General features: G+C 40.0%; 53 protein-coding genes, 1 tRNA gene and 5 pseudogenes (1 of these 59 only partly in view). 46 read left to right on the top strand and 13 right to left on the bottom strand.

Annotated features, from left to right (window positions below; translation table 11 throughout):
- From yqeH to HSISS3_RS09075, 12 genes are all read left to right on the top strand, one after another.
- Window positions 1–517, top strand: partial view of a ribosome biogenesis GTPase YqeH gene (gene yqeH, locus HSISS3_RS09130; protein ID WP_021152478.1) — the end only. It extends 602 nt beyond the left edge of the window; the window shows 517 of its 1,119 coding nt (coding positions 603–1,119); its start codon lies beyond the left edge, outside the window; it ends in the stop codon at window positions 515–517.
- 421 nt (window positions 518–938) lie between these two features.
- Window positions 939–1,256: a ribosome assembly RNA-binding protein YhbY gene (gene yhbY / locus HSISS3_RS09125; protein ID WP_002884193.1), complete on the top strand. Its 318-nt coding sequence runs from the start codon at window positions 939–941 to the stop codon at window positions 1,254–1,256.
- 71 nt (window positions 1,257–1,327) lie between these two features.
- Window positions 1,328–1,960, top strand: a complete 633-nt coding sequence (locus tag HSISS3_RS09120) for a nicotinate-nucleotide adenylyltransferase (RefSeq protein ID WP_021152477.1) — start codon at window positions 1,328–1,330, stop codon at window positions 1,958–1,960.
- Window positions 1,957–2,550 carry a bis(5'-nucleosyl)-tetraphosphatase (symmetrical) YqeK gene (gene yqeK, locus HSISS3_RS09115; protein ID WP_021152476.1) on the top strand — a complete coding sequence of 198 codons (594 nt, stop codon included), beginning with the start codon at window positions 1,957–1,959 and terminating at the stop codon, window positions 2,548–2,550. The genes HSISS3_RS09120 and yqeK overlap by 4 nt, the downstream gene beginning before the upstream one ends.
- Window positions 2,551–2,553: 3 nt before the next feature.
- Window positions 2,554–3,054, top strand: coding sequence for a cysteine hydrolase family protein (locus HSISS3_RS09110; protein WP_021152475.1), 501 nt, complete (start codon window positions 2,554–2,556; stop codon window positions 3,052–3,054).
- Window positions 3,055–3,068: 14 nt separating this feature from the next.
- Window positions 3,069–3,419 carry a ribosome silencing factor gene (gene rsfS, locus HSISS3_RS09105; RefSeq protein ID WP_021152474.1) on the top strand — a complete coding sequence of 117 codons (351 nt, stop codon included), beginning with the start codon at window positions 3,069–3,071 and terminating at the stop codon, window positions 3,417–3,419.
- 464 nt (window positions 3,420–3,883) lie between these two features.
- Window positions 3,884–4,624: a class I SAM-dependent DNA methyltransferase gene (locus HSISS3_RS09100; RefSeq protein WP_021152473.1), complete on the top strand. Its 741-nt coding sequence runs from the start codon at window positions 3,884–3,886 to the stop codon at window positions 4,622–4,624.
- 6 nt (window positions 4,625–4,630) lie between these two features.
- The gene (locus HSISS3_RS09095) at window positions 4,631–5,722 is read left to right on the top strand and encodes a nucleotidyltransferase (RefSeq protein WP_021152472.1); all 1,092 of its coding nucleotides are present in this window, start codon (window positions 4,631–4,633) and stop codon (window positions 5,720–5,722) included.
- 702 nt (window positions 5,723–6,424) lie between these two features.
- On the top strand, window positions 6,425–8,530 hold the full coding sequence (locus HSISS3_RS09090) for an AAA family ATPase (RefSeq protein WP_021152471.1): 2,106 nt from the start codon (window positions 6,425–6,427) through the stop codon (window positions 8,528–8,530).
- A gap of 367 nt (window positions 8,531–8,897) precedes the next feature.
- The gene (locus HSISS3_RS09085) at window positions 8,898–9,395 is read left to right on the top strand and encodes a hypothetical protein (protein WP_042771988.1); all 498 of its coding nucleotides are present in this window, start codon (window positions 8,898–8,900) and stop codon (window positions 9,393–9,395) included.
- Between the two features lie 18 nt (window positions 9,396–9,413).
- Window positions 9,414–9,755, top strand: coding sequence for a hypothetical protein (locus tag HSISS3_RS09080; protein WP_021152469.1), 342 nt, complete (start codon window positions 9,414–9,416; stop codon window positions 9,753–9,755).
- A 37-nt stretch (window positions 9,756–9,792) separates the two neighbouring features.
- Complete coding sequence (locus tag HSISS3_RS09075; protein ID WP_021152468.1) at window positions 9,793–10,143, top strand: hypothetical protein; 351 nt, start codon at window positions 9,793–9,795, stop codon at window positions 10,141–10,143.
- An 18-nt stretch (window positions 10,144–10,161) separates the two neighbouring features.
- Here the strand turns inward: HSISS3_RS09075 and HSISS3_RS09070 are convergent, their stop codons facing one another.
- Both HSISS3_RS09070 and HSISS3_RS09065 read right to left on the bottom strand, forming a co-directional pair.
- A complete protein-coding gene (locus HSISS3_RS09070; RefSeq protein ID WP_021152467.1) occupies window positions 10,162–10,461 on the bottom strand; it encodes a hypothetical protein in 300 nt (99 codons plus the stop codon).
- Window positions 10,458–10,877, bottom strand: a complete 420-nt coding sequence (locus HSISS3_RS09065) for an HIT family protein (protein ID WP_021152466.1) — start codon at window positions 10,875–10,877, stop codon at window positions 10,458–10,460. The genes HSISS3_RS09070 and HSISS3_RS09065 overlap by 4 nt, the downstream gene beginning before the upstream one ends.
- A gap of 64 nt (window positions 10,878–10,941) precedes the next feature.
- Here HSISS3_RS09065 and HSISS3_RS09060 point away from each other — a divergent pair, with 64 nt between their 5' ends.
- The 5 genes from HSISS3_RS09060 (at window position 10,942) to HSISS3_RS09040 (ending at window position 14,355) form a co-directional block, all read left to right on the top strand.
- The gene (locus HSISS3_RS09060; protein WP_021152465.1) at window positions 10,942–11,673 is read left to right on the top strand and encodes an ABC transporter ATP-binding protein; all 732 of its coding nucleotides are present in this window, start codon (window positions 10,942–10,944) and stop codon (window positions 11,671–11,673) included.
- Window positions 11,670–12,707, top strand: a complete 1,038-nt coding sequence (locus HSISS3_RS09055) for an ABC transporter permease (protein ID WP_021152464.1) — start codon at window positions 11,670–11,672, stop codon at window positions 12,705–12,707. The genes HSISS3_RS09060 and HSISS3_RS09055 overlap by 4 nt, the downstream gene beginning before the upstream one ends.
- Window positions 12,708–12,764: 57 nt before the next feature.
- A complete protein-coding gene (locus HSISS3_RS09050) occupies window positions 12,765–13,556 on the top strand; it encodes a cell cycle regulator CcrZ (protein WP_002889525.1) in 792 nt (263 codons plus the stop codon).
- Window positions 13,557–13,565: 9 nt separating this feature from the next.
- Entirely contained in the window at window positions 13,566–14,207 is a 642-nt protein-coding gene (gene trmB / locus HSISS3_RS09045) for a tRNA (guanosine(46)-N7)-methyltransferase TrmB (RefSeq protein ID WP_021152463.1), read from the top strand.
- 61 nt (window positions 14,208–14,268) lie between these two features.
- Window positions 14,269–14,355: transfer RNA gene (locus tag HSISS3_RS09040), tRNA-Ser, on the top strand.
- Window positions 14,356–14,434: 79 nt separating this feature from the next.
- On the opposite strand, the gene HSISS3_RS09035 is transcribed toward HSISS3_RS09040, so the two are convergent.
- Complete coding sequence (locus HSISS3_RS09035; protein WP_021152462.1) at window positions 14,435–15,616, bottom strand: NAD(P)/FAD-dependent oxidoreductase; 1,182 nt, start codon at window positions 15,614–15,616, stop codon at window positions 14,435–14,437.
- Between the two features lie 126 nt (window positions 15,617–15,742).
- Here HSISS3_RS09035 and ilvD point away from each other — a divergent pair, with 126 nt between their 5' ends.
- Entirely contained in the window at window positions 15,743–17,446 is a 1,704-nt protein-coding gene (gene ilvD / locus HSISS3_RS09030) for a dihydroxy-acid dehydratase (protein WP_021152461.1), read from the top strand.
- 162 nt (window positions 17,447–17,608) lie between these two features.
- Here ilvD and HSISS3_RS09025 read toward each other — a convergent pair whose 3' ends face one another.
- A complete protein-coding gene (locus HSISS3_RS09025; protein ID WP_008535380.1) occupies window positions 17,609–17,968 on the bottom strand; it encodes a metal-sulfur cluster assembly factor in 360 nt (119 codons plus the stop codon).
- Window positions 17,969–18,488: 520 nt separating this feature from the next.
- On the opposite strand from HSISS3_RS09025, the gene HSISS3_RS09015 reads away from it, so the two are divergent.
- The 3 genes from HSISS3_RS09015 (at window position 18,489) to HSISS3_RS09005 (ending at window position 20,568) form a co-directional block, all read left to right on the top strand.
- On the top strand, window positions 18,489–19,025 hold the full coding sequence (locus HSISS3_RS09015) for a DUF536 domain-containing protein (protein WP_002889519.1): 537 nt from the start codon (window positions 18,489–18,491) through the stop codon (window positions 19,023–19,025).
- A 49-nt stretch (window positions 19,026–19,074) separates the two neighbouring features.
- Window positions 19,075–19,665 carry a 3'-5' exonuclease gene (locus tag HSISS3_RS09010; protein WP_021152460.1) on the top strand — a complete coding sequence of 197 codons (591 nt, stop codon included), beginning with the start codon at window positions 19,075–19,077 and terminating at the stop codon, window positions 19,663–19,665.
- 174 nt (window positions 19,666–19,839) lie between these two features.
- Window positions 19,840–20,568, top strand: a complete 729-nt coding sequence (locus HSISS3_RS09005; protein ID WP_021152459.1) for a MerR family transcriptional regulator — start codon at window positions 19,840–19,842, stop codon at window positions 20,566–20,568.
- Window positions 20,569–20,620: 52 nt separating this feature from the next.
- Here the strand turns inward: HSISS3_RS09005 and HSISS3_RS09000 are convergent, their stop codons facing one another.
- The gene (locus HSISS3_RS09000) at window positions 20,621–23,203 is read right to left on the bottom strand and encodes an FtsX-like permease family protein (protein ID WP_021152458.1); all 2,583 of its coding nucleotides are present in this window, start codon (window positions 23,201–23,203) and stop codon (window positions 20,621–20,623) included.
- 73 nt (window positions 23,204–23,276) lie between these two features.
- Window positions 23,277–23,978: an ABC transporter ATP-binding protein gene (locus HSISS3_RS08995; protein WP_021146343.1), complete on the bottom strand. Its 702-nt coding sequence runs from the start codon at window positions 23,976–23,978 to the stop codon at window positions 23,277–23,279.
- A 980-nt stretch (window positions 23,979–24,958) separates the two neighbouring features.
- On the opposite strand from HSISS3_RS08995, the gene HSISS3_RS08990 reads away from it, so the two are divergent.
- The gene (locus HSISS3_RS08990) at window positions 24,959–25,576 is read left to right on the top strand and encodes a hypothetical protein (RefSeq protein WP_042771985.1); all 618 of its coding nucleotides are present in this window, start codon (window positions 24,959–24,961) and stop codon (window positions 25,574–25,576) included.
- Between the two features lie 118 nt (window positions 25,577–25,694).
- Here the strand turns inward: HSISS3_RS08990 and HSISS3_RS08985 are convergent, their stop codons facing one another.
- A complete protein-coding gene (locus HSISS3_RS08985) occupies window positions 25,695–25,994 on the bottom strand; it encodes a YbaB/EbfC family nucleoid-associated protein (protein WP_002884818.1) in 300 nt (99 codons plus the stop codon).
- 341 nt (window positions 25,995–26,335) lie between these two features.
- Here HSISS3_RS08985 and HSISS3_RS12405 point away from each other — a divergent pair.
- From HSISS3_RS12405 to HSISS3_RS08960, 5 genes and pseudogenes are all read left to right on the top strand, one after another.
- A pseudogene (locus HSISS3_RS12405) lies at window positions 26,336–26,568 on the top strand (hypothetical protein); the annotation flags it as partial.
- A 5-nt stretch (window positions 26,569–26,573) separates the two neighbouring features.
- Window positions 26,574–27,418: pseudogene (locus HSISS3_RS08975) on the top strand (ImmA/IrrE family metallo-endopeptidase).
- Between the two features lie 9 nt (window positions 27,419–27,427).
- A complete protein-coding gene (locus tag HSISS3_RS08970; protein WP_021152455.1) occupies window positions 27,428–28,114 on the top strand; it encodes a helix-turn-helix domain-containing protein in 687 nt (228 codons plus the stop codon).
- 14 nt (window positions 28,115–28,128) lie between these two features.
- Window positions 28,129–28,584: a hypothetical protein gene (locus tag HSISS3_RS08965; protein WP_021152454.1), complete on the top strand. Its 456-nt coding sequence runs from the start codon at window positions 28,129–28,131 to the stop codon at window positions 28,582–28,584.
- Window positions 28,584–28,775, top strand: a pseudogene (locus HSISS3_RS08960) (DNA polymerase); the annotation flags it as partial. The gene HSISS3_RS08965 and the pseudogene HSISS3_RS08960, both read left to right, overlap by 1 nt.
- A gap of 92 nt (window positions 28,776–28,867) precedes the next feature.
- Here HSISS3_RS08960 and HSISS3_RS08955 read toward each other — a convergent pair.
- From HSISS3_RS08955 to HSISS3_RS08935, 6 genes and pseudogenes are all read right to left on the bottom strand, one after another.
- On the bottom strand, window positions 28,868–30,808 hold the full coding sequence (locus HSISS3_RS08955) for a hypothetical protein (protein ID WP_021152453.1): 1,941 nt from the start codon (window positions 30,806–30,808) through the stop codon (window positions 28,868–28,870).
- Window positions 30,805–33,030, bottom strand: a complete 2,226-nt coding sequence (locus HSISS3_RS08950; protein WP_021152452.1) for a glycosyltransferase family 2 protein — start codon at window positions 33,028–33,030, stop codon at window positions 30,805–30,807. Before HSISS3_RS08950 ends, HSISS3_RS08955 begins: the two co-directional genes overlap by 4 nt.
- On the bottom strand, window positions 33,020–34,084 hold the full coding sequence (locus HSISS3_RS08945) for a bifunctional glycosyltransferase family 2/GtrA family protein (protein ID WP_021152451.1): 1,065 nt from the start codon (window positions 34,082–34,084) through the stop codon (window positions 33,020–33,022). The genes HSISS3_RS08950 and HSISS3_RS08945 overlap by 11 nt, the downstream gene beginning before the upstream one ends.
- On the bottom strand, window positions 34,081–35,115 hold the full coding sequence (locus HSISS3_RS08940) for a sensor domain-containing diguanylate cyclase (protein ID WP_021152450.1): 1,035 nt from the start codon (window positions 35,113–35,115) through the stop codon (window positions 34,081–34,083). The genes HSISS3_RS08945 and HSISS3_RS08940 overlap by 4 nt, the downstream gene beginning before the upstream one ends.
- Window positions 35,116–35,130: 15 nt before the next feature.
- Window positions 35,131–35,292: a UDP-N-acetyl glucosamine 2-epimerase gene (locus tag HSISS3_RS12010; RefSeq protein WP_008535356.1), complete on the bottom strand. Its 162-nt coding sequence runs from the start codon at window positions 35,290–35,292 to the stop codon at window positions 35,131–35,133.
- An 825-nt stretch (window positions 35,293–36,117) separates the two neighbouring features.
- A pseudogene (locus HSISS3_RS08935) lies at window positions 36,118–36,514 on the bottom strand (transposase); the annotation flags it as partial.
- A gap of 627 nt (window positions 36,515–37,141) precedes the next feature.
- On the opposite strand from HSISS3_RS08935, the gene HSISS3_RS08930 reads away from it, so the two are divergent.
- The 19 genes and pseudogenes from HSISS3_RS08930 to HSISS3_RS08840 all read left to right on the top strand — a co-directional run.
- Window positions 37,142–37,636: a hypothetical protein gene (locus HSISS3_RS08930; RefSeq protein WP_042771981.1), complete on the top strand. Its 495-nt coding sequence runs from the start codon at window positions 37,142–37,144 to the stop codon at window positions 37,634–37,636.
- A gap of 144 nt (window positions 37,637–37,780) precedes the next feature.
- On the top strand, window positions 37,781–40,120 hold the full coding sequence (locus tag HSISS3_RS08925; protein WP_021152449.1) for an HAD-IC family P-type ATPase: 2,340 nt from the start codon (window positions 37,781–37,783) through the stop codon (window positions 40,118–40,120).
- A 537-nt stretch (window positions 40,121–40,657) separates the two neighbouring features.
- On the top strand, window positions 40,658–40,939 hold the full coding sequence (locus tag HSISS3_RS08920) for a chorismate mutase (protein WP_021146340.1): 282 nt from the start codon (window positions 40,658–40,660) through the stop codon (window positions 40,937–40,939).
- 87 nt (window positions 40,940–41,026) lie between these two features.
- On the top strand, window positions 41,027–42,382 hold the full coding sequence (trpE, locus tag HSISS3_RS08915) for an anthranilate synthase component I (RefSeq protein WP_021146339.1): 1,356 nt from the start codon (window positions 41,027–41,029) through the stop codon (window positions 42,380–42,382).
- Window positions 42,379–42,945: an aminodeoxychorismate/anthranilate synthase component II gene (locus tag HSISS3_RS08910; RefSeq protein ID WP_021152448.1), complete on the top strand. Its 567-nt coding sequence runs from the start codon at window positions 42,379–42,381 to the stop codon at window positions 42,943–42,945. Before trpE ends, HSISS3_RS08910 begins: the two co-directional genes overlap by 4 nt.
- A gap of 90 nt (window positions 42,946–43,035) precedes the next feature.
- Complete coding sequence (gene trpD / locus HSISS3_RS08905; protein WP_008535345.1) at window positions 43,036–44,040, top strand: anthranilate phosphoribosyltransferase; 1,005 nt, start codon at window positions 43,036–43,038, stop codon at window positions 44,038–44,040.
- Complete coding sequence (trpC, locus tag HSISS3_RS08900) at window positions 44,037–44,804, top strand: indole-3-glycerol phosphate synthase TrpC (RefSeq protein WP_021152447.1); 768 nt, start codon at window positions 44,037–44,039, stop codon at window positions 44,802–44,804. Before trpD ends, trpC begins: the two co-directional genes overlap by 4 nt.
- Window positions 44,791–45,372 (top strand): phosphoribosylanthranilate isomerase, encoded by a 582-nt coding sequence (locus HSISS3_RS08895; protein ID WP_021152446.1) that lies wholly within the window; start codon window positions 44,791–44,793, stop codon window positions 45,370–45,372. Before trpC ends, HSISS3_RS08895 begins: the two co-directional genes overlap by 14 nt.
- The gene (gene trpB, locus HSISS3_RS08890; protein ID WP_021152445.1) at window positions 45,369–46,577 is read left to right on the top strand and encodes a tryptophan synthase subunit beta; all 1,209 of its coding nucleotides are present in this window, start codon (window positions 45,369–45,371) and stop codon (window positions 46,575–46,577) included. The genes HSISS3_RS08895 and trpB overlap by 4 nt, the downstream gene beginning before the upstream one ends.
- 3 nt (window positions 46,578–46,580) lie before the next feature.
- Window positions 46,581–47,362, top strand: a pseudogene (gene trpA / locus HSISS3_RS08885) (tryptophan synthase subunit alpha).
- 141 nt (window positions 47,363–47,503) lie between these two features.
- The gene (locus HSISS3_RS08880) at window positions 47,504–47,935 is read left to right on the top strand and encodes a CopY/TcrY family copper transport repressor (protein WP_021152442.1); all 432 of its coding nucleotides are present in this window, start codon (window positions 47,504–47,506) and stop codon (window positions 47,933–47,935) included.
- 3 nt (window positions 47,936–47,938) lie between these two features.
- Window positions 47,939–50,167, top strand: a complete 2,229-nt coding sequence (locus HSISS3_RS08875; protein ID WP_021152441.1) for a heavy metal translocating P-type ATPase — start codon at window positions 47,939–47,941, stop codon at window positions 50,165–50,167.
- Between the two features lie 71 nt (window positions 50,168–50,238).
- Window positions 50,239–50,442, top strand: a complete 204-nt coding sequence (gene copZ / locus HSISS3_RS08870; protein WP_021152440.1) for a copper chaperone CopZ — start codon at window positions 50,239–50,241, stop codon at window positions 50,440–50,442.
- Between the two features lie 524 nt (window positions 50,443–50,966).
- Window positions 50,967–53,423 carry an LPXTG cell wall anchor domain-containing protein gene (locus HSISS3_RS08865; RefSeq protein ID WP_021152439.1) on the top strand — a complete coding sequence of 819 codons (2,457 nt, stop codon included), beginning with the start codon at window positions 50,967–50,969 and terminating at the stop codon, window positions 53,421–53,423.
- Window positions 53,424–53,616: 193 nt separating this feature from the next.
- Window positions 53,617–54,663, top strand: coding sequence for a D-alanine--D-alanine ligase (locus HSISS3_RS08860; protein WP_042771978.1), 1,047 nt, complete (start codon window positions 53,617–53,619; stop codon window positions 54,661–54,663).
- A gap of 427 nt (window positions 54,664–55,090) precedes the next feature.
- Window positions 55,091–55,771, top strand: coding sequence for an amino acid ABC transporter permease (locus HSISS3_RS08855; RefSeq protein ID WP_008535334.1), 681 nt, complete (start codon window positions 55,091–55,093; stop codon window positions 55,769–55,771).
- Window positions 55,731–56,408, top strand: a complete 678-nt coding sequence (locus HSISS3_RS08850) for an amino acid ABC transporter permease (RefSeq protein ID WP_008535333.1) — start codon at window positions 55,731–55,733, stop codon at window positions 56,406–56,408. The genes HSISS3_RS08855 and HSISS3_RS08850 overlap by 41 nt, the downstream gene beginning before the upstream one ends.
- Before the next feature lies 1 nt (window position 56,409).
- Entirely contained in the window at window positions 56,410–57,168 is a 759-nt protein-coding gene (locus tag HSISS3_RS08845; RefSeq protein ID WP_021146327.1) for an amino acid ABC transporter ATP-binding protein, read from the top strand.
- Window positions 57,169–57,210: 42 nt separating this feature from the next.
- A partial coding sequence (locus HSISS3_RS08840) for a transporter substrate-binding domain-containing protein (RefSeq protein WP_042772103.1) occupies window positions 57,211–57,671 on the top strand: 461 nt, incomplete at its 3' end.

The raw sequence follows: 57,671 nt of genomic DNA, 5'->3' as shown, positions 1-57,671 counted from the left end.
CACGACCCTTGATAAGATTGAGATTCCGCTGGATGATGGTACTTACATTTTCGATACTCCAGGAATTATTCATCGCCACCAAATGGCTCATTACTTGTCAGCTAAGGACCTCAAATACGTTAGTCCTAAGAAGGAAATTAAGCCAAAAACTTATCAGTTAAATGCAGACCAAACCCTATTCCTAGGTGGACTTGGACGATTTGACTTCATTGATGGTGATAAACAAGGTTTTACAGCTTTCTTTGACAATAATCTAAAGCTTCATCGTACCAAACTTGAAGGTGCAGATGCCTTTTATGACAAGCATGTTGGCAGTCTCCTCATGCCGCCTGGGCCAAAGGATCTTACCGATTTTCCAAAACTTGTCCGTCACGAGTTCACTGTCAAAGATAAGACGGACATTGTCTTCTCGGGACTAGGCTGGATTCGTGTTCAAGGAAAGGCCGACCAACCAACCATCGTTGCCGCTTGGGCACCAGAAGGCGTTGGCGTCGTCGTCCGAAAAGCGATTATTTAAACTTAATAAAGTAATTATAAGGAATAAGAAAGGAAAGGCTAGATAAAGAAGCAATCATTACGAGCTTTTAGGCCATGCTTTTTGTAGAAGTGAAAGCCTCATTCCTATAGTTGAAGAATGAGGCAAGAAAAAATTGAGACCTAGGGCTCGATTTGTAGTCATGGAACTTCGTAAGGAGGTCAATGACGTCCGTCACTATCTTAGAAAAGTATAAAAAGAGTCTTTTCAATGAACATGAAGTTTGCCTAGATTTACGTCATGAGCAAACGATGTGTTTTTCGCTGTGATAGTAATCTAAGTAACATTTTATGTTACTTGGATTCAGAATTTTTGAGACCTTAGGCTCAAAAATTAGCTATGAAACCGGTGGTTTGCTAGCGTCCGTATCACCCAAGTAAAACAACAAATAAAAGGAATAAACATGTCATTAACATCAAAACAACGTGCTTTCCTCAAATCGGAAGCACACACTCTCAAACCTATTGTACAAATCGGGAAAAACGGTCTTAACGACCATATCAAAACGAGTGTTCGCAACGCTCTCGATGCTCGTGAGTTGATTAAGGTAACCCTACTTCAAAATACCATGGAAGACATCCATGAAGTGGCTGAAATTTTGGAAGAAGAAATTGGCTGTGATACAGTCCTTAAGATTGGACGTATCTTGATTCTCTACAAAGAATCAGCTAAAAAAGAAAATCGTAAGTTATCACCAAAGGTTAAAGCCATCCAAAAATAGTTGATGACTTTTGAAACCTTAAAGGCAAAAGAAAAGTTATTTAGATGATGTTTGAGTAAGAGGAGGCGTACATGGCACTGGATCTCGTAACCCCATTTACAAAGGTTCAACTAGAAGAAGAAATCAAAGATACTGGTCGCAGGCAGGTTGGAATATTAGGTGGAAATTTCAATCCTGTTCATAATGCCCACCTAGTTGTTGCAGACCAGGTGCGTCAGCAGTTAGGCCTTGATGAAGTTCTTCTCATGCCTGAATTTGAGCCCCCTCATGTTGATAAAAAAGAGACTATTGATGAACAACATCGCCTAAATATGCTCATGTTGGCTATTAACGGTATCGAGGGTTTGGATATTGAAACCATCGAGTTGGAACGCAAGGGAATCAGTTATACTTATGACACCATGAAACTCTTGACAGAGGCCAATCCTGATACGGATTATTACTTCATTATCGGTGCTGATATGGTCGAATACCTGCCTAAATGGCATCGCATTGACGAACTTATTGAGATGGTGCAATTTGTGGGTGTTCAACGTCCTAAGTATAAGGCAGGAACGTCTTATCCAGTCATTTGGGTTGATGTTCCTTTGATGGATATCAGTTCAAGCGCTGTTCGTGATTATATCAAGAAAGATCGTACACCTAACTTTATGGTGCCTCAATCTGTACTCGCCTATATCAAGAAAGTAGGACTTTATAAATGACCTATGAAAAATACCTGGGCTATTCTCGTGAAGCACTTCTTGAAAAAGTGCAAGCCGTGATGAGTCCCAAACGCTTCAATCATGTTTTGGGTGTCGAGCGAGCTGCTATTCATCTTGCTGAAAAGAATGGCTACGATACTGAAAAAGCTGGTTTGGCTGGCCTTTTACACGACTATGCCAAAGAGCTTCCAGATCAAGAATTCTTGAATCTTATTGATAAGTACGAGCTTGACCCTGAATTGAAAAAATGGGGAAATAATGTCTGGCATGGCATGGTCGGAATTTACAAAATCCAAGAAGATTTGGGTTTGACTGATTCTGAGATTCTACGCAGTATTGAGATCCATACCGTCGGAAGCCATGAAATGTCAACCCTAGATAAGATTGTCTATGTGGCTGATTATATTGAGCATAACCGTAATTTCCCTTTGGTAGAGGAAGCTAGACAAGTAGCAGAGCAATCCTTGGACAAGGCAGTTGCTTTTGAAACCGTCCATACGGTCGAACACTTGGCTCACCAGGCCTTGCCGATTTTCCCACAAACCTTGGAAACCTATAACGCTTTTGTGCATTGCTTGAAAGAGGATTAGTAAGTGAAAACAGCTTTTATTATTATTGATGTACAAAATATCTTAGTAGAAACAGGTTTTGAAACACAAAAGCTGTTAGAGAAAATCTCTTATTTACAAGATCAGGCTAGAAAACAGCAGATTGAAATTATCTATATTCAGCATATTGAAACGGAAGAGGCTCTAACCCCGGAAGATTGGAAATTATCGCCACTATTAAAGAGACAGTCTGATGAAAAGGTTTTTCAGAAGCGATACAATAGCATGTTTAAAGAGACTGGATTAAAGGAATACTTGGATCAACAAGGAATTGAGAAACTAGTCTTATGCGGTATGCAGACGGAGTATTGTGTTGATACATCCGTTAAAGTTGCTTTCGAACATGGCTACAAGCTAGTCGTTCCCGAAGGTACTGTTACAACCTTTGATGGAGACGACATTCCAGCAGAAACGATTAATGAATTTTACGAGAACATTTGGGATGAACGTTTTGCAGATGTCTTAGATTACAAAACGATTTTTTAATGAAAGAGGATTAAATGAAAGAAGAATTACTTGAACTGGTTGTCAAAGCTGCTGATGAAAAGCGAGCTGAAGACATCGTTGCCCTTGATTTGTATGGTCTCACAAGCCTAACAGATTACTTTGTTATTTTGAGTGCCATGAACAGCCGTCAGTTGGAAGCTATTGCCGACAACATTCGTGAGAAAGTGAAAGCAGCTGGTGTGGACGCTAGCCACATGGAAGGAGACAACAAGGGTGGATGGATTCTTTTGGATCTTAACGACATCGTTGTTCACATCTTTACAGAAGACGAGCGTGCTCACTATAACCTTGAAAAACTCTGGCATGAAGCACCAATGGTGGATGTGTCAGCTTATTTGTCATAAAAATTGAACTCAGTTGGCGACAACTGGGTTTTGTTGGTTAAACTAAAGATTTAATAGGAAGGATGGAGCCTTGTGTTTGGTTGGTTTGTTAACTGAACACGAGCTAAAAGATAAGAGAAAAGATAAACTTCCTTTGTATCTGACGATACGACAGAATGTTTCCTATTTTCTCTGTGCTTTTGACGCTCTTTGTATCTTAGAAAGGATTCGAACCCGTCCTGTAATCGTCGGAAAATAGACAGCTTTGTCTTGGAGATTCCTCCAAGTCCAAGCTCCTAATTTTCATTCCGATTACGGACGGACTCATTATAGAATAGAAAGGATAGGGCCTCGTGTTTAGTTAATTTTTCAACTGAACACGAGCTAAAAGCTGTGAGAAAAAGATAAATTTTCTTTGTATCTGACGATACGGCAGAAATTTTCCTATTTTCTCTGTGCTTTTGACGCTCTTTGTATCTTGATTTATGGCTACTTATGAAACTTTTGCGGCGGTCTACGACGCTGTTATGGATGATAGTCTTTACGATTTGTGGACGGATTTCTCCCTCCGTCATTTGCCAAAGACTAAGGACAAAAAGAAATTGCTCGAATTGGCTTGTGGAACTGGGATTCAATCTGTACGTTTTTCTCAAGCTGGTTTTGATGTAACTGGACTTGATTTGAGTGCTGATATGTTGAAGATTGCGGAAAAGCGTGCGTCTTCCGCCAAGCAGAAAATCGACTTTATTGAAGGAAACATGTTGGATTTATCGCAAGCTGGCAAGTATGATTTTGTGACCTGTTATTCGGACTCAATCTGCTATATGCAGGATGAAGTAGAGGTTGGGGACGTCTTCAAGGAGGTTTATAATGCACTGAATGAAGATGGCGTCTTTATCTTTGATGTGCACTCAACCTATCAGACGGATGAAGTTTTCCCTGGCTATTCCTACCATGAAAATGCGGAAAATTTTGCTATGCTCTGGGATACTTATGAGGATGCGGCACCGCATTCAATTGTCCATGAATTAACTTTCTTTGTCCAAGAGGAAGATGGGAGCTTTAGCCGTCATGATGAGGTTCATGAGGAACGCACCTATGAGATCTTGACTTATGACATTCTGCTGGAGCAGGCTGGCTTCAAATCCTTCAAACTTTACGCCGATTTCGAGGACAAGGAACCGACTGAAACTAGTGCTCGTTGGTTCTTTGTGGCCCAAAAGTAAGAGTCTATGACAGTTACAGGTATTATTGCTGAGTTCAATCCTTTTCATAACGGCCACAAGTATCTCTTTGATCAGGCTGAAGGCGTGAAAATCGTTGCCATGTCTGGGAATTTTGTCCAGCGAGGCGAGCCAGCTATTGTGGATAAGTGGACTAGGGCTCAGATGGCTTTGGAAAATGGGGCAGATCTTGTGGTTGAGTTGCCCTTCTTGACGGCAGTTCAGTCTGCCGATTATTTTGCTGCTGGAGCCGTCGATATCTTGTCTCGACTGGAGATTGATAGTCTTACTTTTGGCACGGAAGAAGTCCTAGACTATCAGGCAATAGCAGATGTCTATGCTGAAAAGTCTGAGGAAATGGAAGCCTTTGTGGAAAATTTGCCGAGTGACCTATCTTATCCACAAAAGACACAAAAAATGTGGGAGAAATTTGCTGGTGTGGACTTTACTGGTAATACACCCAACCATATCCTAGGATTAGCCTATGCCAAAGCTTGTGCTGGTAAGGGTATTAAGCTGAATCCTATCCAGAGACAAGGAGCCGGCTATCATTCCTCAGATAAGAAAGTATCTTTTGCCTCAGCGACCAGTCTACGACTCCACAAGCAAGATAGTGATTTTGTGGATAAGTTCATGCCTAATAGCAAACTTTTTCAGACTTCTCCACAGGTTACTTGGGATAATTATTTCCAATTGTTGGTTTATCAGATTCTTACAAACCCTGATTTGACCAGTGTTTTCCAGGTGAATGAAGAGATTGCCAGTCGTTTAAAAGCTGCTATTCGTGAAGTTTCTTCTGTGGAGGAACTAGTGGATAAGGTAGCAACCAAACGCTATACAAAGGCTCGTGTACGTCGTATTTTGACCTATATCCTGGTCGGAGCTGTGGACAACCCTCTGCCTGAATCCATTCATGTGCTTGGATTTTCTCAAAAAGGGCAGTCTCATCTCAAATCTGTGAAAAAGTCTGTGGATGTAGTGGCTCGTATTGGAAGGGAGCCTTGGGATATGCTTACACAGCAAGCAGATCAGGTTTATCAATTAGGCAACCCCGAGCTTTCCGAACAGAACTTTGGACGCATACCGATTAGAGTAAAATAGCTTTGTAGAAGGTCTACCTATGGTAGGCTTTTTTACTTTTTGTAAACTTTTCTCAAAAAGGTCAAACAAAACTATTGACCTTTACTGACTAATGGTGTATTATAATCTCATAAGGAATAGCTTCCTTATGAGATTGCAGGACTAGCCTAAATCCTTGTAAAAAGGTAATTATAGCTTGCCTGCAAAAATATTTACAATAAAGGTCAAAAAAAGTCAAAAAAGATATTGACTAATACTGACCAATATTGTACAATATAAACATAAGGAAATGAAATCCTTATGAAGGCTGTCAAAACAGTCCATATACCGATATGAAAAGATTGCAGCTTGTCTGCTTAAATTTTCATTAAAAAGGTCAGTAAAAGTCAAAACTAAATTCTTGACCCAAGCAGATGAAAGGTATATGATAAAGCTATAAGGAAAAAGGTTTCCTTAATCTACAAGTTTCTTTCTAAAAGAAGCTTGGAAGTTAGCTATTTTGAGAGATTCACAGAAAGAAGGTGGCTCTTATGCTAAATGATAATTTATTCAAGACTGTGAAAGTTCTCAGTCTTCTACCAAGAGCAAAACCTGAAATTATTAGAAGAGTAGTTGAGGCTACTAAAAATTTTTAGGGTTTTGGTCAGTAAAAGTCAAAATTTACACATGAACTAAAAAATAACACTTAAAAAATCACAAGAAAACACAGTATGAGGTAATTATATGAACAACAACTTTAATAATATGGATGATCTTTTCAATCAATTGATGGGTAACATGGGTGGTTACCGTTCAGAAAACCGTCGCTACATGATTAACGGTCGTGAAGTGACACCTGAAGAATTTGCGATTTACCGTCAAACAGGTCAATTGCCTGGTAATGAAGGTGAAGCAGTGAACCCAACTCAACAACAAGCCAAAGGACCTAAACAAGATGGTATCCTTGCTAAGCTTGGTCGTAACTTGACTGAAGAAGCTCGTGAAGGTAAATTGGATCCTGTTATTGGACGTAACAAAGAAATCCAAGAAGCTTGCGAAATCTTGGCTCGCCGTACCAAGAACAACCCAGTCCTTGTCGGGGATGCTGGTGTTGGTAAAACAGCTGTAGTTGAAGGTTTGGCACAAGCCATCGTTAATGGTGATGTCCCAGCTGCCATCAAGAATAAAGAAATCATTTCAATTGACATTTCTGGACTTGAAGCTGGTACTCAATACCGCGGTAGCTTTGAAGAAAACATTCAAAACTTGGTAAACGAAGTCAAAGAAGCTGGAAACATTATCCTCTTCTTCGATGAAATCCACCAAATTCTTGGTGCCGGAAGCACTGGCGATGGTCAAGGATCTAAAGGTCTTGCTGACATCTTGAAACCAGCCCTTTCACGTGGTGAATTGACAGTGATTGGTGCAACAACTCAAGATGAATACCGTAACACTATCTTGAAGAACGCTGCCCTAGCTCGTCGTTTCAACGAAGTTAAGGTCAATGCTCCTTCTGCTGAAGATACTTTCAAGATTCTCCAAGGTATCCGTGATCTTTATGAAAAACACCACAATGTTATCTTGCCAGATGATGTCTTGAAAGCAGCGGTTGATTTCTCAGTACAATACATTCCACAACGTAGCTTGCCAGATAAGGCTATTGACCTTGTGGACGTGACAGCAGCTCACTTGGCAGCACAACATCCAGTAACTGATGTCAATGCTGTTGAACGTGAAATCGAAGAAGAAAAAGCTAAACAAGAAGCCGCAGCCGCTAAAGAAGATTACGAAGCAGCCCTAAATGCTAAGGTTCGTATTGAAAAACTTGAAAAGAAAATTGCTAACCATGCAGAAGATCACAAGGTGACTGCGACTGTAAATGATGTGGCTGAATCTGTAGAACGTATGACTGGTATTCCAGTATCTCAAATGGGTGCAACTGATATCGAACGTTTGAAAGATATGGGTAACCGTTTGCAAACTAAGGTTATCGGTCAAGATAAGGCCGTTGAAGCAGTAGCACGTGCCATCCGTCGTAATCGTGCAGGATTCGACGAAGGTAACCGCCCAATTGGTAGCTTCCTCTTTGTAGGACCAACTGGTGTTGGTAAAACTGAGTTGGCTAAACAATTGGCCCTTGATATGTTCGGTACCAAAGATGCTATCATCCGTTTGGACATGTCAGAATACAGCGACCGCACAGCCGTTTCTAAATTGATTGGTACAACAGCTGGTTATGTTGGTTATGATGACAATAGCAATACCTTGACAGAACGTGTTCGTCGTAACCCTTATTCAATCATCCTTCTTGATGAAATTGAAAAGGCTGACCCTCAAGTCATCACCCTTCTCCTCCAAGTTTTGGATGATGGTCGTTTGACCGATGGTCAAGGTAACACTGTAAACTTCAAGAACACTGTCATTATCGCAACTTCAAACGCTGGTTTTGGTTATGAAGCTAACTTGACAGAAGATGCGGAAAAACCAGAACTCTTGGATCGTTTGAAACCTTACTTCCGTCCTGAATTCTTGAACCGTTTCAATGCTGTGATTGAATTCTCACACTTGAGCAAGGAAAACCTTTCTAAGATTGTTGATTTGATGTTGGTAGATGTCAATAAGACCCTTTCTAAGAAAGAAATCGACTTGGCAGTTAGCGAAGCTGCTAAAGAATATATGACTGAAGAAGGCTACGATGAAGTCATGGGTGTTCGTCCACTCCGTCGTGTGGTTGAACAACAAATCCGTGATAAAGTCACAGACTTCCACTTGGATAACCTTGATGCTAAACACCTAGAAGCTGATATGGAAGATGGTGTCTTGGTTATCAAAGAAAAAGATGCTAAATAAAAAGCATAAAACCTCCTAATCCTATTATGAAGCAGAGATGTTAGTAGACATCTCTGCTTTTTTCTTTTTATTTAAGACTTTCCTTGGGTGCTACGGACGGAAGCGACTTCCTAACGGAATTCCATTCCTAAGATTTGAGCCTAAGTCTCAAATCTTCCGAGTGAGAGAAGCAAATAGTGCTTCTCTCACCTTTAGCACAGCGGAAAGTCTTATATATTTATTCTTAAATATAAAATGAGATAAAATTATTTAAATTATAATAATCTGATAAATAGTTAAAAATATATTCTATTTTCAAGAAAACGTTGACAACGTATATATATATATATAATGTTTACAGAAAATTAAATTTAGGTGAGGAATCCTTATGAAAAAGAAAAATTGTTTATTTACTTTTGCTGTGATTTTACTATCTATAGCATTAACAGGTTGTTCGGTCAGTAAGAACTTAATAAATACTGCAAAAAATGTTTCAGGAAGAGTTACAAGTAAATCTTCAAGTTCTTCAACAACGTCAAGCTCTTCAGGTTCTGTAAGTTCAAGTAATTTTAACCCTCAGGACACATCTGATGCCACAATTGAGAATATTTCAACCTATAACGACTATCTAACGATGTATTCGAAAATTGTTGATGAATATCTAACGAATTATCAAAATGCTGTTGCTGGTACAGTACTTGATGACGCAAATACAATTGAGCAAATGAAACAAGAGTCATTAAAGTCTTTGGAAGAACAGAAAAAAGAATACGGTCCGATGGGAAATACTAAGATTGTTGGTAAAGATAGTCTAGTTGAATTCTTGAAAAATTACCGTAATGGGTTGAAAGAATATACAGATAATATTTCAACCCAAATTCAATAATATAATTAAGGAGAACAAATGAAAACAAAAACATTAGCTGTGACAAATGGAGTAGTAGGACTAATCGGAGGAATCTTTCTTCTTTTTGCAATCTGGTTTATTTTAGGTGTAGCATCTTCGGGATCAGAGGCTGCGACTGGATTAATGACTTTGTTTGTATATCTTGTAAAGCTAGCACTACTAGTACTTGGAATAGTTGGTGCTGTATATTATAAAGGGGATACTCCGGTAGGAACTGCTCCTAGTGTACTTTTGATTGTTGGAGGAGCGATTTCTCTTATTCCTTTCTTGGGATGGATTGGCGGAATCTTAGGAATAATCGGTGGTTCATTGTATCTAGCGAGCCTGAAAAAATTTTAATAGTTCAATATGAGAAAATCATTTCAAGGAGGGTAAAATGGATTTATTTTGGCCAATGTTTTTCTTTATGGCATTCGTGGTAATTATCATGATTTTTGCTACAATTTCAGAAGTAATCAATAAATTAGGTAATATGGCAAAATGGCTCGGTTTAGGAGCGATAGCAGGAAATGTAATAAATAATAAAATCAATTCAGACACTGCTATAAAGCAAGGTAGAACTTGGAGGAAAAGTCGAAAACATTGTAATAACGGATTTTTAGACGATTTTGAAGAGTTTGTCTCGCCATCTTATGAATCAGATGAAGAGCATAATTTGTCTGATGAAGAGAGCTTTAGAGAATATCAGGAATTTAAAAAGTGGAAAGCAACACAAAAAGGTAAGTAGCGACGAGGCTACTTACCTTTATTCTTTATCATCACTTTGATATTTTTTCAAATGTTCTTGGATGATGCTAAGTCGAGGTTCTAGGTCTTTTTGGAAGACACGTGTTTTATAGCTGAGGTCTTGTTTGATGTCATCAAGCACAAGGTTTTGTTCCTTGATGATGTCAAGATTGCGTTTGATTCTGTCCAGATCGTGAGAGATATTTTCTCGTGATTGGTTGAGGTCTAGGATTTCCTCTTTGATGTCTTCACGTCGTTTATAGGCGTAGTAGGCACCATAGGCAAGGGTTCCAAGAGCTAGAAAGCGTCCGAGTTTCATTCTGTTACCTCTTTAGCAATGCTGTCAGCAAGGTCGGCCAAGGCAGCGAAGTCTGGTTCGTGTTCGTCAAAGCCCATGTGGATACCATCGTCTGCACCGTAACGAGGAACGAGATGAATATGAGCGTGGAAGACGGTTTGTCCAGCAACTTCTTCGTTGTTGTTAAGGACATTCATTCCGATAGCTTTTGTTGCTTTTTGGACGGCACGGGCAATTTTAGGGACACGGCTAAAGACAGTCTCTGCGGTTTCAGCAGACATTTCTAAGATGTTGCGAACGTGTTCTTTAGGGATGACCAAGGTATGTCCTTTTGTAGCTTGTGAGATGTCGAGGAAGGCTAGAACCTTGTCATCCTCGTAGACTTTTGATGATGGGATTTCTCCAGATATAATTTTACAGAAAATACAATTATCCATAATAACGACCTTTCCATGAGTTTTTGTTATAATAGATTATATCATACCAAAGAGAGAAAAGATAATGCTTAAATTAGAAAAGGTGACGGGTGGCTATGCCAATATTCCCGTCCTAAAAGATGTCACTTTTGAGGTGGCTGATGGTGAATTAGTTGGCCTCATTGGTCTTAATGGTGCTGGGAAATCAACAACAATCAACGAGATTATTGGCCTTTTAACACCCTATGGGGGACAGATTGCTATTGATGGTTTAACCATACAGCAAGATACGGCTAGTTATCGTCAAAAGATTGGTTACATCCCTGAGACGCCAAGTTTGTATGAGGAATTGACGCTACGTGAACATTTGGAAACGGTGTTGATGGCCTATGGGCTTGATGTGACTGAGGGGATGGCACGTGCGGATAAATACCTCAAGCCCTTTCGCTTAGATGAAAAATTGGACTGGTTCCCGACTCGGTTTTCAAAGGGAATGAAGCAGAAGGTTATGATTATCTGTGCCTTTATTGTTGGTCCAAGTCTTCTCATTGTTGATGAGCCCTTCCTAGGTTTGGATCCCTTGGCAATTTCGGACTTGATTGAGCTTTTGGCTGAGGAAAAAGCGAATGGTAAGGCTATTCTCATGTCGACTCACGTTTTGGATTCGGCTGAGAAAATGTGCGATCGCTTTGTCATCTTGCATCACGGTCAAGTCTTGGCACAGGGAACGCTTGATGAACTTCGTCAGACCTTTGGTGACAGTAGTGCCAGTCTTAACGATATTTACATGCAGTTAACTAAGGGAGAATTGTCATGATAGCTGAGCTTTTTAAGGAGCGTAGCAAGCGATTCAATACCCGTTGTGCTAAGTATAGTCGCTACGTCTTTAATGACCACTTTATCTTGGTTTTTCTCTTTTTGTTGGGCTTCGTTTTGGTTCAGTATAGCCAGTTGCTCCGACATTTTCCAAAAAATCCATGGGCTATTGTCCTGGGCTTGCTTGTGCTGTGTCTCTTCCTTCCTTTCTGGGGGAACATTGCCACCTATTTAGAGCCTGCTGACAAGCACTATCTCTTGGTGAAGGAAGAAGAGGTACGAACCCATGTTAAGAAGGCAACAGGACGTGCTTTTAAATTTTGGGTGCTTATCCAGACCCTTATTTTTATCTTGGTCGTCCCACTCTTTTTAGCCTTGGGGCTTCCAGTTTGGGGAGTTGTCCTTGTAGCAGTGGCTATGGCTATTCTTAAGTATTTTATTTTCCAGAAAAAGGCTCAACCTTTTTATAAGCAATCTGGACTTAATTGGGCTGAGGTTATTGTGGCAGAAAATAAACGGCAACAATCAATTTTGAAGTTCTTCTCCCTCTTTACCAATGTTAAGGGGATTACGTCGAGTGTAAAACGCCGTGCTTATTTGGATGGTATTCTCAAACGTACAAAGAAGGACAAAAACCATACTTGGTACAATCTTTACCTAAGGGCTTTCTTACGCTCTGGAGATTACTTTGCTTTGAGTTGTCGTCTCTTTGCCTTATCTCTACTGGTTATCTTTTTAGTTCCTGAAAAATGGTTGGCTATGATACTTGTGGCTATTTTCGATTACCTCTTGCTCTTCCAACTGACAGCACTAAAATTCCACTTTGCGTATCAAAGAATGGCTAATCTTATGCCATTAGGTAAGGACATGCAGGTGGACAATCTGAAACGTTTGATTAGCCAAATCATCCTTGTGATGACGCTGATTCAGGCTGTTTGTATCTTGGATTTGAAGTTTAGCCTCATTTTAGTTGGAGTGATGCTTGTTTTGAGCCTTGTCTACCTACCAGCCAAGCTTAAGAAGATGATTGACTAACACCTATTAAATAAGTTAAAATAGAAGCAAAAGACTAAAGAAAAAGGAGATGCCTAGGTGACATCAACAGATAAAGATTTGAGCCTGACTCCTCTCAAAGGAAACAGTGGTAAGGCCTATATGGGGACCTACCCAAATGGAGATCGCGTCTTTGTGAAGATGAATACAACACCAATCTTGGCAGCTCTTGCCAAGGAACAGATTGCACCACAGCTCTTGTGGGCTAAGCGTCTGGGAAATGGTGATATGATGAGTGCACAGGAATGGCTTGATGGTCGCATCTTGACCAAACATGACATGAATAGCAAACAGATTATCCAAATTCTTGGTAATTTGCACCGTTCAAAACACTTGGTAAATCAGCTCTTGCAGTTGGATTATCACATTGAAAATCCCTTTGACCTTCTACACGAATGGGAGGAAAACGCTGCCTATCAATTACGTGAGAATGGTTATCTTCAAGATGTCGTTAGAGATTTGAAACGTCATCTTCCAGAATTTCGTGCAGATATTGCGACAATTGTCCACGGGGATGCCCGTCATAGTAACTTTGTTATTACAACCTCAGGATTGATTTATTTGGTTGATTGGGATTCTGTACGTTTGACAGACCGTATGTATGATGTCGCACAGATTCTTAGCCATTACATTCCTTTGGCACATTGGCCTCAGTGGTTGTCATATTATGGCTATAAGAATAATGACCTTGTGATGGACAAAATTTATTGGTATGGGCAATTCTCATACTTAACACAAATTTCAAAATTCTTTGATAACCGTGATATGGAACACGCCAACCGAGAAATTTATGAATTGCGTAAGTTCAGAGAAACCCTGCACAGGTATTAGAAAGTAAACATGCGAGTTAGAAAACGTAAGGGTGCAGAGGAACACCTAGCGAATCATCCTCAATACGTTATCCTTGAGCCGGAGGCTGCTAAAGGTAAGTGGCACGAGCTTTTTGGTAATGACAATCCTATCCATATTGAGGTGGGATCTGGTAAGGGAGCCTTTATCACTGGAATGGCCCAACAAAACCCTGATATCAACTACATTGGTATTGATATCCAGTTATCTGTCTTGAGTTATGCTCTGGATAAGGTCTTGGACTCAGGTGCTGAAAATGTTAAGCTTTTGCGAGTGGATGGCTCAGCCTTGACTAATTATTTTGCGGACGGTGAAGTGGACATGATGTATCTGAATTTTTCAGATCCATGGCCTAAAAGTCGTCACGAGAAACGCCGTTTGACTTACAAGACTTTCCTAGATACTTATAAACAAATCCTGCCAGAAAACGGAGAAATTCACTTTAAGACCGATAACCGTGGACTTTTCGAGTATAGTTTGACTAGCTTTTCACAGTATGGAATGGTTCTCAACAAAGTTTGGTTGGACCTTCATGCTAGTGATTACGAGGGTAACGTTATGACTGAGTACGAGCGTAAATTCTCAGAAAAAGGTCAAGTCATCTATCGAGTAGAGGCTCAGTTTAAAGACTAATTCTTTGGTAAATAGGATGAAAAAATAGCGATTAGCCACAAATAGGCTAATCGTTTAATATGGAGAGGTCGCATAGAGGCCGAGTGCGCACGCTTGGAAAGCGTGTAGTCCTTAACGGGGCTCGGGGGTTCGAATCCCCTCCTCTCCTTTTTGGAAATAGAGAAAATGTCCCTTCTGAATTGAAAGGGACATTTTTAGGTATAGTCATCAAAAGAATATGTAATCTTTTAGTCCCAAGGGCTCTGAATACCTGCTACCCAACCGGTACAGAGGGCGCTAGTAATGTTAAAGCCACCAGTATGGGCATTGATGTCAAGGACCTCTCCTGCAAAGTGTAGGTGAGGGACTTTTTTACTTTCGAGGGTTTTGGGATTGATTTCCTTAAGGTCAACGCCACCTTTGGTTACGAAAGATTTGGCAAGTGACATTTTACCCGTGATCGGGATTTCCATGTCCTTAAGCTGACTGATAAGATTTTCCAAGTCTTTGGGATGTAGCTGTTTGACCTTATTATCGGTCATATCTTTTGCTAGGAATTCAGCGACACGCTCAGGTACAAGGGCTTTGAGGGAGTTTTTAACTGATTTCTCGCGATTTTCTTCAAAGTAGATCTTGAGATTTTCTTGGTTTTGGTTGGGAAGAAAGTCCAGATGTGCTATCTCACCACCCTTAACAAAGCTAGAAAGGCGAAGGGCAGCTGGTCCAGATAGGCCAAAGTGGGTGAAGAGCAGGTCATGGGTAATCTTGTGCTTGCCATAGGACAGAGTGACATCGTCAAGAGAAATTCCCTGTAAAGCCTTGTGTGGAAAGTCGGTTAGGAGTGGACTTTCTGCAGCTTCAAGGTCAGTAACATGGAGTTTGAAATGACGGGCAATATCATGTCCAAAACCAGTCGAACCTGTTGATGGGTAGGATTTTCCACCAGTTGTGACGATGAGTTTGTCACTGGTAAAAATATGGTCTGAAGATTTAACTTGGAATTGCTCATCGACCTTTTTGACGGAGACAACTTCTGTATTGGTGAGGATAGTAGCACCTAGTTCCTGAATTTTATCCTCCAGAGCCTGGATAATGGTCCTTGATTTGTTTGTCTTAGGGAAGACACGTCCGTGATCCTCGACCTTGAGTTTGACACCATTGTCCTCGAAAAAAGCAATGATGTCATGGTTATCAAATTGGGAAAAGACGCTATAGAGGAAACGCCCATTACCTGGAATACCTGCTAGGAGGTCGTCAAGACTTCCATTGTTAGTGACATTGCAACGTCCGCCTCCGGTTCCAGCAAGTTTCTTGCCAAGTCTTTTATTTTTTTCAATCAGAAGGGTTTGTTGGCCATAAAAGGCTGAGGCAATGGTCGCCATCATGCCAGCAGGTCCACCCCCAATAACGATAGTATCAAAATGTTTCATGCCTTTATTTTAGCATAATTTAAAGTGGGAGAATAGTTGTCAAAGGACCAGTATTTTTAGGTAAATTATGTTAGAATAGAAATAGACATTTTGATTAAAATGATTACTAACTAAGGAGGGAATATCGTGTCTGAAAATCACATGAAACACCGTTCATCTGTCTACGATAGTATGGTTAAATCACCTAACCGTGCCATGCTTCGTGCGACAGGAATGACGGATGAAAGTTTTGAAAAGCCAATTGTTGGGGTTATCTCAACTTGGGCGGAAAATACACCATGTAATATCCACTTGCACGGTTTTGGACAAATCGCAAAAGAAGGCGTGAAAGATGCAGGTGCTTGGCCTGTTCAATTTGGGACCATTACTGTTGCCGACGGGATTGCTATGGGAACACCAGGGATGCGTTTCTCTTTGACGTCTCGTGATATTATTGCTGACTCTATCGAAGCAGCTATGGGTGGTCACAATGTTGATGCCTTTGTAGCTATCGGTGGTTGTGATAAGAACATGCCTGGTTCTATGATTGCTATTGCTAACATGGATATTCCAGCGATTTTTGCCTACGGTGGTACCATTGCACCGGGTAACCTTAACGGTAAGGACATCGACTTGGTTTCTGTTTTCGAAGGAATCGGGAAATGGAACCACGGTGATATGACAGCCGAAGAGGTTAAAGAGCTTGAATGTAATGCCTGCCCTGGCCCTGGTGGTTGTGGTGGTATGTATACCGCCAATACAATGGCAACAGCAATCGAAGTAATGGGGATGAGTCTTCCTGGCTCATCATCTCACCCTGCCGAATCAGCTGAGAAGAAAGCAGATATCGAAGAAGCAGGTCGTGCGGTTGTTAAGATGCTTGAGCTAGGTCTTAAGCCATCAGATATCTTGACACGTGAAGCCTTTGAAGATGCCATCACTGTCACAATGGCACTTGGTGGTTCAACAAATGCCACTCTTCACTTGCTCGCTATTGCTCACGCAGCTAACGTTGATTTGACGCTTGAAGATTTCAATGATTTCCAAGAGCGCGTGCCTCACTTGGCGGACTTGAAACCTTCAGGTCAATATGTCTTCCAAGACCTTTACAATGTTGGTGGTGTGCCAGCTGTTATGAAGTACTTGTTGAAGAATGGCTTCCTTCACGGAGACCGTATCACATGTACTGGTAAGACTGTTGCGGAAAACTTGGAAGCCTTCGACGATTTGACACCAGGTCAAAAAGTTATCATGCCGCTTGAGCATCCTAAACGTGCCGATGGTCCGTTGATTATCTTGAAAGGTAACTTGGCTCCAGAAGGTGCGGTTGCCAAAGTATCAGGGGTTAAAGTTCGTAATATCACGGGTCCTGCTAAGGTCTTTGACTCAGAAGAAGATGCTATCGAAGCAGTTCTTTCTGACGAAATCGTTGACGGAGACGTTGTTGTTGTTCGTTTCGTAGGTCCTAAGGGTGGTCCTGGTATGCCAGAAATGTTGTCCTTGTCATCAATGATCGTTGGTAAGGGTCAAGGGGACAAGGTTGCCCTTTTGACAGATGGACGTTTCTCAGGTGGTACTTACGGCCTTGTTGTTGGTCACATTGCACCTGAAGCTCAGGTTGGTGGTCCAATTGCTTATCTTCACACAGGGGACATGGTTACAGTTGACCAGGATACCAAAGAAATCACTATGCACGTTTCAGACGAAGAGTTGGCGAAACGTAAAGCTGAAACTGAGTTGCCACCACTTTATAGTCGTGGTGTCCTCGGTAAATACGCTCACATCGTTTCTTCAGCCTCACGTGGTGCTGTTACCGACTTCTGGAACATGGATAAATCAGGTAAAGCCTAATTTACTGACATGAAAGAAATCACACCGGATATATGTGCGGTGTGATTTTTTGAGTTAGGAAGTCGAAGGTAGTCGCTGAAAGCATTGTGATTTGGATCAGTTGGTCACCCTCAGTAAAAATAGAGCAAAAAACTGGTTGGAACTATCCAACCAGTTTTAATATTATTTTCCACCTCGAGGCGAAATACCAAGGGCAATGCGACCATATCGACTGATACGGGTCATCTTCCAGACAGGCGAGTAAGTAGTCTCGACCTTGACAGACTTGATACCATCAATTGATTTGAGTTTTTCAGCAATTTCGTAAGGCATCGTCTCTTCGCAACCGCAGCCAGTATCTGTAAAAGTCATGAGAAAGTAGCAGTGGCCAGTTTCATCAAGGGTGATTTCATAGATTAAGCCAAGGTTATAGATGTCTAGCTCGATCTCAGGATCAAACACGGTGGTCATTTGTTCAACGATAGGTTCTAAATAAGGTTGGACTAGATCGTTGACTTTGATATCATCACGGAAGTTTTTCATAGGACCTTTTCTTTCTATTTTACTTTTGTTTATTATGTCATACTTTAGGGCTTTTTTCAATCTGCTTTAGTCATAATAGTTTGTAATGGGAATACGCCGTAACATCAAAAAATCCCCAACAAACCCTTCGTTGGAGATAATGTGACTTGTGCTTTTGTATCAAGCAAATTCTTCGCAACGATAGTTGCAAGAGCACTACAGACAATTGGAGAGAGAATAAAAATCCAAAGTCTTGCGAAATAGGACTCCACCATTCCTAGATACAACAGATCTGGTACTAATAAAGATAAGCCTTTATGTACTGATTGTTTAAGCAAAAATCCTTCAAAATACATTTATACCCGAGCAATAGTCTATCAAAATACTTTTGGCCTATCAAGCAAAATGCTCAGGAATTTAGGGTTAACATAATGGCGCTGAAAACCCATGTTAGGGACGGGGAATTGTCTTGTCAAATTGACAGAAAGGTGTGATTATGATATTCTCATAGTAAGACATTTCAAGAGAAAATGAGGCTATTATGAGTATTGAAAAGACCGTCAGCGAGATTGCTGAAATCCTTGGCGTTAGTCGTCAAGCAGTCAATAATCGTGTCAAACAACTTCCAGAAGAAGATACTGAAAAAAATGCAAAAGGGGTTACTGTCGTTAAGCGTAGTGGCTTGATTAAGTTGGAGGAAATCTACAAGAAGACTATCTTTGACGATGAGCCTATTGATGAAGAAACCAAGCAACGTGAGCTGTTAGAGATTCTTGTAGACGAGAAAAACTCTGAGATTGCCCGTCTCTATGCCCAGTTGAAGGCTAAGGATGAGCAGTTGTCTAACATGGATGACCAATTGCGTGTCAAAGACGTTCAAATCGCCGAGAAAGACAAGCAAATCGATCAACAGCAACAATTGACCTTGACTGCTATGAAAGACAAAGAAGAGCTTAAATTGGAGCTTGATGAGGCTAAGGTAGAGGTTGATGAAGCCAAAGCTCAAGTGGAAGAAATCCAAACCAAACAAGAAGAAGCTTCTAAAAAAGGGTTCTTTGGACGACTATTTGGAAAATAAAAAAGAAGCTGGGACTCAGTCTCAGCTTTAACTATTGTAGGAGATAAAGATGGAAAATGTAGAAACTTATATTGCCTTTGATATGGAATTCAACACGGTGGATGGCATTAGCCATATCATCCAGGTGTCAGCTGTTAAGATGGACCGGCATGAGGAAGTGGGCCAGTTTGACTCTTTCGTCTATTCGGATGTTCCTTTGCAGTCCTTTATCAATGGTTTGACGGGGATTACAGCTGATAAGATTGCCAGGGCACCGAAGTTAGAGTCCGTTCTAGCGGATTTTAAGGCATTTGTTGGTGATACACCACTTATCGGCTACAATGCACTTAAATCAGATTTGCCTATTTTAGCTGAAAATGGTTTGGACTTGGAAGAGCAATATGCTTTAGATGTTTTCGATGAGGCCTTTGACCGTCGTGCTTCTGATTTGAACGGTATTGTTAACCTCAAGTTGACTAGTGTGGCAGATTTCTTTGGAATCAAGGGACATGGTCACAATAGTTTGGAGGATGCTCGGATGACCGCACAGATTTACGAGAAGTTTCTCGAATTAGATGAGAATGCCAAACTTCTGGAGCAACAGGAAGAAGTCAGTAACAATCCTTTTGCTGCACTAGGTTTAGGCGGTCTCTTCGACTAAAGCTTTACAGGAGCTGTAAAGGCTGTAAAGAGTGATGGCTAACTTTTTCTGTAAGAAGTGAAAATCCTTTAGGGTTAGGGCTTGCTCGTCACCTTGCGTTATAAGGTAGAATCTAGGTATCAAGGGTGGCCAAGGTCCTCCTTTGATAGAAAATCTTAAAAGGAGGTGACTGAGATGTCGCAGTTTTCAACAGGAGAGTTGGCTAAGGCAGCAGAAGTGTCTGTTAGGACTGTCCAGTACTATGACCAACGTGGTATTTTGACGCCATCTGAAGTCACAGAAGGTGGTCGGAGAATCTACCACAACTCAGATTTGGAACGCCTGCAAGTCATTTGTTTCTTAAGAGATTTGGATTTCTCAATTAATCAAATCAAAAAACTCTTGCAAGAGGAAAATAGGGAACAGGTTTTAGAGCTTTTGTTGACAAATCAAATCGAGAGCTTGGAAAAGTCTTCAGAGGAAATAGAGGTCAAACTAAAACGTGCCCGTCACTTGCAAAAAGCAACTGCTAAACGACATCAACTTTCGCTGGAAGATTTGTCAGACATTTCACGTCTTATGGAAAATCAAAAATCATGGCGTCATTTGCAATGGAAACTATGGGGGAGTTGCGTTTTAATCTTCCTTCTTTATCTGATGAGCCTACTGGTTGTCATTTATTATTTTAAGGATCCCAGAGGTATCTTTATTGTCTGTCCTGCTTCTATTATAGTAATGAATTTAGTGGTGTCTCACTATAGAAAGCAGTTTGAATACCTCTGTCCTAATTGTCATAGGACCTTTGATCCAAGTTTTAAAGAGTTTGCCATTTCTGGACATACACCTAGGACTCGTAGGCTGACTTGTCCTCATTGTCATGTTAAGACCTACTGTTTGGAGTTGGCTAAGACTAAAACGAAATAAATTTATCAAATATAAAAAAACGCTTGAGAATGACTTCTCAGGCGTTTTTAGCTTATTCAACTGAACTTAGAGCTTCGAGCATATTAAGCTTGGCTAGGCGGTTATTAACAACGAAGCCGAGGATAATAAGGATTAAGACAATGAGAACAGCTGGTAAAAGGTAGGTAGCAAGTCCAATAGATGGATCAAACATGATACGATCTGGTGGGATAATGCTTACCATATATTGGTGAAGTGCCTGTCCAAGACCAAATCCAACGAAGATACCGATAATAGATAGATAAATGGTTTCACGATAGATGTAGAGGGATACTTCATTATTGTAGAAACCAAGAACCTTAACGGTTGAGAGCTCGTGGATACGTTCAGAGACATTGATGTTGGTCAGATTGTAAAGGACAACCACAGCAAGAAGAATGGAAACGGTAATCAAGATACCAATAACTTGCGTTAAGGAATTGACCATGGTGCTGATTTGCAACTTGAGGTTGTTGTTTTGAACAACGCCGTAAACATTTGGCAAGTTGATGAATTTAGCTGCCATGTTTTCCACATTTTGCTTGGTAGGCTCAGCCAGACTGACGAGATTGGCATTATTCACCGAAGGTGTACCAAAGGCTTTTTGATAGTAGCTAGCATTCATAAAGAGGAAATGTCCCATGTACATTTCTGTGATACCAGCAATTTTAATCTTGACGGATTCTTCCTGACTGTTTTGCACAGTGATGGTATCGCCAACCTTGAGGTTGAGGAGTTTGGCCATTTTTTCAGAGATAATAGCTCCATCATTAGATAATTTAAGCGTTTTGTTATGTGCTCGGTCTCTCAAGCTAACGTAACTATTAATGATTTTCTCATCATGATCATTAAAGACAATCGTCGAGATTTCTTGGGTATCCTTATTGTTACCAGCAATTTTTTGTAAGGTTTCAAAATGAATATTCAAGTATTCTTTGACGTCTTTGCTATCAAGAAGCTTTGTGAGTTGCTTATCAAAGGCACTTGATGTATTCGGTTGTTTGGCGACAATCATATCATAGTGAATGATGTCTTCAAACTGTTGCTGGTTAAGATTAGATACGGAAGAACGAATTCCTAAACCTGCGAAGAGCAGAGCGATAGAGCCTGCGACTCCAAAGAGAGTCATAAACATCCGTTGTTTATAGCGGAAAATATTACGCATGGTAACTTTTTCTTTGAAACTAAGACGTCTCCAAAGAGGTGTAATGCGCTCTAGGACAATCTTAGCTCCTGCACGAGGTGGCTTTGGAAGAAGCAGTTGAGAAGGTTTTTCCCAGAGTTCTTTCTTAGCAACCGCATAGGCAGGAAGTACAGCGGATAGGAGCCCTAAAAGAAAGGCGATTAGGGTAAGCCCTAAGTAGAAGTGCAACTCAAAAGCAGGCAGTTGCAAATCGTTCTTATAAGTGTTGTGAATGAGTATTGGAAGTAGAGTATGTCCTGTAATAACCCCTGCAGCTGTGCCAGCAATACTAGTAATTAATCCATAGATGACGAATTTGTGGATAATACGTGAATTGTTATACCCCAGTGCATTAAGGATACCGGCTTTTCCTCGTTCTTCTTCAACAAAGCGTCCCATGGTTACAAAGGTAACTAAGGCTGCCATAAAGTAGAGGGCTATAGGGAAGATGTTGCTGACATCGTGGATGATGTTGATGTTACTCTCGTAAGCAACATACCCATCTGAACCCGGAATCTCTCGACGAGAGTAGAACTTGTAGCTAGGGGCTGGCATATTGTCCAGCATTGCTTGACTTTCTTCGAGTTCTTTTTGCTTAGCTTCAATCTTGGTAGTAGCCTCTTTTACACTTGCTGCCTCAGCAGCGTTGGTTGTTGTCATCTGCTGAGTCTGGGTGCGTGCTGCTTCAAGCTCTTGTTTTCCTTGCGTAATTTGAGCTTGAGCTTGGGACCTGATTTCAGTTAAGCGTTTCTCAGGCTCGTCTTTAAAAAGGTCCTTGAGTTCAGCTTTTCTTTCTGAAATTTTATCCGCATATTTCTTACTAAAAGGACTCACATTTGCCAAATCCTGGTAACGGATTCGAGCAATCATGTAGTTATTAGCGTTGAAATCTGTCTTCGGCACAACGGCATAGCCGTCTAGTTTTCCGGTACCTGCACTGGCATTACCAAGACGATTCTTGGAGAGGAGTTCAGAGGAATTGACAAAACCAGTAATGGTATATGTTTGTTCCTTTAACTGTTTTTGCCCAGAGCTATCTACTGGCTCAGAAAAATTAATCTTATCTCCTACACTGTATTCTTCTTTATAGGTTGAAGAAAGAGCAATCTCCCCATCCTTATTAGGAAGCTTCCCCTCAACAAGGTCATAGGTAGAGATTTTTTTAGGTTTTGAGAAGATACGAAATGTCGTATTTGTGCCCTTGATAACAGCATCTTTGAAATAACCATACTCAATGTCAACATTCTTCTTTTTGACTGTATTAAGAAGGTCTTGATCGGTTTTGTTAATACCGTAAGTACTAATTAAGCTCAAGTCAGCTGTCTGATGGGCCTTGAAGAAGTGTTCTCCTGTTGTTTTCATATTAGGAGAAGTGACCTTAAGACCAATCAAAGCAAAGGATCCGAGTGCCATAAGCAAGGCAATAGAGAGCATACGCCCTTTAGAAGCTACAAAGGTTCGCCAAACATCTTTCCAATAAGTTGTTTTTTCATGACGGTGCTCCTTTCTAGTACTCCAAGTCCTCGATTTTTTGTGGGTTGGGATTAGTTTCCACACTCTTAATCTTGGCATCGTGCATTTGGATCACACGATCAGCAATTGGAGCTAGAGAAGCATTGTGGGTAACAATAATAACAGTTGTTCCCTGTTTGCGCGCCATGTCTTGAAGGAGGGTTAGGATTTGTTTCCCTGTTTGATAATCCAGAGCCCCCGTCGGTTCATCACAAAGAAGAATCTTTGGATTTTTGGCAACGGCACGTGCAATAGCGACACGTTGTTGTTCCCCACCAGATAGTTGTGATGGGAAGTTGTCCAAGCGGTCCCCTAAACCGACTTCGACAAGTGTTTGTGAGGCATCTTTAGCGTTTGGAACGATTTCAGATGCTAACTCAACGTTCTCCCTGGCCGTAAGGTTTGAAACTAAGTTGTAAAATTGGAATACAAAACCAACGTCCTCACGACGATAAGTCGTAAGTTCCCTAGCTGAGTATTCAGAGATATCCTTACCATCAATAATGACGCGGCCTTCGTCATTGGTGTCCATACCACCTAAGATGTTAAGAACGGTTGATTTTCCGGCACCGGAGGCACCGAGAACGACGACAAGCTCCCCTTTTTCAATTTCAAAGCTTACGTCATTATTTGCGATAATTTCCAGATCACCGGTTTTATAGCGTTTATAGCTATGCTTCATTTGAATATAAGCCATGAATTTCCCTTTCATATGAAATAATGATGCTGTTAATTACCTATCTTTCCTTATCTCATTGTAACGGATTTTCCTTGAAATATCTAGCGTTTATGCTAAAAAAATACTAAAACATAGCAAGTTTTTCTTACATGTGATAGAGATGTGTGTGAAGCGTTTACATATGAGAAAATAGTTTAGTAAATGAGCTTTTTGTGAGTCTCCGATTTGGTCATTTGGTTATAAAGTTAGGCTATTTTTAGTGTTTTACCAGGTATTTTCTCCAATTTTAACACTTGTTTGTCGTAATAGAGGAGTTAAGGTCGGTGTATTTAGCACGTTAGAGCTGATAAGATACAAATGTTATGGGATGAGTAGTATATGAGAGAGTTGATCCTTAGCATCATCTTTAGTAGTTTCCTTTGTTTTCATTAAATAAAGGAACGCTAATAAAGATAACTATAAATAAACTTTAGATGTAAACTATATGAGATTTTCTGAAGGATCGGTATTCATTAAATCTATCAAGACCCTTTAAAATAGAGTTTTAGAGGTGTATATCACTAATCTTTTTATAATCGTTTGTTTAATTAATAGAAGGTTAGCTTTTTCTTTTAGGGCTATCTTTTTATAGTTGCTTTGAAAGTGTTTGGACACTATGAAGGTATCCGATAGACGTTTGGTGCAAAGTAGCTCTTTTATTGGCACTTTAGCCGACAAATCTTTGGTTTACTGAGCATTGCTTAAAGAATTTACCATTTGTCTAGGCTTAAAAGCTTAATCTGATAATAGATTTTCATCAATTTTAGGACATGAATTTTTTATTTATTTAAAATGCTTAAAAATTAAGGAATCGCTTGAAACGAAAGCTTTTGAGTGTTAAGATAGATAGCATAATGAAGGTTTATAAGATGAGTTCAGTATGACCTTCATTCGATCAACAGCAGCATCTAGGACTCATGTTAGTTAATCGGAGCTAACAAAAACATAGTGAGGGAGTTATGATTAAGAAAAAAGATAATAGTCTATTTCGTAAACTAATGATTGGCTTGGTCTCGACTTTAGGGATTTTTGTTCTATTCATGGGTACCAGTATCGCATCGGCTGATGCAAAAGGGGCCTCTCAGGTTAATTCGGACACCAATCAGACTAAGACGAAACTGCTTAGTGATGAGGCAGAAAGCAAACATGAAGCTTCTACTCAAGATAGCAAGGGTCAGGAGTCTCCTAGTCAACCAGAACAAGATAAGGAAGCTGATAAGCCATCTAGTGAGGAAGCACCTGACTATATTGTTATTACAGAAGTAGTGGATTCATCAGAGCAAAAGCAGGATGAAAATCAAGTTGTTGAAGGAGCAGCTCAATCTAGCGACTCAAACTTATTGGATGAGATTTTGGCTCAGACGAGTGAAGTTGGTGAATATAAAATTTATGTGAAGAATGATGATGAGCTATTAATCTCTGGACCTGTGCCTTCAAAAACGGTGAATGATGATGTGAATTATCCTACTTTGGAAAGCTCATTAGATTCAGCTAGCATTTACTTAGGTCAAAAGAATCGTTCTAAAGAAGCAAACGAAGAAGATGCTCAGTCAGGCCTTGGTCTGGTTGAGGAGTGACAGTTTTAATTAATGACGACAAAAAGACTTGGACGTGATTTGTCCAAGCCTTTTGTTTTATGATTGATTTGCGAAATAAGTGCATAGAAAAAGGAATTGCAAGATTCCTTTAAATTCTTTAGAATGGCAATTTACCTGCAAAGGCACCCATTGATTTTTTAGTCGCTTCGTCAATTTGTCCGAGAGCATCATTAAGGGCTTGAACAGTCATATCTTGGAGTGTTTCTACATCATCAGGGTCCACAACAGCATCAGCAAAAGTGATGTTGACCACTTTTTTGTCACCAGTTAATTCAGCAACGACTAAGTCTTGGGCTGATTTTCCAGTGAAAGTTGTAGCAGCCAACTCAGCTTGGCTTTTTTCCATTTGTTTCTGAAGCTTTTGAGCTTGCTTCATCATGTTTTGCATGTTCATCATAATATTTTTCAGATTCCTTTCATATCAAGGGTTTAGCCCCTGTTTGTTAAAATTTGATGCCTTATTTTGCCTAATAGAAGAGGCAGTCAAAACCTCAACTATTATACCATGTTTGGCTTGATTGACAAAGTAAGGAGGCATACTGAAGAGAATCTGGCATTATAGGTGCACTCAGTCTGTTTAGAACAAAGTTATCAAGAGGTTTTAGCAAAAAACTATTGGACCAATTACAAAAGAAAGAAATTTTTAAATTGTAAGACTTGTGATAAATAATGTACAATGGTTTATTGTCAATCCAGTCAACATTTGATTGGAGATAGAAAAAGAAAGAGAAGACAGGAATGCAAAAAAGAATTATTTTAGGGCTTTTTGTGGGACTACTTACAGTCTTGTGTATGAGTCTCTATACTTATTGTAATTTAAAATTTAACTCTGTTTATTATGCTCAGCACATCCCTCATAAGGAGGGGACAGGCCGGACATTGTTATGTTGATGGAGAATAATGGCTGGATTTATACACCGGAGATTGATAGTATTCGATACGACGATGATAGAACAAACGCTATTATAAATGATAAATTGTAAAATATAGTGCAACAAAACAAGTGTTATACCAGTACATTAAGGATAATAATATCTCATTATTGAATTATAGTTTCAATTATTTTTTCAGTATTGTATCCAAAAGTACCAAATTCAAGTGATTAGTCACCACTTTTCTAACCATAAGATAGAAGGTTTGACAGTAGTTGATGAACTAGGTACTAGTTTCTCTTATGAAAGAGATGATCTAAAAGTAAAACAGAGTTTTACACTCTGCCATGAATTAGGTCATTTTATTCTTAAACATGAAGGAAATTATTTTGCAGAATTGATTGATAATCAAGAGAACTTGCTAGAGCGAGAAGCAAATATCTTTTCTGCAGTGGTATTGATGCCAGATATTGTTCTTTTATCAAAAATATACTATAGTTGCAAGACCTTACATCAAGTACAAAATAGTCTCGAAGTTTCAAAACAGGCTTTATTTTTTCGTCTTTTAGACTTTCTACGGGAATATTATCTTGGTAAAGATAGTGAAATCAAACAAGCAGTTGAGACCTATATTGAAGGGAAGAACAGTTCTATTTTTCGGTTGTTTCATGATATTAGAGAACAAATTATCGAGGAGTTCCATCAGTTTCAACCTTCTCTTATAAACCAGGTTAAGCAGAGAGTTAGAAAAGTAGGGTTTACAACGAGTCTAGAATACCCAGATTTATTAAATCAAGATAACTGGAAAGCAATCAAGGAAGAAAGTATTAATTTAAAAACCTGGCTTATTTATAATAAAGGAAAGTCAATTGCTTATGTTTGGGATAAAGAACGATTCTCAGATGAAGAGGCAAAGAAAAAAGCAGAATTACAGTTACTATTAATGTGAGGAGAACTTATGTATCAACCAGATAAATTAAAAGCTCGTAGAAAAGAGCTAAAAATGACTCAAAAAGACATTGCAGATCAATTAGGAATTAGCTATCAAGCCTATTCAGCATGGGAGCGAGGAGTAAAAGAACCATCCGAGGAGAAAGTACAACGATTAGAACAAATACTAAGAGTACCAAAAGGTTACTTTACAGAAATTGAAATTGTTCGTCTGTATAATACATTGTCGAATAAAGGTAAAAATCAAGTAGTAGAATATGCTCGTGACTTGGTACAAAAAGAGAAAATTCAACAAGTAATATCAGTTTCAGAAAATCTCTATGAGTACCATGTATACGAAAAAATGTCTGCTGGTATTGGTGCATCCGTTTATGACAATCGCAACTACGACACTGTTTATTTCAATGAAGAACTAGCTCATGATTTTGCCTCATGGGTTTCAGAAGATTCAATGGAACCCAAATATCATAACGATTCAGTAGCTCTTATCCGTGAAACAGGTTTTGATTATGATGGGGCAGTCTATGCGGTAGTGTGGAACTCTCAGACCTTTATCAAGAAAGTCTACCGTGAGAAAGAGGGGCTACGCCTAGTTTCTATTAACAAGGCTTATAAGGACATCTATATTCCTTATGATGAAAACCCTCGTATTGTGGGTAAAATTGTAGGAGACTTTATGCCATTAGAGGTGTAAGTTAGGAGAATACCATGGGAATGACGTATAAAGCAAAATTAGAAAAAGCTAAAATGAGGAATATCACTATCCCCTCAGAAATTTTGGGAAAAGATATTGTGGGAGTATATAAGTTTTTTGCCATTTTAGAAGATGAAAAAGTCTGTTTTTATATTGGAAAATCAACTAATATCAGAGAACGATTGTTGTCTTCAAACGGCCATATTCATTTGTTTTTTAAAGAATCAGATAAGTTAGTACCATCTGAAATTAAATATTATCTTGATCAAAATTATGAGATTTTAGTTGAAATAGAAGAGGTTGATTACTTCGATACGGACTTTAGCAGAGCATCTCATCGACTTTCTTTGGCTGAAATAACTGAAATTGTTAAATATCAAAGTATGGGACAATGTTTGAAGCAATTACCAGAAGGCATAGGAAAAGGTGAAAGGGAATATTGGGAAAACAACTATAAAAGAGATAGATAATGGGCTATTTTGATTGTTCACGGGAACCAAAATCTGATATTGCTTTTGCGGATATGAGATCTTTCTATACTAGTGTTGAGTGTGTGGAACGTGGATTGCATCCTTTAAGGACCTCGCTTTGTGTGATGATTAGAGCAGATAATCCAAACGGATTTATCTTAGCTTCCTCTCCAATGTTCAAGAAAGTCTTTTGAGCACCACAAGAGGCGAAGTCACAAACTCCGCCTCCTTCTACATATTTTATTTGAAATATCAAGACTTATGCTTGATAAAGCTAGAAAACTTACCCTTTTCTAGCAAGAATATCTGATACTTTATAGAATCCTGGGGAATATGTCCGACCAAATAGTTTTTTCGTCAAGGTATTAAACGTATAATGGTCATCTAAAATCAAGACTTCGTCATACGTTTTTAAGAGTGCAATAAAGTCATCGTCTGTTAAATTGGAATTATCTCTAGTATCGATATTTTTATTGCTGAGGTAATAACTTGTTGCGCTGTCGCTGTATGATGCCATTAAATCTAAAAATTTTTGGTCAACCGACACAAAATTTTCTCTGGCATCAACATTGACATCCCACAGATAATAACGACTAGCATATTGGGCAAAATAATTATCTACATTCTTCTTATCTGCTGTTACAACCAAAATTCTATCCGTTGACGAATTACTCTGACTTCCAGTAAACTGACGAATTTCTTTTGCGACCTCGTTTGTTTCCTGATTGTTATTGTAAACAATGCCATTATTTTCTGACAAGAACATTCCAATGGCATAAACTGTCAAAACAAGGCTCGCGTATTGGTACAAGCGTTTATTAAATAAGCTCTTGTAAGACCTAGCATTACGTTTACTAATGATTTTTTCATACAGGCCCTTGTCCATTACCCATGCTAAAGCCATGGTCAAACAACCAAAAGCAAAGATAACGATGCTCGAAGCATAGCGCTCAAATCCTGCTAATTCTAACGCTTCATCAGTCGGCATTGCTGTCAGATACATGAGTAAAATGCCAATATAGTAAGTCACAATCGAAATATCAACAAATCCCCAAGTCAACAAGACAAATTTCTTATATTTCAAACGAATGCCAATCACAATAAAGGCAATCAGCATAATCAGATTGATTATCAAAATTCCATTGCTTGCCAAACTGTCAAACGTAAACACCGATTTGACAAAAAGAGTGATAATTTTTTGTGGGACGCCTGACAGATTTCCAGTCAATACCTGACCAAGTTCTGACATGGACACCGCATGCTTGGCACTTGAGGCATTTGGGAAATTATCCGTTACATGCTTTTGCCAAATAACAAAAGGAAGACAGCTGACTAGCAAGGTCATTATGAGCAGCACTAGTGCTTTTAAACGTGCTCTTTTACGAACAAGTAAACGCACAATACAAACCACATAAACTACTAAAACGAGAGCGACAAAGAAAAATCCACTTACTTTGACGATACTTAATAATCCAAGAATTACCGCCGTATTTAGCGACAAAAACCAGAAACGATTACGATAGACAAAACAACCTGCTATGGCTGCCAAGGCCAAGGCCGGAAGCAGAAAATCAACCAGCAAATTATTTAATCGAATAGCAACGTTGAACGTATTAAAAACAGCAAACGAAGCAAAAATCATGCTAACCATTAAGACACGTCGATCATCACGAAGTGCCGCAAACATGGCATAAAGACTGGAAGCAATCAAGAAGAATTGCCCGACCAACATACTACCTTCTGAAAAGCCTACGATAGTCGTGAAAAAATAAATGAAAAGTGAACTTCCAACAGGATAGGTATAATAACTAATAATCGTATCCTGCTGTGTTGGCAAAGCATTATTGATATGGAAAAATTTTACAATCGTTGCCCAATGCGTAAAATTATCATAATGTAAAAGCGGTGAATGCCAGAGCGTTATTCCAAACAAAAGCAAATAAGCCATCATTCCAAGCGCAATATAATCAAGTCTCCTAAAGCGATATTTCTTTTTCCATACCGCCCAAAGATAATAAAGACTCAAAAGACAGCCCAAAACAGAAATGGCATACACGGTCTGCAACATAAAGCCTAACAAACTACCAAGGTACAATACCAATGTAATGACTGAAAATGTAAACACCCATGTCAGACGGCGATTCATCTTCACAGTATTACGGAAAAAGGCATTGTACCCCATGGTAATCACAAAGAACAACAGTAATCTAGCAATACTAATCATACTCTCCCTCTCCATTCATTTGCTAAGGCTTTAAAAGCAGGTAAGCTATCCAAATCCGCTAAATTGGTAACTCGATAAAGCGATTCGTCTCTATCAGTATCATAGGACACAAAAGTCAACTGAATTGGCAAATCTTTGTAGGTAAATGCGACATTCGGTTCTTTTTTAGGATTTGTCAATTTTCCAGAAAATGTCATGTAATAATAATCTGTCTTTCTAAGCTGGCATTTTTTTCCAGCAACCTGAACCTCTTCATTGACACGAACTTTCGGAAAAGCTACTTGGTCATAGGCTGAAACAGGACGTTCATTATTTTGGAAACGTTGACTAAAGTTCTCAAATAAATCATCCCATGTTGTCATCCAAGGGTCTTTTTTCTTCGGAAGATTGTGATTAATGCGGTCATAAATGTACTGATAAAATTCGCGCTTATCAGCTTCAGGAACTTCTGAAAATTGAACGCCGTAGCGCCAACCATTATCAATCGCAAAAACACGAACAACATGACCTTTTACCCTCGCATGGTAATCACGTGATTGCAAATTAAGCGTCAGTTCTTTTTCTTTCGGCAAATACAATGGTAAATCCGTATAGAATGAAATCCCCGTTTCTGAAATATCACAGACTCTCACTTGGTAAGAATCATCATCAACCTCAATAACCATAGCTTCATCAACAGTAAAACGCTCACTTGAGCGATAAATCGGACGACCAAGCGCACAGAAAATCGCAAAGGTCAAATTGATGATATGATAAATCAACCAAAAACTGATAATACTTCCATAAAAAAGCTCTGAACCAAATTTTCCATAGTTAAAAGTCACCAAACCATAAACGGCTAATACCCATAAAACAAGATAAGGAATCGCATAAAGGTACAACGTCCACGACGTATAATTTCCCTTACGTGTCACCTTAAATTTTGTATTGCTAATGCCAAAGGACTCCAACATCATGGGAATAAACAAATACGGAGCAAAAATCGTTTCCACAATTTCTCCCCAAACCTGTGTTTGGTATTGTTTTGAGACTTCTCGCATTGACAAGCGTGTCAAGGCGAAACTTGGCAACCAGAATAGGAACAGTAGCCAGATATTTGACACCACCACACGCACATGGAAAACCGTATATAAAATCGGTGCCAAGATAAACAATAACCGTCTAAAGAAAGACCACCAATAAAGATAGCCATTAATATAAACAATTCTTTGCCCCATTGTCAATTTGGGATTAAAGAAGATATTCATATTGTAGCTACTGCGAATAACGCCACGTCCCCAGCGCACGCGCTGTTTGATGACACTCTTCAAATCTGTTGGCGTTAACCCGCTAGCCATTGGACTTTTCGTCGAATAATTTACATAACCAGCCGCATTTATCCGAACACCTAGCTCGAAATCCTCCGTAATGGTATCTGTCGGAAAACCACCAACATCTTCAATCGCCTTGCGGAAAATAAGCGTATTAGACCCCGTATAAAGCGCTGCACCGTGCGAATTATTGAAAACATTAATTTCTTTGGAAAAGAAATCTTGTTCGTTTGGTAAGGTTGATTCTGAAAACAAGTTAAATTGGAAAATATCAGCATTGTAAAAACTTTGTGGCGTTTGAATCAAACCAACTTTTGACTTATCATAATCGTCACCATTTTCATAAGCCTCAACTTGTTCAACAAAATAAGGCACAGTTTCCAACAGGAATTCACGATAAGGAATCATATCCGCATCAAATGTCGCCACCAAAGGTGATGACGTCTGACGTAAAGCATTATTGTAGTTTCCTGATTTGGCATCTTTATTATCCGCCAAACCAAAATAACCAACACCAAGCTCATCAGCCAATTTGGCAACTTCTAGACGATTGGTATCATCACAGACGTAGATATGCACCTTAGACTTATCAGGATATTCCATAAAAGTGCAGGCATTAATCGTCTTATAAAGCAACTCTGGATCCTCATTATGCGTTGCAATCAAAACATCCACATCTGGGTAACGCTCCTTAGCAATCTCAGGCTTTTCAAGCTCAAAGTCCTTTTGCTTATTCCAAATGAGAATGTAGCCTGTAATGGCTGAAACTACCTCACTTCCCCACAATAAAATCCCAAAGATCAGCGCAAACCATGAATCATGCCACGGAATAGTCGCCACCAAACGCCAAGTTAAATAAAAGGCAGTCGTTACAAATGCAACGAAATAGAGTATCCTCTTACTAGTCTTCATTCTCACCTCCACTAAAAATCAAATGTTTTTGCACAAAATAACTGGCAATGAAAAGTGCACCGTCAACTAAAATCTTCACCAATGAAATTGGCAGCGTCGTCAAGGCATTTCCTAGAACTGTTACCAATAAACTTGAGAAAACAATCTGTACTACCACCAAAGTGAAGTATTTTATCGCACTATTTGATTGACCTCGTTTAAAGACCACCTTATTATTCAAGGTGAAATTAACAACAGATGATATCACACGCGCTAAAATCGAAGCTAACGTTACCGCACTAAAACTCAATCCATTAAACAAAGAAATTAAAATCGTAAAAGCAACAATATCAACCAAGAAGGAAAACAATGATGAAAAAATGTACTTGAAGAAAACCTTGTAAATTCTAATCGAGTCACGAATTACATCAAAATGCGACGACTGATTTTCATCCAAATAAATCGTTGCAATGCCAACTTCACGAATCAGAATATTGTCCTCTTTTGCCTCAAGTAACATATTCATCTCAAAATCATACCGTTCACCCTCCACGGTTAAGAGTTTTGGCAACCATGACATAGGAATCACACGAAGTCCCGTTTGCGTATCAGAAACGTTCACACCTGTCATAGCCCCCAAGACGTCTCTTGTCAATAAATTTCCAAATTTACTACGTAAAGGAACAGATTTTTCAAATGTTCTAACACCCAGCACCAAACTATCAGGATGTTGCAAAAATTCAGCCAAACATTTCATCATGTCTTCGTAGGTGTGTTGACCATCAGAATCAATCGTCACAATTCCTTTGGCATTAGGAAAATTGTCCAAAATATATGAAATAGCCGTTTTTAAAGCACGACCTTTTCCTTTATTATCAGCATGTCTTTGCAAATGACAAGCATAGTTACTCTGCGCTATTGCAAATAACGGTGCAAAATCAGCTCCACTACCGTCATCGACTAGAATAATGTCAAACATTTGATTTTCCTTATCCCGAATATTTTTCAAAAGTTCCAACAAACGGTCATCAGGTTCGTAGGCAGGAATGACAATAACAACATCTTGAAACATCATCGACGTTCTCCTTTTTGACTTTTATTTTCGTACATTTTCTTATCAGCTATTGCAAAAAAATCAACGAAGTTTTTATGTGATTGATAAGAGTTCGTATAAGCACCTAAAGATGCTGTAATCCCCATATCTTTGAGAGTCATTTCTGCTTGAACAAGTTTTATTAAAAATTCAGCTTGATTTTCAGAAACTCCGGGGAGTAAAACCGCAAATTCATCTCCACCTAACCTTGCTATTACAGCACTTTCAGGCATTATCTTCGTTAAAATATCACCAAATTCAATTAGAATCTTATCTCCCGTAGCATGTCCAAAGGTATCATTTGCTTTCTTGAATTTATCCAAATCAGATATAATAACCGTAATTTGTTCTTCTTTACGTGTCAGACATTCCTCAAAAGCAAGCTCAATATATCGTCGATTATGAACCCGTGTTAAAACATCTTCGTATGCCATCCTCTGTATTTCAAGTTCATGAAGTCTCTGCTCTGTAACATCAAGAACAAAACAAGAAACACCAATCACTTTTTGGCGATTGTTATAAATGGGAGAATACATATTTTGCCAGTAAAGCGTTTTGTCGCCTGTCTTAATAGTATCCATAAATATAAATGTTTCACCCTTTTTCGCACGATCAACATTTGCTTTTAAACGCGCAGCATCTTCACTATTAAGATAATTCATTGGAAAGTCACCAATTTTGGGAGTGAAATAAAAGATTTCTTCCATGAGCCGAATATCATTCTTATTAACCGCAATAAAACGATAATCTAAGTCTACAGCATAGACGTTAATAAGTTTCGAACTCTGTAAGATAAAGTGGGATAGCATATGCTGTCCTCGATTAAGGTAAGATGCTAGGGTCCAAAGAACTAGTATTCCTATATAGATTGCTAAAACGATGGGATTATCACGGTCAATCAAAACATCATCATACACTAAGCGCATTAATAACATTAACGCAGCAAAAATACTTAAGTACGTTAACAATCTTTGATACTTGATTAAAAAATCACTTACTTTTCCTAATACCATTACAGCCTCACCATTCTAAGTAGTTTTAATACCTTCAGCATCCAAACTGTCTGTAACAAAACGTCCTGTAATAGTATTAATGGTTTCTTGATGTTTTTTCAACTCAAGAATTAACGGCGCCATCTTAATTGCCTCTGGTCTTGTCCCAAAGACAACCATAATATTTAATTTTCCCATAAGATCCCCCTATGACCTATACGAAATCAATATAATATTGACAAATAAGACTCTACATTATCACTTTATTATCCCCAATAAAAAGGAAAATGAGTTATCCTTTCTCTAAAAGCATTAAAGGGAATGCCCTCGCTATTGGTCTTGTTTTGCAAATGATGTAAAGTAGATAAAGAAAAAGGTCTCAATAAAAAGACTATCATTACGTATAAAATTCAAGAAGTAAGACAAGAAAACTAAGTCATATCATCCAAGGATATCAATGGTTTTGAGCTATTTAGTCTTCTCCCTCGAATTTAAAAATACACTAGTTAATAAATAAAAAAACTGCAGGAGAAAAAACGCTTTGCTAATAAAAGTGTTTTTGAATCCAGCAGTATTGCTAATTTACATATATTTCATAAAAACTTCTCCCCATTTTAAAGAGCGTCCCCTTTACTTACGCTCTACCCCTATCTTACAAATCAAAATATCGGTATGATAACCCTATCCCAATACTATATAGTACCAAGCACCAACACGTAATCGTATAAAACTCTCCCCAAAAGAGTTGAAAGATTACAATCAAGTTGGCTTCAAGTTACTACTACCAATATTCCCTATTCATATAGACGCTATAATTATAACATGTTATTTTTATTTTTCAACCTTTTTTCAATTTTTTATAATTTTAATGTATGTGACAACCATTATAATGAAGTCGTTTGAATTAAACGTTCCTACTTAACAAATACTAATCAAATGATATTTATCTATATTTTAATAAATAATAATTAAACACCCTTTGGCTTTTAAATGGATTTGCATAAAAAAAAATCAGAATTCCTATTAAAATTCTGATTCAGAATGAAGACAAACATCGTTTTTGATGTTTGTCTTTTTTTATATTCACACTTAATTCTCCCATAATCCAATAATATTGAGGTATTTGGATAAAATAACAGGTCTTCCCTACCATCATTTTTACCAATTTTTTGATATTTAGATATGCCAAAGTAAGCCCAACCTTATCTTCCATTTTGGACTTTCCTTTTTCTCTGGTATAACGCAAGTTATGATATTCTTTAGCTGTTCCGAATAAACGTTCTATCGTTTCTTTCCGGTGTTGGTACCGTTCCTTCATCCCACTTTGATGACGGATATCTTCACAGATGTCTAAGGCATCTTTCCAAATATGACGCACAACAACTTTTTGGTGCTGGCGACTTTCAGTACAAATCGCTAACTAGGAGTACCTCATCAAATACCTTTTCTTTTATTATACTCCTTCGAAGCAAGAAAAGTCCCCAGAAGTATAACTTCTGAGGACTTTGTCTTCAATCTGAAAGAGGTATTTTTATACCTCTTTTTGTTCACTCTTTAATTATGCTGTCACTGTCCATTTACTGTCCTATATTGTGTAAAATATATAAAAGTTGTTAAGTTTACTAGTAGTTAAATCCCTTAAAATCAGTATTTATGATGATAACAAGCCTAAAAAATTCTTGGAACAAGTTTTGCATGTTCATCATAATATTTTCTAGATTCCTTTCATACCAAGGGTTTAGCCCCTGTTTGTTAAATATGATGCCTTATTTTGCCTAATAGAAGAGGCAGTCAAAACCTCAACTATTATACCATGTTTGGTTTGATTGACAAAGTAAGGAGAGGTACTGAAGAGAACCTGGCATTATAGGTGCACTCAGTCTGTTTAGAACAAAGTTATCAAGAGGTTTTAGCAAAAAACTATTGGACCAATTACAAAAGAAAGAAATTTTTAAATTGTAAGACTTGTGATGAATAATGTAAAATGGTTTATTGTTAATTCGGTCAAAAATTCGATTGGAGATAGAAAAAGAAAGAGAAGATGACAATGCAAAAAAGAATTATTTTAGGGATTTTTGTGGGACTACTTACAGTCTTGTGTATGAGTCTCTATACTTATTGTAATTTAAAATTTAACTCTGTTTATTATGCTCAGCACATCCCTCATAAGGAGGGAACAGAGCCGGATCTCGTTATGTTGATAGAGAATATGGACTGGATTTATACACCGGAGATTGATGGTATTCGATACGACAATGATGGAACAAACGCTATTATAAATACTAAAAGTAAATCTTTTCTAACAAAATCCTTAGGAAGCTTTTTATATGATAAGGATAATATGACTGTCGGTTTTGACAGTACGTTTAGATTTGATCACGTCAGTTATTTTTCAGAAGAAGCAAAAAGAATTCAAGTTAATGAATCGAAAATTAAACGAGAGATTAGGGAAGATTTTTCCCCAATTATGAAGGTTCAACCAAAACCCTTCATCAATCTTCAATGGTTGTTTAATTTACTTTATCAAAGTAGGTTTAATTAGAAACGCTAATCCTACAGGGTACTTTGGGGTTTATTGGCCTGAAGGACAAAGTGGAAAAAGTATGCGATTTAATGGGCCTATTTCCTTGGGATTTATGACGGCTAACTTTTGAAAACACCTCGTTTTTATGCTACTATGAAAGTTATGAACAGACAGTTACAAGGCTTGACTCAGATGGAGGTCAAGCGGCGGATAGATGCCGGAAAAACAAATCATTTTAAAGCAAAAACTGGCTCCAGTAATTGGGAGATTTTTAGGCGTAATGTCTTTAACTCCTTTAATATGCTCAATTTTGCGATTTTTGTGGCCTTGATTGCTGTGCAGGCCTGGTCCAATCTCTTTTTCTTCGGGATTATTGTGCTTAATGCTTTTACGGGGATGATGACGGAATTGCGTGCCCGTCGCATGATTGATAAGCTCAATCTCATGAATAAGGATCAGATACGTGTGGTTCGTGATGGTCAGGTTTCTGCTATTGATCCTCAAGATATTGTCTTGGATGACCTGATGCTTCTATCTGCGGGTGAACAAGTGCCCAGTGATGCTAAGGTTGTTGATGGAATGGCTGAGCTGAACGAGGCTATGTTGACTGGTGAGAGTGATCTCATTCTCAAAAAGGATGGGAAGGAGCTGCTATCAGGTTCTTACCTTGTGAGCGGTCAGGTCTATGCTAGAGTCATTCATGTAGCTGAGGACAATTACGCCAATAAGCTCATGCTAGAAGCCAAAACGCACAAGCCAATCGTGTCTCGTATCCTCTATAACATGGATAAGATTGCCAAGTTTACAGGAAAGATTGTTATACCGTTTGGTCTGGCTCTCTTTTTCGAGGCTTACATGATTAAGCAACTCTCTCTTCAAGAGTCGGTCGTTACGAGTTCGACAGCGCTTTTGGGTATGTTGCCTAAGGGAATTGCCCTTTTGACCATAACCTCTCTGTTGACGGCTGTCATTAAGCTTGGGATGAAGCATGTCTTGGTGCAGGAGATGTACTCTGTTGAAACTCTAGCGCGTGTGGATGTGCTTTGCCTGGATAAGACAGGGACGATTACGCAAGGAAAGATGACCGTTAAAGGTCTAGAGCTCTTGTCTAAGCGTTTCACAAAGGAGGAGTTGGAAGGTTTGCTGGCGGCTTACATGCAGCATAGCAAGGATAACAACTCAACGGCCCAGGCTATTCGTAATGCCTATGAAGGTCTGGAAAACAACTATCAGGTTGGCGATATTATTCCATTTTCAAGTGATCGTAAATGGGGTGCTATGGTTATTGAAGGGGTTGGAACTCTCTTTTTAGGTGCACCTGAGATGCTACTTAAGGAAAACCCTCAAGCAGTAGAACAGGCGCAGGCACGTGGTTCTCGTGTCTTGATTTTAGCCTTGAGTCAATCGGGTATTGATACAGAGACCATGGTCTTACCTCATGATTTGGAAGCCTTGACCTTGCTTGAAATTGCCGATCCAATTCGTGAAGATGCGGCTGATACATTAGAATACTTGCGTTCGCAGGATGTTACCCTTAAGATTATTTCTGGAGACAATCCAGTAACGGTTTCTCATATTGCCCATCAGGCTGGCTTTGTTGATTATCAAAGTTATATTGACTGTTCTAAGGTCAGTGATGAGGAGTTGGAGGCCTTGGCTGAGGAGACAGCAATCTTTGGACGGGTATCTCCGCATCAGAAGAAGTTGTTAATCCAAACCCTTAATGCTAATGGACATACCACAGCCATGACTGGTGATGGTGTCAATGATATCTTGGCACTGCGTGAAGCGGATTGTTCGATTGTTATGGCAGAGGGAGATCCTGCAACACGTCAGATTGCCAACTTGGTCCTTATGGATTCTGAGTTTAAGGACATTCCTGAAATTCTGTTTGAGGGACGCCGTGTGGTTAATAATATTGCCCACATTGCACCTATTTTCCTCATCAAAACGGTCTATTCCTTCCTTTTGGGGCTTATCTGTATTGCCAGTATTGTTTTTGGAAAGGCAGAGTACCTCTTGGTCTTCCCATTCATTCAGGTTCAGATGACTTTGGCCGGTCAGTTTATTGAGGGTCTTCCACCATTTGTTTTGACCTTCGAGCGTAATATTCGACCTGTTGAGAAACATTTCCTCAGACGTTCGCTCCAGTTGTCTATTCCTAATGCCTTGATGCTGGTTATCAGTGTTCTCATATTCCATCTGTCTCAGGTCTATCTTGGCATGAGCAATACGGACATGCTGACGCTATCGTATTACATGATGGGATCAACGGGTGTTCTTGCTGTTATTCGTGCTTGTATCCCCTTGAATAAGGGGCGTGTGGCCTTGATTATTTACTCAGTCTTTGGCTTCTTGATTAGTTCTTACTATCTAAGTGATGTGATTGAAATTACAACGCTTAATGCGATTACTTTGCCGATTTACTTGGTGGCAATGGCAATATGTACACCGCTTTTCTTCTGGATTAGCTACAAACAAGGTGCCTTTCAAAAAGCATAAAACAGAACTCGAGCTTGGTAACAGGCTTGAGTTTTTTGATGCTGCAGAGTTAGGAATTGTGGGACTTGAAAGGTCAATAAGAGTTCTGGTTAATCTTAAAATGCCAGTTTGACCTATTGAATTGGGCTTAGAGTAGCAATTGTCAAAATTAACAGAAAATTCTTGACATATCTCTAAAAAGGAGTAAAATAGTTAGTATATCAGAAAGTAACTGGTCTTAGATTTTCAGGGAGCCTGCGGTGATTGTGAGTAGGTAATCGAGATGAGCGAACATTGGGCTGATTGGATGATAATGAGAAGGTAATACATATTCTTCTCGGTTGGCACCCCTTACCGTGCAGCTCCTTGTTAGAGGAGATAGAGATGATGGTCGTTTTTTTGGAGACCATTAACTGAGGTGGTACCGTGTTAAACTAGATTTAATGCCCTCACAGAGTTTTTCTCTGTGAGGTTTTTTGTTTATGGTTATCCCTTGAGATTGGACTTACTCACGTTAAAAAAGTGTTATGATCTTTATTCAATGAAAGGTTGGGTATTATGGATGCATTAAGCGATATTCGAAGTGATATTGATAATATTGATAGTCAGTTAATTCGACTACTGGCCCAACGTCAAATACTTGTGGAAAAGGCAGGGCGGCTGAAGCCAAAAGGAGACAAGGTTGCTGTCCAGGCTAGTGATCGAGTTGCTCAAGTCATAGCTAACCGTCGTAAGGAGGCACTAGAGCTTGGCTTATCACCAGATGTGGCTGAAAGTGTTTGGCGAAGCATGATTCAAGCCTTTATTGCTTTGGAAGAAAATGTGAATAAAGAACAATAAATGATTTGATTTTAGACCAATTGAACCAGTAACAGGGTCTTGTATCCGACTTACTATTCTTGATAAACCAGTTTGAAAGGAAATACTATGAGAAAAATTTTACCAGCCGATACCTTAACACCAATCTTGGCTTATATGCGTGTTCAGGGGGAACACAAGGTTATCCTTGAATCCATTCCTCGTGAGAAGGAAAATGCACGTTTTTCGATTGTTGCCTATAATCCGGTCTTTGAAGTAACCTTCAAGGATGGTGTTCTTTATGAAAATGGTAAGGCGATTGATCAGGATCCTTTCGAATACTTGGACCAAGTTACCGTCAAAGGTATCAAGTCTGACCTCCCTTTTGCAGGCGGTGCTATCGGGTTTGCAGGCTATGATATGATTGGTCTCTATGAAAATATCGGTGAGATTCCCGAAGATACGATTGGAACACCTGATATGCATTTCTTTATCTATGAGTCTTATTTGATTTTTGACCACAAGAAGGAAAAGGTTTATGTGGTTGAGGACAATATCTACTCTGGTCGTGACAACGATGCGGTGCGTCAAGCTCTTGGGCAGGTGGTAACGAGCCTACAGACTCAGGCGCCAAACGAGTTTACACCTCAAGCCTTGCAAGCTTTGCAATTTTCAAATCATATCGAAAAAGAAGTCTTCATGGATATGGTGGCTAAGGCCAAGAAACTTATTCGTGAGGGAGATATGTTCCAATGTGTGCTTAGTCAACGCTTTTCAGCGGACTTTGAGGGAGATCCTTTGGATTACTACCGTAACTTGCGTGTGACTAATCCATCAAACTACCTTTATTTCTATGATTTTGGAGATTATCAGGTGATTGGTGCCAGCCCAGAGAGCTTGGTTTCAGTGAAAAATGGAGAGGTGGTAACCAATCCGATTGCTGGAACGCGTCCTCGTGGTACCAATGAGGCTGAAGATGCTGCCTTGGCGGATGAACTCTCACATGACATCAAAGAAACTGCGGAACACCGTATGTTGGTTGATTTGGGTCGTAATGATATTGGTAAGATTGCCAAAAATGGTACGGTCAAGGTGACCAAGTATATGGAGGTTGAGTATTTCCGCTATGTGATGCACCTTACTAGCGTAGTTAAGGGGCAACTCTTGCCTGAATTGACAGCACTAGATGCTCTAAAATCAACCCTACCAGCTGGAACCGTGTCAGGAGCACCTAAGATTCGTGCCATGCGTCGTATCTATGAGCTGGAGCAGGAAAAACGTGGTATTTATGCGGGAGCTATTGGTTATCTGTCTGCGACAGGGGATATGGACTTTGCCATTGCTATCCGCACTATGATTCTCAAAAATCAAAAAGCCTATGTTCAGGCAGGTGCAGGTGTTGTTTACGACAGTATTCCTGAAAATGAATTTTACGAAACGATTAACAAGGCGAAAGCTATGACAAGAATAGGAGATGCCCAATGATTTTATTAGTTGATAACTATGATTCTTTTACCTATAATTTGGCACAATACCTAGGGACATTTACAGAGGTAAAGGTTTTGCGTAACGATGATGACAAGCTCTATGAAGAGGCAGAAAATGCTGACGGGCTAGTCTTTTCACCAGGTCCAGGTTGGCCAGCTGATGCGGGTAAAATGGAAGCCTTAATCAAGGATTTCGCTGGTAAAAAACCGATGATGGGAATTTGCTTGGGGCATCAGGCTATTGCGGAAACTTTTGGTGGTAAACTTGGCTTGGCTAAGAATGTTATGCATGGCAAACAAAGCAATATTACTTTTGAAACGCCATCGCCAATTTTCAAGGATATTGACAATGATGTCCCCATCATGCGTTACCATTCCATTGTTGTTGACCGAATGCCAGAGGGTTTCGATGTGACAGCTATCACAACGGATGACCAGGAAATCATGGCCATTCAACATAAGGAGCTACCAATTTATGGTTTGCAATATCACCCAGAAAGCATCGGAAGTCCAGATGGGCTCAAGATGGTTGAAAATTTTGTAAAAATTGTTGCAGACTAGTTAGACAGTCTTTTGACTAGATTGGTCTACGCTCAAAACATCTCCTCGTGCATCAGAAAACTTTGAACCGTTTTTAAAAGGAAAACAGATATGAAAGAAATATTCCTACAAATCTCAAACCGACAAGACTTGTCTCAAGACCAAGTCCAAGCAGTCTTTGACCGCATTCTCAAAAATGAAGTCTCAGAAAGTCAAATCGCTGCCTTCCTTATGGGGCTCAAAACTAAGGGAGAAACAGCAGATGAAATTACAGGTATCGTGCGTGCCCTCAAATCACATGCGACGGTATTGCCTGAGACCTTCACAGATGCTATGTGTAACTGTGGGACTGGTGGGGACCAGTCTTATAGCTTCAACATTTCGACAACTGTTTGCTTTGTCCTAGCAGCAGGTGGTATTCGTATGGCCAAGGCTGGCAACCGTTCGATTTCCTCTAAATCTGGTTCGGCAGACGTCCTTGAAGCCCTTGGAATCAACGTTGCGGCATCACCAGAAACCCTATCTAAAGCACTTGATGAGGTTGGTTTGGCCTTTATCTTTGCCCAAACCATGCATCCTGCTATGCGCTTTATCGGTCCAGCTCGCCAAGCTCTTGGGATTCCAACGATTATGAACTTGGTCGGACCACTTGCTAATCCGCTTGACCTTGAGACGCAACTCATGGGGCTTTATCGTGTGGAATTGCAAGAAATTGTTGCTAATGCTATCCAACAGTTGGGACGTAAACGTGCGGTTATTATCACAGGTCCTGATAATATGGACGAAGCTGCTCTCTATGGCACTAACACCTACACCCTTTTGGAAGATGGTCATATCAGCCAGCACACTTTCACTTATGAAGATTTGGGTATGGAAAAGGTTGAGTTGTCTGATATCACAGGTGGCGATGCCAAGGAAAATGCAGAGATTCTCCTTAGTGTCTTGAAAAATGAAGCCAGTCCTTATCTTGAAACAACAGTGCTTAATGCAGGTCTCGGATTCTTTGCTAATGGTAAGGTTGCGACTATTAAAGAAGGTGTTGAGCTTGCTCGTCAATTGATTGCGGACGGCTCAGCCTTAGCTAAACTTCGTCAACTCCAAGAGGTACAAGTATGAGTAAAACCTTTCTTCCGACAATCTTAGAACAAAAAGAAAAAGAAGTGGCTCAGTTGGTCATGGAAGACTTGCAGCCCTTGCGCCAGACCTATCGTCTTTATGAGTTTCTCAAGTCAAATCAAAACAAGCTGCAAATTATTTCTGAAGTGAAAAAAGCTAGTCCAAGTATGGGTGATATTAACCTAGATGTGGATATTGTGGCTCAGGCCAAGACCTATGAGGAAAATGGGGCAGCCATGATTTCTGTTTTGACGGACGAGGTTTTCTTCAAGGGTGATATTTCCTATTTGAAAGAAATTTCGTCAGAGGTAGCTATTCCAACCTTGGCTAAGGACTTTATTATTGATGAAAAACAGATTGTGCGTAGCCGTAATGCGGGAGCGACAGTCATTCTCTTGATTGTAGCGGCCTTGCCAGAAGCTCGTCTCAAGGAGCTCTATGATTTTGCGACTAGCCTTGGCTTGGAGGTCTTGGTTGAAACGCATAATCTACCAGAATTGGAAGTGGCTCATCGTATTGGTGCTGAAATCATCGGCGTTAACAACCGTAATTTGGTCACCTTTGAGACGGATATCAATACCAGTCTTGAAATGTCAGCTCATTTCAAGGATAAACCTGTTTATATTTCTGAGTCGGCTATTTTCACAGGTCAGGATGCTGCCTTAGTTGCCCCATATTTTAATGGGATTCTGGTAGGAACTGCCCTTATGACGGCTGACAATGTGGCTGAGAAGGTCAAGGAGTTGCAAATTGACAAAGGTTAAAATTTGTGGTCTGTCAACACCAGAAGCAGTGGCGACTGCGGTTGAAGCAGAAGCTGACTACATCGGCTTTGTCTTTGCCAAGAGCAAGCGTCAAGTGAGTATTGAACAAGCTCACGAGCTAGCTAAAGGAGTGACTGGCCAGACAAAAATCGTCGGTGTCTTTGTTTCACCAAGTCTTGAGGAACTGGAAGAAGCGATTGGTCAGGTTCCCTTAGATATCGTTCAGATTCATGGAACTTTTGATGAAACTCTGATTTCTCAGATTTCAGTACCAGTGATTCAAGCTATTCAGATTTCAGATAGTGAGTCTCAAGTCAAGAGCCAGGCAGATTATCTTCTCTTTGATGCTCCCATTGCTGGCAGTGGTCAGACCTTTGACTGGCAACTCTTGGCGGACAAACAGATTGAACAGGACTATTTCATCGCTGGTGGTTTGACTGTGGACAATGTGGCAGAGGCCAAGGAAACTTTTCATCCCTATGCCTTAGATGTGTCCTCGGGTGTCGAGACAGATGGTCACAAAGATTTAGACAAGATTAAAGCATTTATAGAAAGAGTGAAAGCATGACATATCAACAACCTGATGCAAAAGGATTTTACGGAAAATTCGGTGGTCAGTTCGTTCCCGAAACGCTGATGACAGCTGTTATTGAATTGGACAAGGCTTACCGTGAAGCCAAGGAAGATCCAAGTTTCCAAGCGGAATTGGATGATCTCCTCAAAAACTATGTGGGCCGTGAGACGCCTCTTTACCACGCCAAACGTTTGACTGACCATATTGGTGGGGCGCAAATTTACCTTAAACGTGAGGATCTTAACCACACAGGTGCCCACAAGATTAACAATGCCCTTGGTCAAGTTTTGCTTGCCAAACGTATGGGCAAGAAGAAAATCATCGCCGAAACAGGTGCAGGTCAACACGGTGTTGCAACAGCGACAGCCGCAGCCCTTTTCGACATGGACTGTACTATTTATATGGGTGAAGAAGATGTTAAACGTCAGGCGCTTAATGTTTTCCGTATGGAGTTGCTTGGTGCCAAAGTTTTCAGTGTTACCGATGGTTCGCGCGTGCTTAAGGACGCTGTAAATGCAGCCCTCCGTGCTTGGGTAGCTGGTATTGATGATACCCACTACATTATGGGCTCTGCCCTTGGTCCTGCACCATTCCCAGAAATTGTTCGTGACTTCCAATCTGTTATCGGTCGTGAAGCCAAACGTCAATATGCAGAGATTTCTGGCGGTAAATTACCTGATGCCGTCATGGCTTGTATCGGTGGTGGTTCAAATGCTATCGGTATGTTCTACCCATTTGTCAATGACGAGTCAGTAGCTATGTATGGTGCTGAGGCTTCTGGTTTGGGGCTTGATACCGATAAACATGCCGCAACCTTTGCCAAAGGTCGTCCAGGTATTCTTCATGGAGCGCTTATGGATGTTCTCCAAGATGCTCATGGACAAATCATGGAAGCCTTCTCTATCTCAGCTGGTCTGGACTACCCAGGGGTTGGTCCTGAGCACTGTTATTTCAACGAAATCGGCCGTGCGACTTACGACTCTATCACAGATGAAGAAGCTCTCGAAGGCTTCAAACTTCTATCACGTTTGGAAGGTATTATCCCAGCCCTTGAGTCTAGCCATGCCATTGCGCTTGCGCAAAAAGTGGCAGCTAAGATGTCGCCAGACCAAAGTCTCATCGTCTGCCTCTCAGGTCGTGGAGACAAGGACGTTATGCAGGTTAAAGAACGTTTCGAAGCTGAAGCAGAAGGGAAATAAACCATGACAAAAACACTAACAAAACACCTACAAGCTATCAAAGACAGTAAACGCGGTATTTTCGTGCCTTATATCATGGCGGGTGACCACGCTAAAGGCCTAGACGGACTCTTTGAGACTATCGCTCTCTTGGAAAATAGTGGCGTTTCAGCTATTGAGGTCGGTATTCCATGGTCTGACCCAGTGGCTGACGGTCCCGTTATTGAACTGGCAGGACAACGTAGTTTAGCTAAAGGTGTGACCTTAACGGCTATCATCAAGAAGCTTCAAGAACAAAAACACAGGTGCCTTTGGTTATCATGACCTACATCAACCCAGTTTATCAATATGGTATTGAAGCCTTTGTTAAAGATTTAGCAGAAACTTCTGTCAAGGGGCTCATCATTCCTGATTTGCCAAATGAACATGCTGACTTTATCACACCATATTTGAAAGATAGTGATATTGCTCTTGTTCCTTTGGTAAGCTTGACGACAGGAATTGAGCGTCAGAAACAGTTGATTGATGGGGCAGAAGGCTTTATCTACGCCGTTGCCATCAATGGTGTTACAGGTAAGACTGGTAATTACCGTGATGACCTTGATAAACACTTAGCTAACTTGACTGCCCATGCAGACATTCCAGTTCTCACAGGTTTCGGTGTGTCAACAGAAGAAGACATCAAACGCTTTAACGCTGTATCAGACGGTGTTATCGTAGGATCAAAAATCGTCCGTGACCTTCACGACGGTAAGGAAGAAGACGTCACTGAATTTGTTAAGTTCGGTTCACATTTCGAAAAATAGAAGATGATACTCTCCAGAAATGGGGAGTTTTTTTCATCAAAAAAAACTACAAATGTAAATAAAACTCTTGACACTTTTTCATGATAACGTTAAAATAAATCTACAAACGTAAACGAACAACAAATTCAGAAAGGAACTATCATGCTGACAATTTCACCTGCGGAATGGGAAGTCATGCGAGTGCTCTGGGCTAAGGGACAGGCGACTTCTTCAGAAATTATAGCGATTCTAGCTAAGAAGCTAGACTGGTCGGCTTCGACAGTAAAGACCTTGATTGGACGTTTGGCGGACAAGGGGTACCTAACCAGTCAGCGTCAAGGACGAGGCTTTATCTATCAAGCTAGCTTGGGGGAAGATGAGGCGAATTTTCAGGCTTTAGAAGCTGTTTTTGACAAGATTTGTTTGACCAAACACAGCGATTTGTTAGGTCAACTCATGGCAAAGACGCCGATGACTCAAGCTGATGTGGATAAGTTACAGGCCTTACTTGTAGCAAAAGAACCTGTGGATCAGGTGGTTTGTGACTGTGTGCCTGGCCAATGTGCTTGTGGGCATCATATAGAGGTGATATAGGAAATGGCAAAAGAAACCTTTGTGGTTAATGGGATGACCTGTGCATCCTGTGTAGCCAATGTTGAAAATGCTGTTAATAAGTTGGATGGCGTGGACAAGGCTGTGGTTAACCTAACCACTGAAAAAATGTCTGTGGATTACGCTGGGGATAAGGTTAGTCCAGAAGCGATTGAAAAAGCTGTGGCTGACGCTGGTTATGAAGCTGAAGTCTACAATCCAGACACAGCCAAAAGCCAGGAAGAGCGTGAAGAAGACAAGATTCACAAGGTGCGTGAGCGACTTATTTGGTCGTCGGTCTTCACCATTCCTCTCTTTTATCTAGCTATGGGGCCAATGGTCGGTCTACCTGTGCCAAACTTCTTGTCTCCTCACCATGCAGCCTTGACTTATGCCTTGGTGCTGCTAGTTTTGACAGTTCCAGTCATGTGGTTGGGTCGTTCCTTCTATAGTAATGGTTTTCGTACTTTGGCCAAGGGTCATCCTAACATGGATGCCTTGGTAGCCCTGGCAACATCGGCAGCCTTTCTTTATAGTCTCTATGGTACTTACCATATTTCATTGGGGCATGCCCATCACGCCCACCAACTTTATTTTGAGTCAGTGGCTGTTATTTTGACCTTGATTACTCTAGGAAAATACTTTGAAACCCTGTCTAAAGGTCGAACTTCAGAAGCTATCAAGAAACTCATGCACTTATCAGCCAAGGAGGCAACCGTCCTTCGGGATGGTAAGGAAGTCAAGCTTCCTGTGGATAAGGTTGTTCTTGGTGACCATATTGTGGTCAAACCTGGGGAAAAGATAGCCGTAGATGGTCAGGTGATTTCTGGTAGCTCTGCGATTGATGAGAGCATGCTAACAGGTGAGTCCCTTCCTATTGAAAAAACTGCGGGTAAGCCAGTTTTTGCAGGTTCTATTAATGGTCAAGGTAGCTTGATTTATGAGGCTGAAAAGATTGGTAAGGACACCCTGCTTTCCCAAATCATTAAATTGGTTGAAGATGCTCAACAAACCAAGGCCCCTATTGCCAAGATTGCCGATCAGGTATCAGCGGTCTTTGTTCCTGTTGTCATGGCTATCGCCCTTGTTTCAGGCCTCTTCTGGTACTTTGTCATGGGACAAACCTTTACTTTTGCCATGACAGTAGCAGTCAGTGTCTTAGTTATTGCTTGTCCATGTGCCTTGGGCCTTGCGACACCGACAGCCATCATGGTTGGTACAGGGCTTGGTGCAGGACACGGTATTCTCTACAAGCGTGGGGATGTGCTCGAGCTAGCGCACAAGGCTGATGTCCTCGTCTTTGACAAGACAGGAACTATTACTCAGGGGAAACCTCAGTTGGTTTCTAGCTATACCTATGGCAATAGTGGAGCAGCCTTACAGCATTTAGCATCCTTGGAAGCCAAGTCCGAACACCCATTAGGTCAAGCAATTCTTGTGGCAGCAGAAAATGCTAACTTGGACTTGTTAGAGATGGATAACTTTTCAAGTTTGACAGGACGAGGACTTACTGCCAGCTATGCAGGCAAAACTTATTTAGCTGGGAATCAAACCCTTATGACGGAGGAAAAAGTCGACTTGACTTCAGCACAAGCTGATTTTCAAGACTTGACAGCTGATGGTCAAACACCGATTTTTCTAGCTGAAGATGGTAAGTTAATCGGACTCTTTGGTGTAGCTGATCAGGTTAAAGAAGACAGTGCAGATATGGTGGTAGCTCTTCATCAAATGGGTAAGGAAGTCATCATGTTGACTGGGGATAATGACCAAACAGCTCAAGCTATCGCTCAAAAGGTTGGCATCAAGCGTGTCATCAGTCAAGTCCTTCCGCAAGAGAAATCTAGGGTGATTAGTGACCTGCAAGCAGAAGGAAAATCAGTCATCATGGTTGGTGATGGTATCAATGATGCCCCAGCCCTTGCGACTGCTGATATCGGTATTGCCATGGGATCAGGGACAGATATTGCCATGGAAAGTGCCGATATGGTCCTTATGAAACCCAACCTCATGGATGTCGTTAAGGCCCTGAAAATTAGTCAGGCGACGATCACGACAATTAAAGAGAACCTCTTTTGGGCCTTTATCTACAATATCTTGTCTATCCCAGTAGCTATGGGTGTCCTCCACCTCTTTGGAGGCCCGCTCCTTGACCCAATGATAGCAGGACTTGCCATGAGCTTCAGTTCTGTCTCAGTCGTCCTCAATGCTCTCCGGCTCAAACGTCGTAAAGTCTAAGCATTGATTGCTTGTGACCTCTGCGACTTAAGCTGTGTATCAAAATAATTAAAGAAAAGGAAGAAAGAAAAATGACAAAAACATATAAGATTGCAGGAATGAAATGCCAAGGATGTGTCAACACCGTTACTGAAAAACTCTCCGCTGTTAAAGGCGTTGATAAGGTTCAAGTTGACCTCAAAAACAAACAAGTCACTATTGAAGGGAAACCATGGAAGTGGTCTCTCAAACATGCCCTCAAAGGTACTAAGTTCGAACTTGGTGACGAAATTTAAGAGGATTTTTGTTAATTATAATGAGGTTAATATCTAGAGAGAATTGAAAAGTTCTCTCTTTTTTAGTTTTAGAACCGAATCTAAAATATTGGATATCTGTGACAAGTCATTCTTGGTTTACAATTTAGTGTTAGAGTAATGTTGTATTAAATCATTCGATATATAGATATTAATATTTGTTTATATAGCTCTAAATAAAATAATTAATATTGTCATAAAATAATAATTATATTAAAAATAGTGTTATATAATCAAATATTGAAAAATGCATAATAACAAGTGTGAATAAGAGTTTTCATTAAATGATTTAGTTAGAAAATATAGAAAATATAAAAATAGGATTGACAATTTTTGATAGCAGGTATATTATAAAATTTATAAATTTGTCAAGTGGGTTAAATTAGTAAATAGTTATTGAATAATTAGAGGTGAAACAAATTGAATCTCTATTGGGATTTAATCCGTTTCGACCGATAAAAAGTCAAAGAGGATAGTTATTTATTTTCAGTACAGGAGACATGAAAATGAAAACATCAGATTTGAAACAAACTGCTTTCGTCGGGATTGTAGCAACTGCTGCACTAGGCGTAGGAACAACGTTCACCCAAACAACAGCATCAGCTGATAGTTTAGAAACACCTGTTGTAAATGCAGGTACTAATCAAAACTCAACAATTCATGCTGAACCAACAAACCTCGCAGAAGCAAATGCAAATTTAAAACAAGTCGAGCACTCTTATCAAGAGGCTACAGCTGAATTAACAAATGCTCAGACTAATATGAATGAGGCTACCTCTGCTCAAAATCAAGCTGTCGAAGCTTCAAACCGAAATATTAAAGCCACTAACAATGCTAATGCACAACTTGAAGCAAAAGTCGCCGAACTTAACAGTGCTAAGAATAATGTGGCTAATGCCCAAGTCGAAGCTAACAAAGATAGTCAAGCACTCGACCAAGAGGTTGCCAAAAATCCAACAGCTGAGGCTGATTTGTTTAAAGCGGAAACTGATGCACAAAAAGCAAACCAAGCTAAAATCGCAGCCGAAAATCATGAATCTGATGTACAAAAGGAACTTGAAAGTGCTGATAAGTCTGCAACTAATTTGAAAAATAATTTATCTACTGAGCAAAATACAGTAGATAAATTGACTAAAAACGTTAAAGATTTGACAAAGGCATCAACCGACGCACATTCAAATCAAACCAATGCGGAAAGTAAATTAGCTGAAAAACAAAATGAAGTTGATTCAAAAATCAATGAATTACAAAGTAATGTTGACAAACAGCCTGACATTATCACATATGAACGTACTGATGCAAAAACGCTTAACGGATTTGACACGGACCGTGGTGGCGAAAATGAAGGTGCCGGTAAGACTAAAGAAGCTGTTATCACTGACGGTAAAGAAACAGTCAATATCGATTTGACACCTGAACAACAATTGGATTACCAATCAAATGGTGCATTCACTTACACACCAAATATGGCTGAAGTGAACAAATATTTGGTTGCTTACATTAATCGTCTTCGCGAAATCAATGGTATCACTGACAAAGTGACAACTGACGATGTTGCTCAAGCCTTTGCTCAAGCTCGTGCGGACGAAATGACAAAAAATGATGTGTTGTCTCACCGAAGCGCTCTTGGTCATCCACATTCATGGGAAGCTATTTCTGGGGTTATTTACAACACTAACAGTGATTACTTCTATAATCCTCACATTGTATTGTCTGACCAACAATTAGCGTACGAAGAATTGGCTCACTGGTTTACCGAATACCGTAATGCAATGACTGGTAGCGGAAGCGTACAATATGGACACCGCCTTACTTTGCTCTTCTCAGTAGGTAATGTTGGATTCGGAGCAACAAGTAAACCTGACAGCGAAGCCAACGAAATTGACGGCTATTCATCATTGGATGTGTTTGCTTATCCAGGACAAGGCTCTAAATCCGAAGCACTCAAAGATGTCACATACGTTAATGAGGATGGCCGTTTGGTGATGTACTTCCGTGGTCAACGTGTGAAATTCTTGCCCGAAACTACATTTAACTATGTGTCAAACAAGAAAATTGTAACTCCATCAAAAGCCAAATTAGATGCTCAAGCTAAACTTGACCTATACAAGTCACAGGCTACACAAGAATTGAAAGATGCTCAATCCAAAGTTGATGAAACTAAAACTAAATCTGTTGATATTGATGGCCAGTTAGCTAAATCTAATGCTGAATTGACATCTCATCAAACAATACTTGATGCTCTTACAGCTGAGCTCTCAAACTCATACGCAATTTTAAATAATTTGAAATCAAAACTTGTTGAGGCTACTGCAGATGTAAATGCTGCGAACATTGACAAAGAAAATGCTGATGCAAAACTTGCTGAAGTTCAAGCTAAAAATAAAGTTTTAACTGATGCTCGTGATAAATACACTGAGGCCATCAATAAAGTTAAATCCCTTCAAGAAAAAGTTAAAACACTTGAATCTGATGTGAAAGTTTTGACTGAAATTCGTGATGGACTAGTAGCTAAGCAAGAAGGACTCGATAAAGCTGTTGCAACCGCTAAAGCTAAGGTTGCTGAAGCTAAGTCTGCTTACAATGTTGCTAAATCTAAAGTTGATGAATTGACATCAGCTTATGTGAAAGCCCAAGCCGATGTTCTTAAGTTTACGCCAAAACCAGTAGCAAAATCTAAATCTGGTTCCCAGTTTGTTAACATAAAATATTATGGGGATTCCAATTTGTTGTATAGCTCAAGCAACTCAGTTCAATCTTCTGAACTTAAAGCTTACAAAGATCAAACTTCAACTAGTCCAAAATGTGAATCTGGAAGTATAAATTCTATGAGTGTTAACAGACAGACCCAATTACCATCAACTGGAGATGAGTCTTCAATTCTCACTACTATGGGTATCACAATAATGTCTCTATTTGGTTTACTGTATACTGGTAAACACCGTAAAAATACCAATGAATAAGTGTAACTTGTAAATGATAAACCATATAGTTTAAGACAGAAATAAAACAGCTCTTGGGCTGTTTTTTTCTATCCACAATACTTTTGAAAAACCCATTTTTTTGTGATATGATTAGTGTAATTATGTTCTCTAAAAGGGTATGAGTTCCCTTTTGATGGAGATCACAAAATTAAGAAAAGAAAATGGTATACCTATGTCTAAACAAACCCTTATCCTTCTATACGGTGGACGTTCTGCAGAACGTGAAGTGTCTGTTCTTTCAGCTGAGAGTGTCATGCGTGCGGTGGATTATAGCGCATTTGAGGTTAAAACCTACTTTATCACTCAGTCTGGCGATTTTATCAAAACACAAGAGTTTACGGAAACACCAGGTGATGACGAGAAGCTCATGACTAATGATACAGTTGTGGCGAGTCAGGCTATCAAACCAAGTGACATCTACGAAGAAGGTGCTGTGGTCTTCCCAGTCCTTCATGGACCTATGGGTGAGGATGGATCTATCCAAGGTTTCCTTGAAACTCTCAAGTTGCCATACGTGGGTACCAATGTCCTTTCATCAAGCCTTGCCATGGACAAGATTACGACTAAGCACATTCTCGAGGTTGTGGGTGTACCCCAGGTTGCCTACACTGTCTTCATCGAGGGTGAAGATTTGGAAGCAGCAGTGGCTAGAACTGTGCAAAAATTGACCTTCCCAGTTTTTGTAAAACCAGCTAATATGGGGTCATCTGTTGGGATTTCTAAGGCTGAAAATGAAGCAGAGCTTCGTGAAGCGATTGATTTGGCCCTCAAATATGATAGCCGTATCTTGATTGAGCAAGGTGTGGTTGCCCGTGAAATCGAGGTTGGTATCCTTGGTAACACGACTGTCAAAACAACAGAACCAGGTGAAGTTGTTAAAGACGTTGCCTTCTATGATTATCAGGCCAAGTATATCGACAATAAGATTACCATGGACATCCCAGCTCACGTGCCTGCAGAAGTCATGACGCAAATGCGTGCCTATGCGGCCAAGGCCTTCCGTGCTCTTGGTGGTTGTGGTCTTGCTCGCTGTGATTTCTTCTTGGCTGAGGATGGAACCATTTATCTTAATGAGCTCAATACAATGCCAGGTTTCACCCAATGGTCAATGTATCCATTGCTTTGGGAAAATATGGGACTCTCTTATACAGACCTTATCAAGGAGTTGGTAGCGTTAGGACAAGAAATGTTCGAGAAACGTGAAAGCCATTTGATTTAAGAAATATGATTTAGAAAGCAGACATCTTAGTCTTGGAGAAATCTCTGAGACTGGGGTGTTTTTTTCTTTACAAAATGTGTCAGTTTATCTATATCTTTTCTTTATCACGCTGATAAAAAATACATATTATCCAAATAATCTAACAGGTGGTAGAATAAAGCTAACGTTTCAAAATGACATAAAGCTATTCATTCGTATTTTGTGAAGCCGTACTTTTCAAATGCGAGAGAAGGGTCAGAGGGCTAGAAGTTGATGGCAGTGAATGCTTATGGAATTTTCTACGCCCTTTGTATCTTATGGAATTGAACACAGGCTAAATTCCTAGAGCAAAAGATAAACTTCCTAGTGTGCTAGCACCCGTCGTCAGTTTCCTATTTGCTTACGGAATTCTATACGCCTTTTGTATCTTGTTTTGAGGAGGTAAGTTTTGGACTGGTCCATTGTTCAACAGTATTTGCCCTTTTACCAGAAGGCATTCTTTTTAACTTTACATATTGCCGTTCTGGGGATTATTGGTTCCTTCCTTTTGGGCTTGGTGGTGAGTGTTATTCGTCATTACCGAGTGCCAATTTTGAGTCAGCTTTCGACGGCTTATATTGAGCTATCTCGTAATACGCCGCTCTTGATTCAGCTCTTCTTTCTCTACTTTGGCTTGCCTCGTATAGGTTTGGTTCTATCCTCAGAGGCTTGTGCTGTGGTAGGTTTGATTTTCTTGGGTGGTTCCTATATGGCGGAGTCCTTCCGAAGTGGTCTAGAGGCCGTTAGTCAGACCCAGCATGAAGTGGGCTTGTCTATTGGTTTGACGCCCTTCCAAGTCTTTCGCTATGTGGTCCTTCCTCAGGCAGTAGCTGTGGCGTTGCCGTCATTTAGTGCTAACGTCATTTTCCTTATCAAGGAAACGTCAGTATTCTCAGCGGTAGCCTTGGCGGATTTGATGTATGTGGCCAAAGATTTGATTGGTCTTTACTACGAGACCGATGTGGCTTTAGGTATGTTGGTGGTGGCTTATCTCTTAATGCTGCTACCGATTTCCCTAGTCTTTAGTTGGATTGAAAGGAGGTTACGCTATGCAGGATTCGGGCTTTCAAGTTCTTCTTCAGGGGAATAATTTCCTACGTATCATACAAGGTCTAGGCGTAACTATTTGGATTTCCATCGTTTCGGTGCTTCTTTCCCTTTTATTGGGGACCCTTTTGGGAATTGTCATGACGTCGAAATCTAAGATTATTCGTTTTTTGTCACGTATTTATCTGGAATTTATTCGTATCATGCCCCAATTGGTTTTGCTCTTTATTGTCTATTTTGGTCTGGCTAGGAACTTTAACATCAATATCTCAGGTGAGTTATCGGCTATTATCGTCTTTACTCTTTGGGGAACGGCTGAGATGGGTGATTTGGTGCGTGGGTCAATCACGTCGCTCCCTAGACACCAGTTTGAGAGCGGAAGGGCCCTTGGCTTGACCAACAGTCAGCTTTACACCTATGTGATTATTCCACAAGTCTTGCGTCGCTTGTTGCCTCAGGCCATTAACCTGGTGACCCGGATGATTAAAACTACCTCTTTGGTGGTGTTGATTGGTGTGGTTGAGGTGACCAAGGTTGGTCAGCAGATTATCGATAGTAACCGCTTGACTATCCCAACAGCTTCTTTCTGGATCTATGGTACGATTTTGATTCTTTATTTTGCCATTTGTTATCCAGTTTCTAAGCTGTCTACTTATCTTGAAAATCGTTGGAGGAATTAAGATGACCGAAAGCATTTTACAAATCAAGGATTTGAAAAAGTCCTTTGGGGACAATGAAATTCTCAAAGGTATCTCCTTGGACCTTAAACAAGGTGAAGTCGTTGTTATCCTGGGTTCCTCAGGTTGTGGGAAATCGACACTCCTACGTTGTATCAATGGCTTAGAGACCATCCAAGGAGGCGATATTCTCCTAGACGGTAAGTCTATCACTGGTAGTAAGAAGGATTTCCATCTGATTCGTCAGAAAATCGGCATGGTCTTTCAAAGTTATGACCTCTTTCCACATTTGGATATCCTACAAAATCTGATTTTGGGGCCGGTCAAAGCCCAAGGGCGTAACAAGGAAGAAGTCATCGCCGAGGCTGAGAAACTTTTGGAGCGTGTGGGACTTCTGGACAAGAAGCATAGCTTCGCGCGACAACTATCGGGTGGTCAAAAGCAACGTGTGGCCATTGTCCGTTCCCTGCTCATGCATCCTGAAGTTATCCTCTTTGACGAGGTGACGGCCTCGCTTGACCCTGAGATGGTTCGTGAGGTTCTGGAATTGATCAATGACCTCGCTCAGGAAGGGCGCACCATGTTGATTGTAACCCATGAGCTTCAGTTTGCGCGTGCCATCGCTGACCGTATTATCTTTATGGATCAGGGAGTCATAGCTGAGGAAGGTACTGCTGAAGAATTCTTCAATCATCCAAAGACTAAACGAGCTCAGGAGTTCCTCAATGTCTTTGACTTCAGTCAGTTTGGTGCCTATTTGTAACCCATTGTTTTTAGTGAAAATAAATTATTTTAGGAGAGAATTATGAAACTAACAAAGAAAATTTTTGCCCTATTAGCCCTCGTCTTTGCCTTGGTTGCAGTGACGGCTTGCTCAAGCAACAGTAGCTCTGGTAAATCAACAGCCAAAGCACGTACCATTGCAGAAATTAAGAAGAGTGGTGAGCTTCGTATCGCCGTCTTTGCGGACAAGAAGCCTTTCGGTTATGTAGATAGCAAGGGTGCTTACCAAGGTTACGATATTGAACTTGGTAACCGTTTGGCTAAAGACTTGGGTGTAAAACCTAAATACGTCTCAGTAGATGCGGCCAACCGTGCCGAATTCTTGATTTCAAACAAGGTAGATATTACACTTGCCAACTTTACAGTGACTGATGAACGTAAGAAACAAGTGGACTTCGCCCTTCCTTACATGAAAGTCTCAATCGGTGTGGTATCACCTAAAGACAAGGTCATCAAGGACGTTAAAGAACTTGAAGGTAAGAC

The organism is Streptococcus sp. HSISS3 (assembly GCF_000448605.1).
Lineage (GTDB): Bacteria > Bacillota > Bacilli > Lactobacillales > Streptococcaceae > Streptococcus > Streptococcus raffinosi.
The sequence above is the reverse complement of the archived record's forward strand: the minus strand, read 5'-3'. Positions and strand labels throughout refer to the sequence as shown.

Coding starts and splice junctions, on each gene's coding strand:
- HSISS3_RS09055 (WP_021152464.1), top strand. CDS start 11,670: ATGATAGCTGAGCTTTTTAAGGAGCGTAGCAAGCGATTCAATACCCGT.
- HSISS3_RS08865 (WP_021152439.1), top strand. CDS start 50,967: ATGAAAACATCAGATTTGAAACAAACTGCTTTCGTCGGGATTGTAGCA.
- HSISS3_RS09075 (WP_021152468.1), top strand. CDS start 9,793: ATGGATTTATTTTGGCCAATGTTTTTCTTTATGGCATTCGTGGTAATT.
- HSISS3_RS09025 (WP_008535380.1), bottom strand. CDS start 17,968: ATGAAAAACTTCCGTGATGATATCAAAGTCAACGATCTAGTCCAACCT.
- HSISS3_RS08845 (WP_021146327.1), top strand. CDS start 56,410: ATGACCGAAAGCATTTTACAAATCAAGGATTTGAAAAAGTCCTTTGGG.
- HSISS3_RS09095 (WP_021152472.1), top strand. CDS start 4,631: ATGACAGTTACAGGTATTATTGCTGAGTTCAATCCTTTTCATAACGGC.
- HSISS3_RS08995 (WP_021146343.1), bottom strand. CDS start 23,978: ATGGCTTATATTCAAATGAAGCATAGCTATAAACGCTATAAAACCGGT.
- yhbY (WP_002884193.1), top strand. CDS start 939: ATGTCATTAACATCAAAACAACGTGCTTTCCTCAAATCGGAAGCACAC.
- trpD (WP_008535345.1), top strand. CDS start 43,036: ATGAAAGAAATATTCCTACAAATCTCAAACCGACAAGACTTGTCTCAA.
- HSISS3_RS08930 (WP_042771981.1), top strand. CDS start 37,142: ATGCAAAAAAGAATTATTTTAGGGATTTTTGTGGGACTACTTACAGTC.
- HSISS3_RS09120 (WP_021152477.1), top strand. CDS start 1,328: ATGGCACTGGATCTCGTAACCCCATTTACAAAGGTTCAACTAGAAGAA.
- trpE (WP_021146339.1), top strand. CDS start 41,027: ATGAGAAAAATTTTACCAGCCGATACCTTAACACCAATCTTGGCTTAT.
- HSISS3_RS09100 (WP_021152473.1), top strand. CDS start 3,884: ATGGCTACTTATGAAACTTTTGCGGCGGTCTACGACGCTGTTATGGAT.
- HSISS3_RS08880 (WP_021152442.1), top strand. CDS start 47,504: ATGCTGACAATTTCACCTGCGGAATGGGAAGTCATGCGAGTGCTCTGG.
- HSISS3_RS12010 (WP_008535356.1), bottom strand. CDS start 35,292: ATGGGAAAATTAAATATTATGGTTGTCTTTGGGACAAGACCAGAGGCA.
- yqeK (WP_021152476.1), top strand. CDS start 1,957: ATGACCTATGAAAAATACCTGGGCTATTCTCGTGAAGCACTTCTTGAA.
- HSISS3_RS08850 (WP_008535333.1), top strand. CDS start 55,731: ATGCAGGATTCGGGCTTTCAAGTTCTTCTTCAGGGGAATAATTTCCTA.
- HSISS3_RS08970 (WP_021152455.1), top strand. CDS start 27,428: ATGTATCAACCAGATAAATTAAAAGCTCGTAGAAAAGAGCTAAAAATG.
- trpC (WP_021152447.1), top strand. CDS start 44,037: ATGAGTAAAACCTTTCTTCCGACAATCTTAGAACAAAAAGAAAAAGAA.
- HSISS3_RS09005 (WP_021152459.1), top strand. CDS start 19,840: ATGTCGCAGTTTTCAACAGGAGAGTTGGCTAAGGCAGCAGAAGTGTCT.
- HSISS3_RS08860 (WP_042771978.1), top strand. CDS start 53,617: ATGTCTAAACAAACCCTTATCCTTCTATACGGTGGACGTTCTGCAGAA.
- HSISS3_RS08910 (WP_021152448.1), top strand. CDS start 42,379: ATGATTTTATTAGTTGATAACTATGATTCTTTTACCTATAATTTGGCA.
- HSISS3_RS09060 (WP_021152465.1), top strand. CDS start 10,942: ATGCTTAAATTAGAAAAGGTGACGGGTGGCTATGCCAATATTCCCGTC.
- HSISS3_RS08950 (WP_021152452.1), bottom strand. CDS start 33,030: ATGAAGACTAGTAAGAGGATACTCTATTTCGTTGCATTTGTAACGACT.
- copZ (WP_021152440.1), top strand. CDS start 50,239: ATGACAAAAACATATAAGATTGCAGGAATGAAATGCCAAGGATGTGTC.
- HSISS3_RS08875 (WP_021152441.1), top strand. CDS start 47,939: ATGGCAAAAGAAACCTTTGTGGTTAATGGGATGACCTGTGCATCCTGT.
- HSISS3_RS08940 (WP_021152450.1), bottom strand. CDS start 35,115: ATGGTATTAGGAAAAGTAAGTGATTTTTTAATCAAGTATCAAAGATTG.
- HSISS3_RS08965 (WP_021152454.1), top strand. CDS start 28,129: ATGGGAATGACGTATAAAGCAAAATTAGAAAAAGCTAAAATGAGGAAT.
- HSISS3_RS09070 (WP_021152467.1), bottom strand. CDS start 10,461: ATGAAACTCGGACGCTTTCTAGCTCTTGGAACCCTTGCCTATGGTGCC.
- trpB (WP_021152445.1), top strand. CDS start 45,369: ATGACATATCAACAACCTGATGCAAAAGGATTTTACGGAAAATTCGGT.
- HSISS3_RS08985 (WP_002884818.1), bottom strand. CDS start 25,994: ATGATGAACATGCAAAACATGATGAAGCAAGCTCAAAAGCTTCAGAAA.
- HSISS3_RS08955 (WP_021152453.1), bottom strand. CDS start 30,808: ATGATTAGTATTGCTAGATTACTGTTGTTCTTTGTGATTACCATGGGG.
- HSISS3_RS08920 (WP_021146340.1), top strand. CDS start 40,658: ATGGATGCATTAAGCGATATTCGAAGTGATATTGATAATATTGATAGT.
- HSISS3_RS09085 (WP_042771988.1), top strand. CDS start 8,898: ATGAAAAAGAAAAATTGTTTATTTACTTTTGCTGTGATTTTACTATCT.
- HSISS3_RS09015 (WP_002889519.1), top strand. CDS start 18,489: ATGAGTATTGAAAAGACCGTCAGCGAGATTGCTGAAATCCTTGGCGTT.
- HSISS3_RS09010 (WP_021152460.1), top strand. CDS start 19,075: ATGGAAAATGTAGAAACTTATATTGCCTTTGATATGGAATTCAACACG.
- HSISS3_RS09090 (WP_021152471.1), top strand. CDS start 6,425: ATGAACAACAACTTTAATAATATGGATGATCTTTTCAATCAATTGATG.
- HSISS3_RS09065 (WP_021152466.1), bottom strand. CDS start 10,877: ATGGATAATTGTATTTTCTGTAAAATTATATCTGGAGAAATCCCATCA.
- HSISS3_RS09035 (WP_021152462.1), bottom strand. CDS start 15,616: ATGAAACATTTTGATACTATCGTTATTGGGGGTGGACCTGCTGGCATG.
- HSISS3_RS08990 (WP_042771985.1), top strand. CDS start 24,959: ATGATTAAGAAAAAAGATAATAGTCTATTTCGTAAACTAATGATTGGC.
- HSISS3_RS08925 (WP_021152449.1), top strand. CDS start 37,781: ATGAACAGACAGTTACAAGGCTTGACTCAGATGGAGGTCAAGCGGCGG.
- trmB (WP_021152463.1), top strand. CDS start 13,566: ATGCGAGTTAGAAAACGTAAGGGTGCAGAGGAACACCTAGCGAATCAT.
- rsfS (WP_021152474.1), top strand. CDS start 3,069: ATGAAAGAAGAATTACTTGAACTGGTTGTCAAAGCTGCTGATGAAAAG.
- HSISS3_RS09080 (WP_021152469.1), top strand. CDS start 9,414: ATGAAAACAAAAACATTAGCTGTGACAAATGGAGTAGTAGGACTAATC.
- HSISS3_RS09000 (WP_021152458.1), bottom strand. CDS start 23,203: ATGCTCTCTATTGCCTTGCTTATGGCACTCGGATCCTTTGCTTTGATT.
- HSISS3_RS08945 (WP_021152451.1), bottom strand. CDS start 34,084: ATGATGTTTCAAGATGTTGTTATTGTCATTCCTGCCTACGAACCTGAT.